Consider the following 57671-nt stretch of genomic DNA (forward strand, 5'->3'; position numbering starts at 1 on the left):
TTCCCACTGCGGGTGCAGGTAGCGGCCCTTCTCCGGCTTGTAGAACTCGGTGCGGATGGTCAGCGACGGCGCGTCCCACCGCATCCGGCCCATGACGTCCGTCGTGCCGGTCTTCTTCTCCCGCCAGCACCGGGGCAGCAGCTCGTCGGGCAGGTCGAACCGGCCGCCGCCGGGCGGGACGTGCCGGTACCGCTCCAGTGACAGCGCGGTCGGCGTGCGCCCGATGTGCAGGTCCGCGCTCGCGAACGCACCGGGCAGCTCGCGGCCGAAGAACTCGACCACCGACGCGGGCAGCGCCGTCGTCAGCGGCTTCTCCGGCAGGCCGCGCAGCACGTCGCCCACGGTGTGCCAGCGCTCGCGCGGGTGCGTCGGCGAGGGCAGCGGGATGCGCCCGACCCGCGACCCGATCACGATCGCCCGCCGCCGCCGCTGCGGCACGCCGAAGTCCGCCGCCAGCAGCACCCCCGCCGACAGCTCGTAGTCCTCGGTCTCGGCCTGGAGCAGCGCGAACTCGGTCGAGGACAGGAACCGGTCCACGTTCTCGATCACGAACACCGCGGGCTCCGCGCGCCGCACGAACCGCAGGTACTCGCGCCACAACGAGTTGCGCGGGTCGTCGACGTCGCGCGACCCGAGGTTGGAGAACCCCTGGCACGGCGGCCCGCCGACGATCACGTCCGCCTCGGGGATCTCCCCGTCGGGGATGGAGGCGATGTCGGACCACCGCATGTGGCCCTCGCCGAAGTTCGCCGCGTACGTCGCCGCCGCGTGCAGGTCCCACTCCACCGCCATGACCGGCGCGTAGCCGCCGGCCGCGACGAACCCGGAGGTCATGCCGCCACAGCCGGCGAACAGGTCGATCATGGACAGCACGGACCTCACGGTAGCCGACCGGCCCCGCCCGCACCCCGCCGCTCCAGCACCGCGGCCCGCACCCGGTCCGCGGCCTCGGTCGGGTCCTCGTGCTCCCACACCCGCACCGACAGCCACCCCTCCTCGGCCAGCCGCTGGTCGGTGTTCGCGTCGCGCGCCCGGTTGGCCTCGATCTTGGCGCGCCAGAAGTCGCCGTTGCGCTTGGGCCACGTGCCGTGCTCCGGGCAGCCGTGCCAGAAGCAGCCGTCGACGAACACGGCCACGCGCGCGGGCCCGAACACCACGTCCGCCTCCCGCCGCACGGCGCGCACCGGCCGCCGGTGCACCCGGTAGCGCAGGCCGAGGCGGTGCAGTGCACGCCGCAGCGCCACCTCGATCCCCGTGTCGCGCGAGCGCTGCCTGCTCATCCGGGCGCGGACGTCGTCCGTCGTCTCCAGGTTCGGCACCGGGCCATGATGGCTCACACCGGGTGCAGCACCTCCCGCAGCCTCCGCGCGGCGCGGTCCAGCGCCGGACGCGCGTGCAGCCCCGTCCCGGACGAACCTGATCGGGACGACCCCGTCCCGGACGACCCCAGCCCGAGGTCGACGAAGAAGAACGGCGGCATCGCGTGCGCCAGCAGCGCGTCGGAGCGCCGCGGCCCGCCGCGCGGGGCGAGCAGCAGCCGGTCGACCCACGCGTCCACCCCGAACACCAGGTCCGCCAACGGGTGCGCGCGCACGTCCAACCCGTGCCCGCGCAGCACCGCGAGCACGTGCGCGTCGCGCAGGAACGCCCGGAACTCGCGCACCACCCGGTCGCGCACCGCCGCCCTGCCCGCCGAGGCGGCGACCTCGCGCGCCGGCGTCCACAGCATGGCCCGCGCCCGCTCGTCGGCCGCGCAGAACTCCCGGAACTCCGGCCACGTCGGTAATCGGCCCAGCGACTCGACGGCGTGGTGCGCGACGAGCGTGAAAGGGAACCGCGGCCGCCAGCCCGGCACGCCGGGCGACCGGGGCGCCGGCGCGCTGCGGCACGCGGCCTCGACCTCTTCGGCGGTCACCCGCTCGACGGCGGCGCACTCGTGCGCCATGACGAGCGCCACCACCTCGTCACGCCGGCCGAACCAGCCGTTGAACGCCCAGCGGCTCTCCTGGGTGACGTTGAACAGCCTGCGGACCTCCGGTGCGGTGGTCATGGCGGCGAGGCTACGGACGACCACCGACAGCGGCGGCGGAAGCGCAGGTCAACCGACCGACAGGTTCGCCCGGTCCGCCGCCGAACGGCCCGCGTCCCACCCCGCCGCGCTGCGCACGGGCGTCGTCTTCGCGACCGTCCGCGTGAACATCGCCCCGAAGTACTCGTCCACCGCCTTGCGCCGCTCGGCCAGCACGGGCAGCAGCCGGTCGTCCTCGGGCACCGCGTTGGCCGCCTCCAGCCGTTCCCCGACCCGGTGCGCGTAGGAGAGCAGGAACGACTTGCGGTACGCCGCGGACCGCGCCTCGTCGCCCTTGCGCGCCCCGTCGCCCGCCGCCACCATCGCGCGCGTCGCCTGCACCAGCAGCGACGCCGACAGCAGCTCCACGATCTCCAGGTCCAGCTCCTCGCCGACCAGCGCCACGAACCCCAGGTCGTACACCACGGCGCGGCACCGGTTGGCCCGCGCGACGACGTGCACGACCTGCGCCTTCCCGTCGAAGTACTTCCGGTCGAGCCACAGCCGCCGCGACGTCGTCGACGCCGCCTCCACCGGCATCCGCTCCAGGGCGTGCCGCGTCACCAGCTCCTGGGCCTTGGCCGACAGCGCCTCCGCCTCCTCGGGGAACGCGGTCGACTCGGCCTTCGCCAGCAGCCCGCGCACCCGGTTGAGGACCTTCGGGTCCACGCCGCGGTGGTCGAACGCGGCCATCGGCGTGCCCGGCCGCGGCACGATCACCGGCAGGCCCGGCAACGAGATCAGCACGCCGAGCACCGCCACCGCCGCGGCCACCGCGTCCTCGCGCAGCTCGATGTGCCGCCGCGCCCACTGCTCCAGGTGCGGTTCGCCGGTGTCCCACCAGACCTCGGCCCCGATGCCGTCCACCTGGGCCCGCCAGCGCGGGTGCAGGGCGGTGTGCCGCGCGGTGTCCGCCGCGACGGCGTCCACGAGGAACGACAGCGCGCGCTCGTCCGCGTCGCGCCGCACCGCCTCGTACACGTCGTGCGGCATCCAGCCGTGCTCCCAGACGCGCTCCAGGGCACGCCGCAGCACCTCGCCGACCGCGGCGTCCACGTCGGCGGCCGGCAGTCCGGAGGTGCGCGGCAGCCTGGCCCGGCGGTTCGCCGCGGCCCGCCACAACGCCTCGTGCAGGGAGTCCACGAACGCCGATTGTCCTCTTTCGGGTGCGCTGTCGACGAACCTGCTGCGTGCCGCTCCCCACACCGGGCCGCACGTGCCAGCCTCGCGCCGTGAGCCGGAACACGCAGCGCCCGACGCGTCGACCCCTCGTGGTGGTGCACCGTCCACTGGGGACGCCGCTGACACCCGTCCAGCAGCGCGTCGTCCACCGCTGCCGGGCCCTGTCCCAGGTGACCGACCCCCTCGACGCCGAGCTCACCGTCAGCACCGCCGTGGCCGACGCCCGACCGGACGAGGAGTTCTGGGCGGGCCTCATCGAGCACGCCGTGTCCCACCCGAGCCGCCGCAACCACGCCCTGCTGCGCGTCCTGGCCGCCGCGCTCACCGGCCGCCCCCGCGAGTGGGCCGCCGGCGCCGTGCTCCCCGCCTCCCCGCCCCTGACCGCGGGCGGGGCCTGGATCTGCGACCGCTCGCTCGACGCCGGCTACCTGGCCCTGGTGTGCGCCTACGCGTTCGCCGAGGACGAGCACGCCATGGTCTTCCTGATCGACGAGCTGGCCGGCGGCGTGATCAGGAAGGCGTTCGTGACGAGGGACCAGCCCGCCGCCCGCGCCCGCCTGGCCCGGCAGGGCGAGCTGACCCCGATCGGGGCCGAGGCGGCGCACTGGCTGCTGGCCAAGTCCTATCGCCGCCTGGATCGCGACAAGTGCGCGCCGGTGGACGTGGACGTGCTGCGGACCAGGCTGCTGGTCGACCGGCGGATAGCGCTCGCTTTCGGGTAAATGCGATCGCTTCGAAGTGGGCGAGAGGCGGCGGGTCGGTCGCCCCATTGGTCCACGCGTGCCGAAGCTTTACTCATTTGGGCTGTTCATTACCGGCATCGCCATACCGTACGTTCGTCCTGTCGGTCGGCCGGACACGTCACGGGGAGCACGGATGTCGCCATCGGATCAGGTCAGCACGGGCAACACGCTCTCCGGATCGGTCTCCGGCGGCGCCGTGCAGGCCACCGTGGTGCACGGTGGCATCACCTTCCACAATGCACCGTCCACTCCGCCCCCAACACCCCGACAATTACTCGCCGCGCCCATGCACTTCACCGATCGGAACGCCGAGATGCGTGAATTGGATGAGGTTTTGACACAGACCCGGGAGCACGTCACTCGCATGTTCGCGGTCCTCAGCGGCCCCGGGGGGATCGGCAAGACCGCCCTGGCCCTGCACTGGGCGCACAGGAGGCGCGACCTGTTCACCGACGGACAGCTCTACGTCGACCTCGCCGGGGTCAGCGGGGCGAGACCCGTGCCGCCGGAGGAGGCGCTCGGCTTGTTCCTGCGCAGTCTTGGCGTGCGGTCCCACGAGGTGCCGGTCGAGGTCGCCGAGCAGGCGGCGCTGTACCGCTCGTTGACCGCCGACAGGAAACTGCTGGTCCTCTTGGACAACGCTCACTCGGCCGCGCAGGTCCGCCCGCTCGCGCCGAACTCGCCGTTCAGCGCGGTCCTGGTGACCAGCCGCAACCGGTTGACCGGGCTGGTGGCCGAGGGCGCGCGGCTGCTCGACGTCGGTCCACTGGCCGAGGCATCGGCGCTGCGGCTGCTGGCGCAGGTCGTCGGTCGGCGCGTCGAGGAAGAACCCGATCGCGCCGAGGCGCTGGTGGGCATGTGCGCCGGCCTGCCGATCGCCGTCCGGGTGGCTGCCGCGCGGCTCGCCAGCCGGCCTCACTGGTCCGTTCGGAAGGTCCTCGTCGAGTTGAGCGACGAACGTCGCCGGCTGTCGGTGTTGTCCGCGCCGGAGCTGTCCGTCCAGACCACCTTCGACCTGTCCTACCGGGCGCTCAAGCCGGCGGCTGCGGCGCTCTACCGCAGGCTGGCACTGCACCCCGGTCGGGAGTTCGGCGCCTCCGTGGCCACGTCGGTGCTGGATCGCGACGACCCGCACGCGCTCTTGGAGGAACTGGTGGACGAGAACCTGGTCGAAGCAGTGGGCGACGGTCGGTACCGGTTCCACGACCTGCTGCGGCTGCACGCCCGGGCCAAGGCGGGTGACGACGAGGAGGTGCGCGCCGTGCGGGGGATGGTCGAGTGGTACCTGGCCGCCGCGATGGCGGCGGACCGCGTCGTCACGCCCCACCGGCGCACCCGGCCCTACGCGTTCCAGGTCCCGCCCGCCGACGTGCCGGACTTCGCCGACCGCCGGGAGGCGTCGGCGTGGCTCGCGGAGGAGCGGCGCAACCTGATGACGTGCGGCGCGGTCGCCGAGGAGCGCGGCTGGTGGGAGTTGTCCTGGCACCTCTCGGACGTGCTGTGGCCGCTGTTCCTCATCCACAAGCACCACCGCGACCGCTTGGAGGCCGACGAACGAGGGGTGCGGACCGCGCGGCGATGGGGTGACCGGTTCGGCGAGGCGGACATGCTGAAGCGCCTGGGCATGGTGTGCACCGCGGTGCGGCGGTTCGACGAGGCCGAAACGCACCTGCGGGCGTCGGTGGCGATCGCCGAGGACATCGAGGACCGGAGAGGAGCGGCGGACGCGCGGGAGGCGCTGGCCCTGCTGCACGTCGCACGCGGTGAGCTGGACGAGGCCGCGACGGTGTTCGGGGAGTTGGTCCTGGTCAACCGCGACCTGGCGGCCCGTCGCAGCCTCGGCCTCGTCCTGATCAACCTCGGCAGGGTGCTCAGCGGGCTGGGGAGGGTCGAGGAAGCGCTGGACGCGCTGGACGAGGCGACGGCCCTGTTCCGCGACCTGGCCCCGCCGGACCGGTACAACCAGGCACGGGTGGTCGTGGCCCAGGCCGAGGCGTACCTGGCGGCCGACGACCCCGCCTCGGCCGATCAGGCGGCGCGGCGCGGGCTGGCCGAACTGACCGACCTCGGGGCCGAGCAGGGCATGGCCGAGTCGCACGAGGTGATCGCCGAGGCGGCCGAACGGCGGGGCGAGCCGGTGCGGGCCGCAGAGCACTGGGAACGCGCCCTGCGGCTCTACACCCGGCTCGGTTCGTCACGCGCGGCGCAGGTCGCCGCGCGCCTCGGCGTGCCCGAGGGCGACCCCGAGCCGCCCGCAGGCGACGGCTGACCGCCCTGCCCGGTGCTCCGCGCACCACACGGGCAGGCCGCGGCGCAGCAGGGCACGCAGGTCGAGCCGGGCCGCGTGCCACGCGTAGAGCGAGCGGGCGGCGGAAAGCACGACCTCATCGCCGCCGAGGCACGGCGCCTCGACCGCGACGGGCGTCAACCCGACCACCTCGTCGAGCGCGGTCCGCACGACCAGCCGACGCGGTGCGACGGCCACGGCCAGTGCGGCGAACCGGTTGCGCCGCAGGGCGTCCGCGGTCGACGCGACGGCGTCGGCGTCGCACACCTCGCGCACGACGACGTCGGCCAACCCGTCGACCCCGGTCGTCCAGCACACCACGGGGTCCGTCACCGCAGGCCCCCCGTCGGGAGGGGCACGCGTGGCACGGCGCGGTGCCGGCCCGGCTCGGGGAGGTCGAGCAGCCGGTACATCAGCCGCCGCAGTTCGGCCGCCGCCCTGCCGGGCCGCGAGGTCAACCGCGCGCCGACGACGTCGCGCAGTCCCACGGCGCGTGTCGCCGCCGCCGCCAACTGCGGGCCCGCGGGCACCCTCGACAGGAACCGCGGCGCGTGGTGGCGGAGCAGTTCCTGCGCCGACCCGCTGCTCGTCGCCACCCCGACCGGCGCGTCGACGAGCAGCACCGGTCGCCCGACGGCCGCCGCGTAGACGCCCACCGACCCGTGGTCTGCGATCACGTGGTCCGCGGCGACGATCGCGGCCCGCCAGTCGACCTCCGGCCCCACCACCACGAGACCCACTTCCCGGCACTCCGCGAGCCATGCGTCGACCTGTCGTCGACCGTGGCCGAACCACGCGGCCGGGTGCACCAGCGCGACGACGTCGAAGCCCTGTGGCACCAGCTCTTCCAGCAGATCCGGTAGCAGGTCCTCGAACCGCGCGAACAGCGAGTCCAGGCCCCACGTGGAACTCACCACCACGACCTGCCGCCCCTGTCCGACGCCCAGGGCGGCGCGGTACTCGTCCCGGTGCGGCAGGCTCGCCACCAGCCGGTCGTAGGCCGGGTCGCCGGCCACCACGGCCGCGTCCAGGGCTTCCGGGCACTGTCGGCGCAGCGCCTCCCGCTCGTCGTCGTGCGAGAGCACCACCGCGCTCGCCACCACCCGACCGTTGTGCAGCAGCCGCTGGCCGTCCAAGCCGTAGACCACCGGTTCCCGACCGGTGGTGAAGGACTTCCCGTACCCGGCGCCGTGCGGCATCACCACGAGCGGCGCGTGCAGTTCGTGCAGCCCGCCGTACGCCGTCGCGACCGCCAGGTCGAACCGCTCCCGGACCGCCATCTCCCACGGCAGCACCAGCCCGTCCGCGGCGCGCAGGAAGTCGGCGACGCCGTTGCCGAACACGTCGGGCGCCTGGGCGAAGACGACCTGCACCCTCGTGTCGCTCTCGATCAACTCCACGGCCTCCAACAGCCTCTGCCCACTGGTGACCGTGTGGACCACGGCCAGCACCGTCGAGCAGTTGGCGCGGCTCACCCACCTGGCCGCGTCAAGCCCTATCGGCACCCTGGGCCACTCTGAACGCGTCATGCACTCTCCCCCTTGCGTGACAACCTGGGACGAGCGTGGCGGTCGGGTTTGCCGAGAACTTGCAGTCCGCTTGCAGCCTGCCGATCGTCGCCCGGTCGGGTCCTCAATTCGGACGAATACCAGTAAAGAGGCCTGCGAACGTACCCCGAGATGAAGCACACTGTGTTCCCGGGCACGTTGGCCAGCGAAAGGTGGCGCTGGTGGAGTTCAAGATCATCGGCAGGACGCGATTACACATCGACGGGAATGAGCGCGACCTCGGGTCGGCCAAGCAGCGTGGAGTGCTGGCGATGTTGTTGTACGCCTTCCCGGGGTCGGTGCAAGTTGCACTCATGGCCCAGGTGCTGTGGCCGGATAGTGCCGCAGAGCAGGTGAAACGCAACGTGCAACCGATCATCAGCAGGTTGCGCACTATTCTGCGCGAATCTTGTGGCGGTCGGGTGGACAAGGGTGGTGATGCCTATCGTTTGATCCTCGAATCTCCGGAAATGATCGACTTCCATCGTTTCCGCAAATTGGCGGAGCAAGCACGCGTGGCAGTCGGTCGAGGTGATCACGCGGCCGTGCGCACATTGCTGGGGGAAGCGCTGGCCTTGTGGGATGATCGCCCGCTGCACGAACTTCAGGGAAACTGGGCCGATCACTGCCGCGAGCAGATGGAGCACTTCGAACTCCGGCCCGCGAAGTACGTCCTGTTGGAGAGCCTCTTCCAGCTGGGCGAACACTGGGAGGTGGTCGCCCGGGCCGGGCGCCTGGCCACGGAGGCGCAGCCGAACGAGCACTCCGCCGGGTTGTACATGCGCTCGCTCAAGGCGTTGGGCCGGTATGCGACAGCGGTCGACTTCTACGCGGACTTCCGACAGCGCTTGGCCGAGCACGTCGGCACCGAACCAGGCCCCGAGCTGACCGGCATCTACCGGGCGATCATGCGCGAGCAGGCGAGCACGGCCGCGCCGCCGCGCCAACTTCGCCGCCGTGCCAAGAACTTCATCGGCCGGGACGACCTGCTCGCCTACCTCGACTCGCGACTGGAGGGGGGTGGCCGCGGCCAGGTGGTCGCGCTGGACGGCATGCCCGGCGTCGGCAAGAGCGAACTCGCGCTCCAATGGGCGCACCGCCACGCGCACCGCTTCCCGGACGGGAACCTCCACCTCGTGCTGCGCGGTCGAGGCGCGGGAACCCCTCTCGCCCCCGACGACGCGCTGGCGTCGCTGTTGAGGTCGCTGGGTGCCGAGCGCGTCCCGGCGTCCAGCGAGGAGCGGCAGGAGGAGTTGCGTCGGGCACTCGGCACCCGACGCATGCTGATCCTGCTCGACGACGCCCAGGACGTGGCACAGGTGCGACCGGTCGTAGAGGCCGTCGCGGACTGCTTCACGATCATCACCAGCCGGAAGCGACTGGTCGGCCTGCGCGTGCGCGACCAAGCGGACCTGATCCGGGTGCCCCCGCTCCAGCCCGGGGACTCGATCCGCCTGCTGCACGACGAGATAGGCCACGCGAGGTCGGCGCGGGACCTCGACGCGTTGCACGAGCTGGCCTGGATGCTCGCCGGCCTGCCCCTGGCCCTCCAGATCGTCGCGCAGCACATCGCGCACCGACCCGGTGTCCCGGTCGCGGAACTCGTCGACGACTTCCGCCGCCACGACGGTCTGGGTGTCCTGGGGGCCGGTCCCCAGGACGACGATGAGAGCGTCACGCTGCACACCGCCTTCTCCTGGTCTTTCCGCGACCTGCCGGAAGCCACCGCCCGCATGTTCCGCCTGCTCGGCCTGAACGCCACGGCGGAGTTCAGCGTCGACGCCGCGGCGGCGCTGCTCGACGAGCCCGTCGACGTCGTGGTGGGGCACCTCAACACGCTGGTGCGGGCCAACCTCTTGGAAGCGGTGAACGCCCGCAGGTTCCGCCTTCACGACGTGCTCCACAGCTATGCGATGAGGCGGGTCCGCAGCGAGGAACCCGTGGTGTCCCGCCGGCATGCGACAACCCGCCTCCTGGACTGGTACCTCGCGTCATCGGCCCTCGCCGCCCGCCTGCTCGACCCGCAAGCGTCCCCCGTGCCACGGCTGTCGGGCATGTCCGCGGCGGCCGCGGACCTGACCGACCGCGCCGATGCGCTGGACTGGCTGACCCGGGAGCGGGCCAACCTCGTCGCCACCGTGCCGCAGGCGGTGAGCCGGGGGTTCCACGAGCACGCCTGGAGACTGGCCGCGAACTTCTACGAGGCGTACGACAGGTCCGGTCAGTACGAAGACCTCCTCGTCAGCCTCCAGGCCGCATTGGAATCCGCCGCCTTCCTGAAGAATCCCCAGGCTTTGAGCGGCACGCACAACGACCTCGGGATGACCCAGTACCGGCTGGGGCGGATCGCGCAAGCCCGTGACCACTTCTCGACGGCACTGCGGATCGCGCAGGAAGCAGGTTTGTCCGAGATATATGCCATATGCCTGCACAACGCTGCTGCGGTGCACTTGGCATTGGGGGATACGGCGACGGCGGTGAAACTCTACCGGGAGGTGCTCGACTCGGCAAGGGAATCAGGTTACCGAAATGTCGAGGCATACGCGATGGACCAGTTGGCCAATGCGTACCGGAAAATGGAGCAGGACGACCTGGCCATGGCTCACCACTACGGAGCCCTTGAAATTCGACGCGCTATAGGGGATGTCCGCGGCCAGGCGATCACCCTTACCGAGTTGGGCAGGTTCCACCATTTCAAAGCTGAGCACGAAGAAGCGCTCGAGCGCCTGCGGGAAGCATTCGCGGTATTGCCGCTCAGCGGCGACCAGGCGCGGACCGGAGAGGCGCTGACGGCGGTCGCCGAGGTCGAGTACGACCTGGGGCGGTTCTCCGACGCCATCGGTCACGCCGCGAAGGCGGTGTCGTTATGCGCCGCCTTGGGTGCGCGCGAGCACCACGGCCGGGCGCTGCACGTCTGGGGTCACGCGCTCGTAGCCACGGGCCGACTCGACGAAGCCTCGGAGTTGTGGGTTCGGGCGACGGAGGTGCTGGACGAGGTGGCGGAGACGGAGGTGCTGGACGAGGTGGCGGAGGTGGAGGTCCGCGTCCTGCGTGAGCACTTGGAAAGTCTGGAAGTTGTCCGCAACGCCATTCCGGTTCCTCGTGCGCCTGATTTGACCACCGCACCCTCGAGGGAGGTTGCAGAGCGTCACTCGCACGGACGAGTTCAACTCGTTCGTGAATGATTAATTGACGACCGAAGTAAAATTATGCTGCGTTTTCGGCTTGCTGCTCGTGTGAGTAGGAGTCGGGCTGTGGCGTGCCCGCTACGGGGGACCCTGGAGGGCTGAGAGCGCAATGGTGCGGCTATGCTCCCGCGCATGTTTAAAGATTCATCCTTTCGGGCTGTTTCCGGGGTCTGTTTGGCCGCCGGTCTCATGTTCTCGCCGCTCGGGCCCGGAACGGGTGTCGCCGCTGCCGAAGCCGGGTTGGTGGGCAGAGCCGCTCCTGCGACCGTCGTCGCTTCTGGAATCGCCGCTACGTCAGGGATCGAGCGCCAAGCCGTGGTCTACCGGCCTTGGCCCTCCATGATCAACGGGATTATGTCCGTGCTCTGACGGCGACTGGTGGGCAGGCCTACCTGCCCACCACGCGCAAGACTTCGGCTGCGCCTCGAAACGCGAAGAGGGCCACCGGAATGGTGGCCCTCTTCGCTGTGTTGTGCGCCGCCAGGGACTCGAACCCCGAACCCGCTGATTAAGAGTCAGCTGCTCTGCCAGTTGAGCTAGCGGCGCTCGGACCTTGTTGCTCCGTCCGACGTGGAGAACATTAGCACAGCATCTCTCGCAGCTCCCAATCGCCTGGTCAGGGCGGGTGTGCCCGCCTTCGTCCAGGGGGAACTTCGCCTTGGTAACGATCCAGTATCACGGGCAACATCGTCAACCCCCCGGGCGTCACCTTGTCAGGGGATACCGAAGCACTCGTGTGCAGGCAGTACCGGTGTTCCGAGGACTTGAGCGGAGGACGTGGGATGGCTCGTAGCCGGGGGGCGCGTGCAGCGCTGGGGATCGTCGCGATGGGTCTGGTCGTGACGATGATCACTGCTTGTTCGTCGGGGGAGGCGAGCACGGGGGCGGGCGGGGAGCCGTCCGGGACGTCGACGTCGTCCGCTCCACCACCCAAGCCCGTGTCGCTGAGCACCGGGCCCGCGGACGCGGCGGTGGACGTGCCGCCCGGGCAGCCGGTCGTCGCCACGGCCGCCGACGGGAAGATCACCTCGGTGTCGCTGACCAACCCGGAGGGCGTGGCGGTCGCCGGGCAGGTGAGCCCGGACGGTCTGCAGTGGACCAACACCGAGCCGCTGGGGTACCAGAAGACCTACACCCTCGCGGTGACCGGTCAGGGGGCCGACGGGGCGACGGTCACCAAGACCTCGACGTTCACCACGGTCAAGCCGCGCACGCTGACCTACCTGTCGATCAACCCGCTCGACGGCACCACGGTCGGCGTCGGCCAGCCGCTCGCGTTCTACTTCGACGAGCCGATCGCGGACAAGCCGGCCGCCGAGGCGATGATCTCCATCACCACGGAGCCCGAGGTCGAGGGCGCCTTCTACTGGTTCGACGAGAAGACCGTGCACTGGCGCCCGCAGAACTACTGGACGCCCGGCACCAAGGTGACCATCAACGCCGAGATCTACGGCAAGCACGTCGGCAACGGCGTGTACGGCGAGGAGGACCGGGTCGTCACCACGACCATCGGCGACGCCGTGGTGCACGAGGCCGACGGCGCGACGCACCAGGTCGTCACCAAGGTCAACGGCCAGGTCGTGCGCACCATGCCCACCTCGATGGGCGACGCCCAGAACCCGACGCCCACCGGCACCTACGTGCTGACGGAGAAGCACGCCCACATGGTCATGGACTCCCGCACGTACGGCCTGTCGCTGGAGGCGGGCGGTTACGTGACGCCGGTCGACTGGGCGTTCCGGATGTCGAACAGCGGCATCTTCTTCCACGGCGCGCCGTGGTCGGTGGGCGACCAGGGGCACCGCAACGTCAGCCACGGCTGCCTGAACCTGTCGCCGGAGAACGCCAAGTGGGTGTTCGACAACTCGAAGCAGGGCGACGTGGTGATCGTCACCAACAGCGGCGGGCCGCCGCTGCAGCCCTGGGACGGGTTCGGCGACTGGCAGATCCCGTGGGACCAGTGGGTCAAGGGGAACCGCTAGGGGCACCGCGGAACCGCCGGAACGGCAGGACCGCTACAGCACCAGGTCCGTGACACGACCCGCCGCCACCTCCAGGCGGCGGGTCGTGCGCACCGCGGTCAGCATCCGCCGGTCGTGGGTGACCAGCAGCAGCGTCCCGGTGTAGGACTCCAGGGCCGCTTCGAGCTGTTCGATCGCGGGCAGGTCGAGGTGGTTCGTCGGCTCGTCCAGCACGAGCAGGTTCACGCCCCGCGCCTGGAGCAGCGCCAGCGCGGCACGGGTGCGCTCACCCGGCGACAGCGACGCGGCGGGCCGCAGCACGTGCGCCGCCTTCAACCCGAACTTCGCCAGCAGCGTGCGCACGTCGGCGGGCACGAGGTCGGGCACGGCCGCGCCGAACGCGTCCAGCAGCGCCTCCGGCCCCAGGAACAGCCCGCGCGCCTGGTCGACCTCGCCCACGACCACCCCGGAGCCCAGCGACGCCGAACCGGACGTCACCGGCACCCGGCCGAGCAGGGCGCCCAGCAGGGTGGACTTGCCCGCGCCGTTCGCGCCGGTGATGGCCACGCGGTCCGCCCAGTCCACCTGGAGGTCGACCGGGCCGAGGGTGAAGTCGCCGCGGGTCACCACGGCCGACCGCAGCACCGCCACCACCGAGCCGGACCGGGGCGCGGCGGCGATCTCCATCCGCAGCTCCCACTCCTTGCGCGGCTCCTCCACGACGTCCAGCCGCTCGATCAGCCGCTCGGTCTGCCGGGCCTTCGACGCCTGCTTCTCGGTGGCCTCGGTGCGGAACTTGCGGCCGACCTTGTCGTTGTCGGGGGCCTTGCGGCGGGCGTTCTTGACGCCCTTCTCCATCCACGCCCGCTGGGACCGGGCGCGGGCCTCCAGGGCCGACCGGGTGTCGGCGTACTCCTCGTAGTCCTCGCGGGCGTGCCGGCGGGCCACCTCGCGCTCCTCCAGGTACGACTCGTACCCGCCGCCGTAGGTCCGCACCTGCTGCTGCGCCAGGTCCAGCTCCACCACCCGGGTGACGGTGCGCGCCAGGAACTCCCGGTCGTGCGACACCAGCACGGTGCCCGCCCGCAGCCCGGTGACGAACGCCTCCAGCCTGGCCAGCCCGTCGAGGTCCAGGTCGTTGGTCGGCTCGTCGAGCAGGAACACGTCGTACCGGCTGAGCAGCAGCGACGCCATGCCCGCGCGGGCCGCCTGACCGCCGGAGAGGGCCGTCATGGGTTGGTCGAGCGACACGCCGAACCCGAGCGACGCGGCGACCTCCTCGGCGCGCTCGTCCAGGTCCGCGCCGCCGAGGGCCAGCCACCGCTCCAGCGCGCCGGAGTAGCTGTCGTCGTGGTCCTCGCCCGCCGTGAGCAGCTCGGTGGCCCGGTCGAGGGCGGCCTGCGCGTCGGCGACGCCCGTGCGCCGCGCCAGGAACCCGCGGACCGTCTCGCCGGGGCGCCGGTCCGGCTCCTGCGGCAGGTGGCCGACGGTGGCCGTGGCGGGGGAGAGGCGGACGGTGCCCTGTTCGGCGGGCAGCAGGCCGGCGAGGGTGCGCAGGAGGGTGGACTTGCCCGCGCCGTTGGCCCCGACGAGCCCGATCACGTCGCCGGGCGCGACCACGAGGTCCAACCCGGAGAACAGCACGCGGTCACCGTGCCCCGCGGCCAGGTCCTTCGCGACGAGCGTGGCGCTCACAACAACTCCCCTGGGCAAAAGAAGACGCCCCCCGACGTGGTGTCGGAGGGCGTTCCGCTTGGGGTGAGTGACGGGACTTGAACCCGCGACACCTGGGATCACAACCCAGTGCTCTGCCAGCTGAGCTACACCCACCAAGACCGGTTGACCCGGCGGGGAGAAGCATACAGTGCCCTCCCACCGAGTTCGAAATCGGCCCTACTCCACCCCGTCGGCGGCCAGGAGTTCGCTGGCCACGGCCTGTGCCTGCTCCGAGGTCGGCCCCGGCTGCGGCACGAACGCGGTGCGCCGGTAGTACGCCAGCTCCCGGATGGACTCCCGGATGTCGGCGAGCGCCCGGTGCGCGAGGCCCTTGCCCGGCTGCGCGTAGTAGATGCGCGGGTACCAGCGCCGGCACAGCTCCTTGATGGACGACACGTCGACCATCCGGTAGTGCAGGTGGGCGTCCAGCTCCGGCATGTCGCGGGCGATGAAGCCGCGGTCGGTGGCGATCGAGTTGCCGGCCAGCGGCGCGGTGCGCGGGTCGGGCACCCACTCCTTGACGTAGGCGAGCACCAGGGCCTCGGCCTCGGCGAGCGACACGGTGGACCGCCGCACCTCCTCGGTGAGGCCCGACTTGGCGTGCATCTGCACGACGACGTCCGGCATCGAGTCGAGCGCGGTGTCGTCGGCGTGGATGACCACGTCGACCCCTTCGCCGAGCACGTTCAGCTCGGCGTCGGTCACCAGCGCCGCGATCTCGATCAGCGCGTCCTTGCCGAGGTCGAGGCCGGTCATCTCGCAGTCGATCCACACCAGTCGATCCATCACCCGCGCGAGCCTAGTCGCCTGGTGGCGCGGGTCCGCGTCCCTCCCGCCGGAGGCCGCTGCCGATCCGGTCACGCCCGCACCGGGTCGGTGTCGGGCGTCGCCGGTTCCGGCCGCCGGCCGCGCACCTTCATCGACAGGAACGCGGCGCCGATGCTGAGCGCCCCCGCCACGTACCAGGCGGGGGCGTAGTCGCCGAGGTGGTCGCGGGTGAGGCCCGCGGCGGTGGCGGCGAACGCGGCGCCGATCTGGTGCGAGGCGAACACCCAGCCGAACACGACGGGCGCGGACAGGCCGAACACCTCGCGGCACAGGGCCACGGTCGGCGGCACGGTGGCCACCCAGTCGAGTCCGTAGAAGATGATGAACACGAGCATCGACGGGTGCACCGAGTCGTGGAACAGCTGCGGCAGCACGAGGAGCGACGCGCCGCGCAGGGCGTAGTACACGGCCAGCAGGACGCGGCTGTCGACGCGGTCGGTGAGCCAGCCGGACAGCACGGTGCCGGCGATGTCGAACACGCCGACGAGCGCGAGCAGGCCCGCGGCCGTGGTGGTGGGCATGCCGTGGTCGTGCGCGGCGGGGATGAAGTGGGTGCCGACCAGGCCGTTGGTGGTGGCGCCGCAGATCGCGAACCCGGCGGCGAGGAACCAGAACGGGCCGGTGCGCGCGGCGGAGGTCAGCGCGCCGATCGCGCGGCGGGCGGCGCCGGGCCCGGTCGCCGGGACGGGCACGACCTCGGTGCCGCCGTAGGGCGGGATGCCGACGTCGGCGGGGTGCTCGCGCAGGAGCAGCAGCACCAGCGGCACCACCGCGAGGGCCGCCGCGGACACCACCAGGGACGCCGTGCGCCAGCCGGACGACTCGGACAGGGTGGCCACGACGGGCAGGAACACGAGCTGGCCCGTCGCGCCGCCCGCGGTGAGGACGCCGGTGACCAGCCCGCGGTGCTTGACGAACCAGCGGCCGGTGACGGTCGCGACGAACGCCAGCGCCATCGAGCCGGTGCCGAGCCCCACCAGCACGCCCCAGAACAGCACCAGCTGCCACGCGGTGGTCATGAACACGGTCAGGCCGCTGCCCACGGCGACGAGCGCCAGCGCGGACGCCACGACGCGGCGGACGCCGAAGCGCTCCATCAGGGCGGCGGCGAACGGCGCGGTCAGGCCGAAGAGGAGCAGGTTGACCGACACGGCGAGGCCGATGGTGCCGGTGGACCAGCCGAACTCCTCCCGGAGCGGCTGGATCAACGCGCCCGGTGTGGCGCGGAACGCCGCCGCGCCGACGAGCGCGACGAACGCGACACCCGCGACGACCCACGCCAGGTTCTGCTTGCTGCGGACACCACCCGGAAGGCTCACGCCGAGAAGGGTGCGCGACCGGGTCGGTCGACGGAAGTGGCCTGATGGCCATCATGTGCAAGAATCGGGCCATGGAGCGTCGCCACCTGGTCGCCGTGCTCGCCCTGGACCACGTCGTCGGGTTCGACCTGGGCACGCCGACGCAGGTCTTCAGCGCCGCGCGCGACGAGGACGGGCGGCGGCTGTACGACGTGCGGGTGTGCACGCCGGGCAGTGCGCCGGTGCGCAGCTCGGCCGGGTTCACGATCACCCCGGATTACGGCCTGGAGCTGCTCGCCGAGGCGGACACGGTGGTCGTCTCCGGTGTCGGCCACGGCTCGCGGGTCCTCGCGGACGGCACGGTCGAGCCGGAGGTGCGCGACGCCCTGCGCGCCGCAGCCGACCGGGGCGCGCGGGCGGTGTCCGTCTGCACGGGCGCGTTCGTGCTCGCCGCCGCCGGTCTGCTGGACGGCAGGCGGGCCACCACGCACTGGGCGCACGCCGACAAGTTCCGGGAGCTGTTCCCGCACGTCGACCTCGACCCGGACGTGCTGTTCGTCGACGGGGGCGAGGTGCTCACCTCCGCGGGTGTCGGCGCCGGCGTCGACCTGTGCCTGCACCTGGTCCGCAACGACCACGGCAGCGAGGTCGCGAACATGGCGGCCCGTCGCTGCGTCGTCCCGCCGTGGCGGCCGGGCGGCCAGTCCCAGTACATCGTGCGCCCGGTCCCGGAGGTCGCCGACACCTCCACCGCGGCGGCCCGCGCGTGGGCGCTGGAGCACCTCGCCGAACCGCTCGACCTGCGTTCGCTGGCCGACCGGTCGCGGATGAGCGTGCGCACCTTCACCCGCCGGTTCCGCGAGGAGACCGGCGCGAGCCCCGGCAAGTGGATCACCCAGCAGCGCGTGGAGCGGGCCCGTCACCTGCTGGAGACCACGGACCTGGCGGTCGACCAGGTGGCGCGGCACGCCGGGTTCGGCACGGGCGCGGCGCTGCGCCAGCAGATGACGGCGGTGCTGGGCGTGCCGCCGAGCGTCTACCGCACCACGTTCCGCTCGGCCGGCTAGCGCCTCACCGCTCCAGGAAGGGGCGCAGCAGGTCGGGCACGGCGGCGTCGGCCAGGGCCAGGCCGTCGGCCTCCCCGATGTCGACCGCGTGGTACGCGCCGTCACCCGCCGCGGTGGTGGCCGAGACGGTGAGCAGGTTCGCGCGGCGCTGGAAGAACGAGCGGGAGAAGCGCCAGCCGATGATGCCGGTGCGTTGCAGCGCGACGGTTTCGCGGATCGCGGAGCCCTGGCGGACGACCAGGTAGCGGTCGGTCAGCGCGTGGCCGAGGGAGCGGTAGCGGTCCCAGCCGAGCAGCGCGGAGAACGGCACGAGGGCCAGCGCCGCCTGCCACGTCCACGCCGGCGCGGTCCAGGCGAGCACGCCGGCGAGCACCGGCAGCGGCACGACGGCGCGCACGAGCCGCCTGCGCAGGGCGGCGATCGGGTGCCGGCGCAACGGGACCAGCGTCGGCGACGACTCCTGCCGCAGCACGGTCGCCGACACGCGGTGGGCCTCCGCGATCGGCGCGGCGGGCAGCAGCAGGTTGCTCTCGCCCTTGCTCCCCAACCCGGTGGTGACGGTGCGGGCGTGGGCGCCGCGACCGGCGCGCAGCAGCAGCGGTTCCACGAGTTCCACGCCGCGCAGCCGTTGCTCGGCCACGGACACCGAGCGCGTGGTGAGCAGTCCGCGTTGGACGCGCACGGTGTCGTCGGGCTCGCGGGTCAGCCGGTAGCCCCAGAACTGCACGACGTACACGAGCACCGAGCCGAGGGTGGCGATCAGCGCCACCACCCCGGTGACGAGCGCGACGGTGAGCAGCACGGGCTGGTCGACGACCCAGTGCGCGGTGTCGGTCAGCGGGCCGAGGACCTCGACTTCCAGCTCCCGCGCGAAGTTCATGGCGAACCCGAACAGCGCGCCCGCCGCGACCAGGCCGGACAGCGTCAGCGGGGCGTAGCGCAGCCAGCGGGTGTCCCACGTGGACAGCACGACGCCGGGCCGCTCCTCCCCTTGTCCCGCAGGGGTTTCCGGGCGCACGACGGTGAGCAGCAGCACGCGCAGCCGTTCGGCCTCGGCCGAGGACACCGCGTCGAGCGTCAACCCGTCCTCGCCCGGCTGGTCGCGCTGCCCGGTGCCGACGCGGACGGCGGACAGCCCGAACAGCCGGTGGCCCAGCTTCGCGGTCAGGTCGACGGTGCGGATGCGGTCGCGCGGCACGGCGAGGCGCTTGCGCACGAACAGGCCGGTGCGCAGTTCCACCTGCTCGGCGGTGATGCGGTACCGGGTGGTGATCCAGCGCAGCAGGCCGAACAGCACGATCGCCACGACCACGCCGACGCTGCTCAGGATGCGCCACGTCTCACCGGTGCCGAGCACCAGCAGGCCGACGAACAGCGGCACGAGGCCCAGCAGTTCGTTGAGCGGTCGGACGATGAGCATCCGCACGTCGAGGCGGTGCCAGTCGACGACGGGCTCCACGTACGCCGGGGCGGCGGGGAAGTCCGCGGGCGCGGGAGGACCGGCGGGCGCGGTCGGCGGCACGTCGGCGGTCACGTGGCGTCACCCGGCGTCGCCTGCGTGGTGGTGGTCAGCTCGTCGGCCAACCGGACCGCGTCGTCGTGGGCGAGGCCCTCGATGTGCACGGGACCGGCGGCCGACGCCGTCGTGACCGTCACGGTGGACAGCCCCAGCAGCTGCTGGAGCGGCCCGCGCTTGGTGTCCACGGTCTGGATGCGGGACACCGGGGCGATGCGCCACTCCTGGTTGAGCCAGCCGGCCAGGGTGTAGACGGCGTCCGGGGTGGCCTCCCAGCGGTGCACCCGGTACCGCCAGCGCGGCATCACCAGGGTGTGCGCGGCGCCCAGGACCAGCGTCCCGACCGCGGCGGCGACCTGCCACGGCGACCGGACGAACACCAGCGCGACCGCCTGGGGCGCCAGCAGCACCAGCCAGCCGATCAGCGCGTGGAGGGTCCAGAGGGTGATCGACTTGCGGCTCACCTGGTGCCGCGGCGCACGCAGGCGCAGGACTTCGCTGCTCACGCCGTCCACTGTGCCTCAAGGCCGGGTCCGCGCGTGCGCGAACCCGGCCTCGAGCGGTGTCACGGCTGTGCTGAGTAGGGTGGGTGGAAGACCTTCGAGGCATCGGCCGTCGCGGCGTCCGAGGCGGACGCGGTGGGCGCGACGACGACGACCGCGAGGCCGGCGCAGAGTGCCAGCGCGGCCAGGACCTTGCGCAGGGAGGGCACGACCATCGTCGAACTCCGTTCGATAGGGAGCGGTGCGCCACGGGCGAGGGGCCGTGCCACGTGACACCCGCCGGCGGCGGCGCGTCCGAACCTCATCGCACCACCGCCGCTTCGTCGGGAACGCAGGGGAAACGTCCAAGCGGAGCATGGCACACCGGGTCATCGCGGTCATCACCCACTTTCGTCGTCGTCCGCTGGGCAATGCCACTGGGGTGGCGGCCTCCACCGCACCCGGTCGTCGCCGACCGCGCGGGCCTGCGGGTGCGGCGACCGCGATCCGCTCCGGCGCGTCGGCCGCGCCGGACGGGAACCGTCATGGGTCGCCCCCGCGGACGGGGTGCTCACGCCAGTTCGCGCTTCAGCACCTTCCCGGTCGCGTTGCGGGGCAGCGCTTCGAGGAAGACCACGTCGCGCGGGACGGAGAACCGCGCCAGGTTGTCGCGCACGTGGTCGCGCACCGCGTCGGCGTCGAGCGAGCCGGGTTCCTCGCGCACCACGTACGCGGCGAGCCGCTGCCCGAACCGCTCGTCCGGCACGCCCACGACGGCGACCTCGCGCACCCCGTCGAGGGCGGCCAGCAGGTCCTCGACCTCGCGCGGGTACACGTTCTCGCCGCCGGAGACGATCATCTCGTCGTCGCGGCCCACCACGTACAGCAGGCCCTCCTCGTCGCGGTGGCCCAGGTCGCCGGTGGACATGAGTCCGTCGCGGACCTCCTTGCCGCTGCCGTTGGTGTAGCCGTCGAACAGCATGTCGTTGGCCACGAAGATGCGACCCGTGACGCCGGGGGGCACCGGCCGGCCGTCGTCGTCGAGGACCTCCAGGCGGGTGCCGCGCGGCGGCCGGCCCGCGGTGTCGGGGTGGCGGGCCAGCTCGTCGGGCCGGGCGATGCTGACCCAGGAGACCTCGGTGGAGCCGTAGAGGTTGTAGAGGACGGGGCCGAACCCGGCCAGGCACCGGCGGGCCACCGGCGGCGGCAGCGCCGAACCGCTGGAGGCGATCACCCGCAGCGCCGGCAGCGCGGGCCGCGACTCCAGCTCCAGGAACCGCTGGAGCATCACGGGCACCGCGAACAGCGCGTCGCTGCGGTGCGTCCGGGCGTCGTCGAGGGTGAGGGCGGGGTCGAACTTCCGGCGCAGCACCAGCGTCGCGCCCAGCACGAGCGCGATCTGGAACGCCGCGAGCCCCCAGGTGTGGAACAGCGGCGCGGGCACGGAGAACCGGTCGCCCGCGCGGAGCGGGATGCGCGAGAGCAGCGCGGCGGCCGGGGTGAGGCTGGCCGGTTCGGGCCGCCTGGCGCCCTTGGGCGCGCCGGTCGTGCCGGAGGTCAGCACGACCATCCGGCCGCGCGGCGGGCGCCTGGGCAGGGGCGTCGTGGGGGAGGACGCGATCAGGTCCTCCAGGGTCCTGCCCCCGGCGGCCCCCTCGACCCAGGCCACGAGCCGGTGGACCTCGCGCGGCGCGTCGGCCAGCAGGTCGCCGAACTCGGTGTCGGCGACGACGACGGCCACGTCCTGCTCGCGCAGCACGGTGGCGACCTGGCCCGCGCTCAGGCCGGTGTTGAGCAGCACGACGTGCGCGCCGAGCTTCACCGACGCGGTCACGGTCTCCACGAACCCGCGGTGGTTGCGGCACAGCACCGCGACCTTCGCGCCCGCGCCCACGCCGAGGTCGCGCAGGCCGTGGGCGAGGCGGGTGGTGCGCTCGTCGACCTCGGCGAAGGTCAGCGCGCCGCCGTCGTCCACGATCGCGGGCCGGTCGGGGTGCCGGGCCGCGCCGTGGGCGTAGCCGAAGGCGATCGTCAGGTCCCACCGGAGGTACGCGCCCAGCACGCCCAGCAACCGGCCCGGCGCCATCGGCCGCACCACCCCGGCGCGCACCAGCGTGACCAGGGCGCGCAGCGCTCCCGCGGCCCGGTTCACCGGACGGCCCGCGGGTCGAGGCCGGTGGAACCCGTCGAGCCGGTGACGAAGTAGGTAGCCACGACCCCGATACTGACATTACCTACCCGCGAGTAGGAAGAGTGCGCGGTGAAATCGGGGCGTATCCGGTCAGTTCTCGGGCGTGCCGGACGCGTTCACCACCGCGTCGCGCAAGGCGGCGCGCAGGCGGCCGACCTCCAGCGGTGTGAGGACGGCCGCCTCGCCCGGCGGCACCGTCACCACCACGTGCCCCTGGCTCACGAAGACCGTCATGTCACGGCGACGGGACGCGATGTCGCGGCACGCGATCTGCCACTCCTTGCTCATGTCCACGGTCCCTCTCCCCACTGCTCGACACGGGTGCTCGGGTCGACCCGGGCGCTCGCGAAGGGGAGGCGCACGCGGATCGGTGCCATGACGGGAAAGTCCCGGGCAGCAGTGCCGAGCTGCCGACAGCGTCGCACGAGGTCGTCGATCAGGTCACCTGGGTGGGTGAAAAACAGCGGACCCTCAGCGGATCGTGACAATCGGGCGGCGGTCGGACCTGGGCGACAACCCCGGTCAGAGGCAGGACCCGTGGTCCGGGCGGTGCGCGGAGGCGATCAGGCGTTCGAGCAGGCCCCGCAGGAGGGGCAGCTCGTCCGGCGCCAGCTCGGCGGTGAACTCGGCCTCGGCCTCGGACTGGAGGCGTGCGACCTCGGCCTGCACGGCCCGGCCGCGATCGGTGAGGGCGGGCACGCGCACGCGCCGGTCGTGCGGGTCCGGCTTGCGCACGATCAGCCCCGCCCGTTCGAGGCGGTCCAGCTCCGCGGTCAGCGTCGTCTTGTCCACCGCCAGCGCCTGGCCGAGGGCCAGCTGCGTGCGTGGGAAGTCGTCATTGGCCAGGGCGCCGAGCACGAGCTGCCCGCGCGTGGTGACACCGTGCCCGGCCGCCGCCTCCTGGGCGATCGCGCCCAGCTTCTGCGCCGCGCGGTGCAGGAGCCAGTTGAGGTCGGCCCGCTTGGCGCACGCGGACTCGGCGACGGAATCGGGCATGAGGGGATCATACGCCGCAGGTCAGACGTTCCCGACTGAGAAGTTCTTGACTCGGAACAACTGTGGTCGTAAGTTCTTGGTTGAGAAGTTCTTGGGAGGAACAATGTCCGAGCTGTTGCACATCGACACGAGCCTGCGCACCGGGGGATCGGTGTCCCGCGAGGTCACCGGGGCGTTCGCGCGGGCGTGGCGGGCCGCGCGCCCGGATGCCGGCTACACCTACCGCGACCTGGCGGCCGACCCGCTGCCGCACGTCGACCCGGCCGTGCTCGCCGCCCGCGCGGGGTCGGGCGACCGCTCCGCGGAGGAGCGCCTGCGGGCAGAGCTGCTGGCGGCGGACACGCTGCTGATCGGCGCGCCCATGTACAACTTCGGCCTGCCGTCCACGCTCAAGGCGTGGCTGGACTGGGTGATCGTGCCCGAGCTGTTCGTGGACCAGCGGACCGGTGAAGGCCTCCTGGTCGGCAAGCGGGTCGTCGTGGTGACCGCCCGCGGCGGCAGCTACTCGGCGGGCACGCCGCTGCACGCGTTCGACTTCCAGGAGCCCTACCTGCGGGCGGTCTTCTCGATGATCGGCCTGGACCGCGACCTGGAGTTCGTGCACGCCGAGATGACCAAGGCGCACGACGCGCCGGAGTTCGCCGAGCACCGGGGGCACGCCGACGCGTCCCGCGAGGACGCCCACCGCGCCGTGCTCGAGCTGGCCGCCGCCTGACGCGGGTGGCGGGAACCGCCGGGGAGTCGGCTCCCGCCACCCGCTCGTCACCCGAACGTGGGGACTTCTCCCCGCCGGCACACTGCTCCCATGTCCGAGCCGATCGCCGCGGCCGTGGTCCGCGCCGCCGAGCTCACCGCCCGCGGCCTGCCCCGGCAGGCGATCGACGTCCTCCGACCCGCCCTGGCCGCGAACCCCCGGCACGCCGAGGCGTGGTGCCGGCTCGCCGCCGCGCACCTCGACGCGGGCGAACCCGACCCGGCGCTGGACGCCGCGAAGCGCGCGCTCGTGCTGCACGGCGACCACGCGTGGGCGCAGCGGCTCACCGCGCTGGCGCTGAGCGAACTCGACCGCCACGCCGAGGCGACCGTGGCGGCCCGGGAGTGCGTGCGCCGCAAGCCCGACGACTGGCGCTGCCACGTGGTGCTCGCCGAGGTGCTGGCCGCCGACCCGCGCGGGCGCGCCGAGGCGGTCGACGCCGCCCGGCGGGCCGCCCGCCTCGCGCCCGGCGAGGCCCGCCCCCACCAGGTCCTCGGCGACGCGGCGCTGCGCGTGCGCGACTGGGGCACCGCCGAACGCGCCTACCGCACCGCCCTGCGGCTCGACCCGCACGACGACGACGTGCGCGCCAACCTCGCCACCGTGCGCCGCAAGCGCGGCGGGAAACCCGTCGAGGCATCCGGCGACGCGTTGAGCACCGCGCACGCCCTGGTGTGGCCCGCCCTGTCCCGGCTGGCCGTGCTGCTGGTCGCCGGCGGGCTGCTGTTGCTGCTGGCCGGCACGCCCCGGCCCACGCCCCTGCTGGCCTGGTTCGCCACCGCGCTGCTGCTCGGGGTCCTCGCCGTCGTGGGCCGACTGCTGCTGCGGGCGCGCCGAGGCGTGCGGCGGGCGTTGTCCCGACTGCCCCGGCACCGGCCACGCGTCGCCGTCGTGGTGGTGCTGTTCGGGCTGGCCGCCCTCGTGCTGGCCGGTTGGGCGGTGGCGCTGTTCCTGGGCGCCACCACCGTGCAGCCGCTCGTCGTCGCGTGGCTGTGCTCGCTGCTCGGCGGGGCCGTCGTGGTGCTGGGCGGCCCGCGCTGACCCGGTCGGACGACTTCGCGCCGTCCGCCCCGGCGCACCGCTAGCCTGGGTGGCGTGACCCGACGCGCCCTCCTCGCGATCCTCGCGATGATCGCGGGCTTCGTCGTGGCCGGACCCGTCCCCACCACGCCGGTCGAACCGGTCGCCGCCTCGGCCACCGCGGACGCCGCGCACCTCCCCGGTACGACGACGCGGTCGACCACCGCGCACCCCGTGCAGCAGGTCGCGGGCCACCTCGGCCAACCGCTGGACGGCGTCCAGCCGCCCGTGCACGTCACCCCCGCCCGGCCGGTGCGCGCCGACGTCGTCGACCCGACCCACCGCACCCCCGAGCGCGACGGCCTCACCCCGCTCGGCGAACGCGCACCGCCACCCACCTCCGGAACCTGAGCCCCCACCGTCCACCTCGTCCGGAGGTCCCCCAGCCATGCCGCGCCCCGTCGCGCGGCGAGAACTCCTCGTCCGAGGGCTGCTGTCCCTCGGCGTGCTCGCCGCGTCCGCGTTCACCCTGCTCACCGTCCAACCGCGCCTCGGCCTAGACCTGCGCGGCGGGACCCAGATCGTCCTCGAAACCCCGGCGGAGGCCACCTCCGACGCCACCGACCGGGCCATGGAGGTGCTGCGCCGCCGCGTCGACGAACTCGGCGTCGCCGAACCCGTCCTCGCCCGCTCCGGCGACCACCGCATCGTCGTCGAACTGCCCGGTGTGCAGGACCCGACCGAGGCCATCGAGGTACTCGGCCGCACCGCCCAGCTGCGCGTGCAGCCCGTCACCGGAGCGGGCGACAAGCCCACCCCCGACGGCGACTCGGTCGCGCTCGGCGACGTCGTGATGACCGGCGAGGGCATCAAGGACGCCCGCGCCACCCCCAACCAGCAGGGCGTCGGCTACCTGGTCGGCGTCGACTTCCAGGGCGACGCGCCCGGCGCGTGGCAGCGGGTCACCGCCGAGGCCGCGTGCGCCCAACCCGGCGCGTACGAGCGCCGCGTCGCGTTCGTGCTCGACGACGAGGTCGTGTCCGCGCCGCAGGTCGACCCGTCCGTCGGCTGCGGCACCGGCATGATCGGCGGCAGCACCCGGATCACCGGCCGGTTCGCCCAGGCCGAGGCCGAGGAACTGGCCCTGGTGATCCGCTCCGGCGCGCTGCCCGTGCCGGTCGAGGTCGTGGAGCAGCGCACCGTCGGCCCGACGCTCGGCGCGGACGCCATCGAGGCCAGCGCGCGGGCCGCCGTCATCGGCATCGCCCTGACCGGCCTGTTCCTCGTGTTCGTCTACCGGCTCGCCGGCCTCGTCGCGGTGCTCGCCCTCGTCGCCTACGCCGGCCTGTCCTGCGCGGCGCTGCTCGCCATCGGCGCCACGCTCACGTTGCCCGGCCTCGCCGGGTTCGTGCTGGCGATCGGCATGGCGGTGGACGCGAACGTGCTGGTGTTCGAGCGGTCGAGGGAGGAGTACGCCCGCCGCAAACGCTTGCCACGCGCCGTGGACCAGGGTTTCCGGGGCGCCCTGAGCGCCGTCGCGGACTCCAACATCACCACGCTGCTCGCCGCCGGCCTGCTGTTCTGGCTGGCCACCGGCCCGGTGAAGGGCTTCGGCGTCACGCTGTCCATCGGCGTCCTGGCCTCGCTGTTCAGCGCCCTGGTGCTGACCCGCGTCCTGCTCGGCCTGGTCATGCCGCTGCTGGAGAAGCGACCGTCCTGGTCCGGCCTCCACACCCTCGGCCGCGTCCGGACCTGGCTGACCACCCGCGGCTACACCCTGTTCCGCCGCCCGAACCGCTGGCTGCTGACGGCGGGCGGCGTGCTCGTCGTGGCGGTCACGGGCCTGCTCGTGCGCGGCCTCCAGCTGGGCGTCGAGTTCACCGGCGGTCGGATGCTGGAGTTCACCGCGCCGGCGGCGGACGTCGGCCGGGTGCGGGCGGAGCTGTCCGCCGCAGGCTTCGGCGACGCCCAGGTCGTCACCTCCGGCACCGACGGCCTGTCCGTGCGCACCGGACCCATCGACTCGGCCGCCGCGGCCAGGGTGGGCGAGGCCGTCGACCGCGCCACCGGTGGCGCCGAGCAGCTCAGCAACGACCTGATCGGGCCCAGCCTGGGCTCCGAGCTGAGGCGCAACGCCCTGATCGCGCTGGCCATCGCGGTGGCCGCGCAGCTCGCCTACCTGGCCGTGCGGTTCGACTGGCGGCTCGGCCTGGCCACCGTGGTCGCCCTGGTGACCGACGTGGTCGTCCTCGTGGGCGCCTTCGCGTGGCTGGGCAAGACCGCGGACGCCGTCTTCCTGGCCGCACTCCTCACCGTCATCGGCTACTCGGTCAACGACTCGGTGGTGGTCTTCGACCGGGTCCGCGAACTGCGCCGGGAGGGAGGCCGCCCGTTCCCCGACGTGATGAGCGACGCGGTCCTGCAAACCCTGCCCCGCACCGTGAACACGGGCATCGGCGTCCTGTTCGTCCTGGCCGCCCTGCTGTTCCTGGGCGACGGCTCGCTGGCCGACTTCGCCACCGCGCTGCTCATCGGCCTGGTGGCGGGCACCGCCTCGACCGTCCTCACCGCCGCGCCGGTGGCGATCGCCCTGGAATCCCGGAGCCCGACCAGGACCCCGACCCCGCGCGGGAAGGTCCGCACCTGACGCGGCGGGCACCCGTGTAGCAAGGTGTCCGCATGACCTCCTTCGCCGCGTACCAGAACGAGATCTACCTCCAGGGCCTGGCGGGCAACGTGCCGCCGTTCACCACCGACCCCGAGGCGCTGGAGGCGTCCGCCCGGGAACGGCTGGGACCCGGGCCGTTCTGGTACGTGGCGGGGGCCGCGGGGAGCGGGGCCACGGCCCGGGCCAACCGGGAGGCGTTCGACGACTGGCGGATCGTGCCCCGGATGCTCACGGACGCCACCGAGCGGCACCTCGGGACGACCGTCCTCGGCACGCAGATGCCCGCCCCGGTGCTGCTCGCGCCGGTCGGCGTGCAGTCGATCCTGCACCCGGACGGGGAGTTGGCCACCGCACGGGCCGCCGCCGGGCTGGGCGTCCCGTTCGTGCTGTCCACGGCGTCCTCGCACACGATCGAGGAGGTCGCGGACGTCGCGGGCGACGGGGCGCGCTGGTTCCAGCTCTACTGGCCCAACGACCCGGACGTGGCCGCGAGCATCCTCGACCGCGCCCGCCGGTCCGGTTACCGCGTCCTCGTCGTCACGCTCGACACGTGGACGCTGGCGTGGCGCCCGCACGACCTGGACCAGTCCTACCTGCCGTTCATCCGCGGCATCGGGACGGCGATCCCGTTCTCCGACCCGGCGTTCCGCGCGGGGCTCGCCGCCTCGCCCGAGGACGACAAGCCGATGGCGATCCTCAAGTGGGTGCAGATGTTCACCGGCACCGACAAGTCGTGGGACCGGTTGTCGTTCCTGCGCGAGCACTGGGACGGGCCGATCGTCCTCAAGGGCATCCAGCACGTGGACGACGCGCGCAAGGCCGTCGACGCGGGCGTGGACGGCATCGTGGTGTCCAACCACGGCGGGCGGCAGGTGGACGGGGCGGTCGCCTCGCTGCACGTGCTGCCGGAGATCGCGGACGCGGTGGGGGAGCGGGTGGAGGTGCTGTTCGACTCCGGCGTCCGCTCCGGCGCGGACGTCGTCAAGGCGCTGGCCCTGGGCGCGAAGGCCGTGCTCGTCGGCCGGCCGTTCGCGTACGGCCTCGCGCACGGCGGCGAGGTCGGCGTGCGGCACGTGCTGCGCAGCCTGCTCGCGGACTTCGACCTGACGCTCGGCCTGTCCGGGCACCGCAGCCCGGCCGAGCTGAACCGCGAGGCGCTCCGGGAGCGGTGACGGGTCGGGGGCGCGTCCGATCCGTTCAAGACGGCGGACCACGCCCCCGCCTACCGTCGTCGGCATGATCGACGCAGCACGCACCTTCCTCTGGCACCACGCGCGCGTCCTCGAGCAGCGCAGGTTCGCGTTCCTCTTCGACGGCGGTCCCGCCGAGCCCGTCGCGCACGCGGTGCTGTCCCACCGCAACGACGACGGCGGGTTCGGCCACGCCCTGGAGCCCGACGGCCGCGGCCCCACCAGCCAGCCGCTGCACACGTTCACCGCGCTGACCCTGCTGCACGAGGTCGGCGCGGCCGGCGACCACGCCCGCGCCGCCTGCGACTTCCTCGCGGGCGTCACCAACGACGACGGCGGCGTGCCCAACTGCCTCGTCACCGCCCGCGACCACCCCAAGGCGCCGTGGTGGCAGGTGGGCGAGGACAGCGACCTGCTCATGACCGCGCTGCTGGCGGGCGTCCTGCACGACGTCGGCGTCGCGCACCCGTGGCTGGACCGGGCCACCGACTTCTGCTGGGAGCGCGTCGACGGGCTCGACGAGTCCCACCCCTACGAGGCCGCCGCGTGCGCGCACTTCCTCGACGCCGTCCCGGACCGGCCGCGCGCGGAGGCCGCCTCGGCGCGGCTCGGGGCGTTGGTCCGCGACCAGGGGCTCGTGGACCTCGGCGAGGGGCGGGCGCACGAGGGCTACGCGGCCGGCGAGACGCACAAGCCGCGCCAGTACGCGTCGACGCCGGACAGCCTCGCCCGCCGCTGGTTCACCGACGAGGAGATGTCCGCGGACCTCGACGCGCTCGCCGCGGCACGCCAGGACGACGGCGGCTGGACGTTCCCGTGGCCGGCCTGGACCCCGATCACCACCTACGAGTGGCGTGGCGTCGTCACGATCGAGGCACTGCTCACGCTGCGCGCCTACGATCGGATCAGCTGACGCAGCGGGACGCCGGCCAGCCCGCGCACCTCGCGGGACAGGTGCGCCTGGTCGGCGTACCCGGTGCGGTGGGCGACCTCGGCGAACGCCACCCCGCCCCGCGCCATCCGCACGGCCCGGTCGAACCGCAGCACCCGGTGCAGCACCTTCGGGCCGTAGCCGAACGCCGCCAGGCAGCGCCGGTGCAGCTGGCGCGTGGACAACCCCAGGTCGTCGGCCAGGCCGGCCGCCGTCACCCGACCACCGACGCCGAGGGCCGACACCACCGGGTCCACCAGGGGGTCGGCCGGGGACCGGCGCAGCCGGCGCACCGCCTCCGCCGCCAGCACCGCGCCGGGGTCGGCGGCCTCGCCCAGCGCGTCCTCCAACCGGGCCGTCGGGCCCCACAGCTCGGCCAGCGGCACCCGCTGGTCGCGCAGCGCGTCCCCCGGCACGCCGAACGCCGCGGGTCCCACGCCCGGCCCGAACCGCACCCCGTGCAGCACGTGCGGCCGCGACGACGACGTCGCGTGCGCCACCGTGTCCGGCCCCGCCACGAACAGCTCGCCGGTCGACGAGAACATCACGTCGGTGCACCCGTCCGGCACGACCAGGCCGACCCCGGGCGAGGTCGTCACGCGCCGCCACACGCAGGCGAGACCGGCGAAGGGGCGTTCCGCGTACACCGCGCCAACCTAACCCCCCGCCGTTCCACCCGCCCGGGGCGGCGGGCCGCTCGCGAGAACGGCCCGCCGCGACCGGTCACGTCCCGAACCGCACCCAGTTCACGCTGACGTACGCGTTCGGTTGACCGCTGGTGAAGGTGACGTAGACGTCCTGCGTCCCGCTCACCCCGGCGATGTTCGCCGGGATCGTCCGCCAGCTCTGCCACCCGCCGGTGTTGCCGACGGCGAAGCTGCCGATCGGCGCGGCGGTCGGGCTGCCGAGCCTGACCTCGACCAGCCCGCTCACCCCGCCCGCGGCGCCGGACGCCACGCGCGCCAGGAACTGCGTGGCCGTGCGCGACCCGAACCGCGTGCCGGAGAACCGCAGCGAGTTGCCGTTGCGCAGCTGGGCCACCGCCTGACCGCCCTCGGCCGCCTCGATCGAGCCGCCGTTGCGGGCCGTCGCGGACTCGGCCTGCATGTCGGAGAACGCGTCCCAGCCGCTGCCGCCGGGCGGGGTCGTGGTCGTCGTGGTCGGAGGGGTCGTGCCCCCGCCGCCGGCCGACCACACCGCCACGTAGTCCACCACCATCGAGTGACCGGGGACGGTGGCCGCGGTGGGCGTGCCGAAGCCCGCCACGCCGTTCGGGAACGCGCCGCCCATCGCCAGGTTCAGCAGCAGGAAGTAGCCGGCGTGGCCGGTCATGTTGTTCCACGTCGTCGCGTCGAACTGGTTCTGGTTGACGCTGTGGAACTGCTGGCCGTCCACGTACCAGCGCAGCGCCTTGGGGCTGACGCTCTCGTCCCACTCGAACCGGTACGTGTGGAACGCCGACTGGCACGAGGCGCCGGGGCACGCGCGGCTCGCGCCGAGGCCGTTCGTCTCGTTGCACGGCCCGCCCGGGTTGACGCCGCAGTGCAGCACGCCCCAGACCGAGTTGATGCCGTTGACGTTCTCCATGATGTCGAACTCGCCGATGGCGGGCCAGTTCCAGTAGTTGCCCCGGTAGGGCTGGCCGAGCGCCCAGAACGCGGGCCAGTAGCCGAGGGCCGCGTCGCCGGTGACGTTCGGCATCTGGATGCGGCCCTCGATGGCGAGCTTCCCGCCGGCCGGGGGCCGGAAGTTCGCGCGCTGGGTCTCGATGCGCGCGGAGGTCCAGTTGCCGGAACCGTCGCGCAGCGCCGTGATCCGCAGGTTGCCGGAGCCGTCGAGCTTGATGTTGTTGGTGGAGTTCGTGTAGTTCTGGATCTCCCCGGTGCCCCAGTTGCCCGGACCGCCCGGGTAGCCGTGGCCGAGGTCGAAGATCCAGTTCGAGGACGACGGCAGGGTGTTGGCCGCCCCGTTGAAGTCGTCGCTCCACTGGAGGGTCCAGCCGGGCGGGGTGGACGGCACGGACGCGTTGGCCGACATCGTGGCGGCGACGGCGAGCGGCACGGCCGTGATCACGGCGGCGGCGATCGCGAGCGCGCGCCGTCGGCGGCTCAGGCTGAGCACCATGCGCGGTGACCTCCTTGTCACTGTGTCCTGCTCATGGGTGTCCTGCGCGACGGACCTTCATGAGAGCGCTCTCACGATGATCGTTCAATCGGCCGATCGGCCGAACACGCGCGCATCCGCCGTTCCGGACCCGGACGCCGTACCCCGACGCGGCCCCGGACGCCGGACCGGACGCCGGACCCGAACGCCGACCGCGGATACCGGCTCCGGATGTCGGCCCCGCCGCCTACCATCCGCTCGTGATCACCGAACCCCCGCTGCCCGCCGACCTGGGCGCGTTGTTCGCCGATGCCGCCGGCCGCACCCTGTCGGTCCCGCTGCCGCCCGGCCGCGCCGTGCGCCCCGACGGGGAGGAGGGCGGCCGACCCGCGTTCTGGCTCAGCGACGGCCCGGCCCCCGCCGGCCGGTGGGCCGCGCTGCGCGCGCAGCACGCCCGCTCGGGCCTGTGGCCGCTGCTGCTCGACGCGCTCGACGACGAGGACGACGAGTACCGCCCGTGGGGCAACGGCGAGGTGGCGCCGGACGAGATGTCCTCGCCCGGCGAGCACGACCCGGCCGCGCTGCTCGCGACCTGGTGGGCCGACCACACGACGGCGGACGACGACCCGCTGCCCCCGGCCGAGCGCGACGCCGTCACCGCCCCGCACGGCCGCACGTGGCCCGGTGTCGCACCGGCCGGGCGGAGCACCGCCGACCCGGACCGCGTGGCCGACGACCTGGCCGGGGAACTGCTCGCCGGCCACCCGTCGCTGCGCCTGGGGCTGGTGGCCGCCGAACGCGGGGCCGACGCCCTCACCGCCGCCGGCTGGACCGGTCCGGCCAACTACGTCGAGGACGTCGCGCAGGTCTCGGCGGTGCTGCGCGACTGGGAGGCGCGGTTCGGCGCGCGCGTCGTCGGCGTCGGGTTCGACACCCTCCTGCTCAGCGTCGCCGCGCCGCCCACCACGGCGGAGGCGGCGCTGGCCGTCGCCGCCGAGCACTTCGCGTTCTGCCCGGACAACGTCTGGCAGGGCGCCGAGCCCCGGCCGCTGGCCGCGTACGCCGAACGCCTCGTCGGCGACCACTCGTGGACGTTCTGGTGGGACTGACCGGGGCTCACTTGGCCTCGGCGTAGGTGTCCACCGCGACGGCCTTCAGCGGGAAGCGCACCGGCGTGCCGGGGAACACCAACCCGGACGCCTCCTCGCCCGCCGCGACGACGTTCGCCGCCACCGGGCCGGCCTGACCGGCCGGGCAGTGCACCAGGACCTCGTCGTGCTGGAAGAAGACGAGGTGCGCCTCCGGCGTGTCCTGGTGCAGCCGGCGCCGCAGCGCGCCCAGCAGCGCGGCCGTCCAGTCGGCCGCGCTGGCCTGGACCACGAAGTTGCGGGTGAAGCGGCCCCAGTCCCGGGCCGCCCGGCGGGAGCGGCGCAGCGAGTCCTCGTCGTCGTCCGCGCTGCCGGTGGCCGCGCGCCACGCCTCCGACGGCGACGGGCTGGTGCGCCCCAGCCGGGAACGGACGATGCGGCCCTGCTCGCCGGCGAGGGCCGCCGCCTCCACGTAGCCGACGGCCTTCGGGAACCTGCGCCGCAGCACGGCCATCGCGGGGGCGCCGTCACCGCCCGTGCCGCCGTACATGGCCGACAGCATCGCGAGCTTCGCGCGGCCCCGGTCGCCGTCGAACGCCTCGGCCGCCAGGGTCGTGTACAGGTCGTCGTCGACCGACACGGCGGCGAAGTCGGCGTCCTCGGCGAGGGCGGCCAGGACGCGGGGCTCCAGCTGGGCCGCGTCGGCGGCGACCAGCTTCCACCCCGGGTCGGCGCGCACGGCGGTGCGCAGGACGCGCGGGATCTGGAGGGCCGCCCCGCCCCGGGTGGCCCACCGGCCGGACACCACGCCGCCCACCACGTAGTCGGGGCGGAACCGGCCGTCGGCCACCCAGGTGTCCAACCAGGACCAGCCGTGCGCCACCCACAGCCGCGCGAGCTCCTTGTACGCCAACAAGGGCTCCACGGCCGGGTGGTCGACCGACCTCAGCGTCCACGCGCGGGCCGAGGGCACGTCGATGCCCTCGCGGGCGAACGCGCGCACGATGCCGGGCGGGTGGTCCGGGTTGACGGCCTTCCCGCCGAACGCGGCCGTGATGCGGTCCGCCAGCTCGGCCAGCACGCGGGGCCGCGCGCCCGGCGCGGGACGCGGGCCGAGGGTGTCGGCGAGCAGCCGCAGGTGGACGTCCTCGCGCCACGGCAGGCCGTGGTGGGTCATCTCGGCCGCGGCGAGGGCGCTGGCGGACTCGGCGGCGAACAGCAGGCGCAGGCCGGGGTGCCCGAGCGACGCGGCGAGCGCCTGCTGCGCCGCGTGGACCTCGACCACCGCCGCCAGCGGGTCCGCCCCGCCCGGCAGCGGCTCCTGCTCGGGTTCGAAGAGGGTGGGCTGGGCGGTGCGCTTGCGCGGCCCGTGGTCGTCCGGCACGGGCAGGCCGCGCAGCCGGGCCACGGCGGCGGCCAGCCCGCGCGGTTCGCGGTGGCGGTCCTGGTGGGCCAGCAGCAGGTGCTCGGTGTGCGCGAGGTCGTGGCAGCGCTCGACCCGGACGCCGCGCGCCAGCAGCTCCGGGTAGACCTCGGCGGTGGCCGGCCACACCCACCGGGGGCGGTGGCGGGCTTCGAGGTCGCGGACGGTGGCGGCGAGGTCGTCCGTCCGCACGGCGGGCCCCGCGGGTGTCCCGGCGTCGGAGAGCGGACGCACCTCGCCCGCGTTCTCCGCGTGGGACACCAGGGCCATGAGCACGCCCTGATTGTGCAAGGCCGGTCCGACAGTCGTCGCACGTGCGGTCACCCGATCGTGCAGCACGCCGCCGGGCACTATGTGCGGGTGGACCGCACCCTGTCGCCCGGCGAGCTGCTCGACCCGCGGCACGAGGTGGTGCCCTTCCTGGGGCGCGCCGGGGAGGTGGCGGCGCTCACCCGGTGGCGGGACGCCGGCGGCGCGCGGTCCGTGCTGCTGCTGCACGGCCCGGCGGGCGTGGGCAAGACCAGGCTGGCGGCGCGGGTCGGCGGCGTCCGGGTGGTCGACGACGCGGACCTCGTGCCGTGGCGCGACCTGCACGACCTGCTGCTGGAGGGCGGGGAGCGGGTGCTGCTGGTGGCCCGCGCGACGGGCTGGTGGTGGTCGGCGGTGCGGCAGCGCGCGGCCGACCTGGGCTACGCGGCCGAGGAGCTGGCGCTGGCGGCCGGAGCGGAGCCGCACGACTTCGGCACGGTGTGCGCGTACGTCGCGAACGCCTTGGGGCTGCCCGCGCCCGACGCGGCGACGACGTCCCGGGTGGCGTCCTCCGGGGCGGTGCCCCCCGGGGCGACGTTCCACGACCTGCACGTGGCGGCGGTCGCGACGGCGCACGGCGCGGTGCCCGACGACCCGGCGGAGCTGGTGCGGCGGGTGATGAGCGCGGACCCGGCGCCGCCGCGCGGCCGGTTCGCCGAGGACGTGCTGGCCGTGGCGCTGCTGGGCGACCGCATCGCGCCCCAGCCGACGGCGGACGCCCTGGAGGTGCTGATGCGCGCGGCGGACCGCTGGCCGCACGTGTCGCGCCGCGCCGACGAGCTGTTCACCGCCGACCCCGGCCTGGCGGCGACCGCGTCCGCCGCCGCGCTGCGCGCCCTGGTGGAGCTGGGTTCGCCGGCGTCGGCGCGGGCGGTCGCGCGGCACGTGTTCCACGACGCCCGCTTCCACCGCGACCCGCTGCCCGCCCTGCTCACGCGCGTCCTGCTGGAGGACGCGGCGCCGGTCGTGGGGACGGTGGAGCTGGCCGAGCTGCACGGGGCGCTGGCCGCGCGGGCCGCGCTCGCCGGGTTGCGCGAGGAGGCGGTGGGGGCGTCGCGGCGCGAGGTGGTCCTGTACCGGCGCGTCGCCGGGGACGACCCGGAGCACCGGCTGTCGCTGGCCGACGCGCTGGGCGACCTGGGGCTGCGGCTGGTCGCGGTGGGCCGGGCCGGGGAGGCGCTGGAGGTGGCGCGGGAGGAGGTGCGGCTGCTGCGGGTCGTCGTGGCCGGGGACGACGACCACCTGCCGCGCCTCGCGGTCGCCCTGGACCGGCTGGGCCTGCGGCACGCGAGCCTCGGCAACGGGGAGGAGGCGCTGGCCGCGGTGGCCGAGGCGGCGGCCCGGTACGGCGAGTCGGTGAAGCGCGACCCGGCGCTGTTCGGGCCGGAGCAGGCGAAGGTCACGCACCACCACGCGGTGCGCCTGCTCGACGTCGGGCGCCGGGAGGAGGCCGTGCGGACCGCGCGGCTGGCGGTGGCGCGGTGGCGGGAGGTGGCGGAGGGCGACCCGAGGTTCGAGGCGGAGTCGGCCCGCGCGCTGCGCTCGATCGCGTCCCTGCTGTCGGCCGCCGACGACCCGGCGCGCACCGACGACCCGGCGCGCACCGGCGACTTCACCCGCACCGACGACCCGACCGGCACCGACGAGCCGCTCGGCGTCGTCCAGGAGTCGATCTCGCTGCTGCGCAGGCTCGCCCGCGCCAACCCGGCCGACTTCGAACCGGAGCTGGCGTCGGCCCTGGGCGAGGCGAGCGCGCTGCTGCGCCGCCGGCACCGGTTCGCCGAGGCCCTGGCCGCGTCCGGGGAGGCGGTCCTGCTGCGCAGGCGGGCAGCGCGCGACGCCGACCCGGACGCCGTCGCCCGGTTGGCCTCGGCGCTGGTGGAGCACGTGGACGTGCTCCGCGAACCGGAGCGGTCGGCGGCGGTGGAAGAGGCCGCGGACCTGCTCAGGCCCCTGGCGGCGCGGCTGCCGGCGCACCGGGTGGCGTTCGCCGTCGCCCTGGCGCGGGTGGCGCGGGTGCTGCTGGACGCGGACCGCGACCACGAGGCGCGCCGCGTCGTGGACGAGGTGACCTCGATCGACCCGCGGCTGCCGAGGCCGCTGCTGGTGGCGCGCGGACCGGCGCTGGCGTCTGCGCTGGACGCCCTGGCCGGCGCGCTGGCCGACCACCGGCACGGCGAGCGGGCGCGGCGCGTCGCCGAGCGGGCGGCGGAGGTGTGGCGCGAGCTGCTGGGCCACCACCGGGCCGCGCCGGCGGCGTACGCGGCGGCCGTGCACCGGGCCGCCGGGTACGCGACCGGGGACGACGCGCTGCGCCGGGCGCGGGGCGCCGTGCTGGTGTGGCACCTGACCTGCACGCCGGAGGAGCTGGCCGTCGACGTCGGGTACGCGGAGGCGCTGTCCCGCTACGCGCGCCGGTGCGTGGCGGCGGGCGCGGAGGTCGACCGGGGGCTGCTGCCCGCGCACCGCGCAGTCGTGGTGCTGCGGGCGGCGGGCGTGCCGCGGGAGGTGCTCCTGCGGGCGGTCGAGGTGGTGGACGACGTGGTCCGGGCGCACGCCGACCCGGAGGCGGCGCGCGCCCGGCTGCGCGACGAGGTGGGGCGCGTCAGCCCGTGGTGACCAGGGACCGCAGGAAGAACGCCACGTTCGCCGGGCGCTCGGCCAGCCGGCGCATGAAGTAGCCGTACCACTCGTCGCCGTAGGGCACGTACACGCGCATCCGGTTGCCGGCGGCGGCGATGCGGCGCTGCTCGTCGGGCCGGATGCCGTAGAGCATCTGGAACTCGTAGCTGTCGGCCGACCGGTGCGACGCCAGGTCGTGGGCGATGGCGACGAGCCGCGGGTCGTGCGAGGCGACCATCGGGTAGCCCCCGCCCGCCATCAGCACCTTCAGGCAGCGCACGTACGACAGGTCGACGTCCGCCTTGTCCTGGAAGGCCACCGACTCGGGCTCCTGGTAGGCGCCCTTGCACAGCCGCACGCGCGACCCGGCGTGCGCCAGGTCCCGGCAGTCCTGCTCGGTGCGCCTCAGGTACGCCTGGAGCACCGCGCCGACCCACGGGAAGTCGACGCGCAGCTCGCGCAGGATGCCGAGCGTCGAGTCCGTGGTGGTGTGGTCCTCCATGTCCAGGGTGACCGTGGTGCCCACCGCGCCCGCCGCCTCGCAGATGCGGCGGGCGTTCTCCAAAGCGGTCTTCTCGCCGTCCACGGGCAGGAACTGGCCCACCGCGGACAGCTTCACCGACACCTCGGCGCGGGCGGTGTGCCCGGCCTCGTCCAGCCTGCGCAGCAGGTCGAGGTAGGCGTCGACGGTCGCGGTCGCCTGGGCGGCGTCCCGGGTGTCCTCGCCGAGGTGGTCGAGGGTGACGTAGCGGCCGTCGGCGAGCACCTCGCCGGTGGTGGCCACGGCGGCGTCCACGTCGTCACCGGAGATGAAGCGCTTGACGACGGGCCTGGTCAGCGGTGTGCGCTCGACGAGGCCGCGGATCGACCCCGACCGGGCGGCGGCGAGCAGCGTTGAGCGGAGCACGGTCACCCCTGGTGCGGGTAGCGGGACGACGTGGGCGCCACGAACGTCTCCTTGATGGAACGGGGGCTGACCCAGCGCAGCAGGTTGTGGATCGACCCCGCCTTGTCGTTGGTGCCGGACGCCCGGCCACCGCCGAAGGGCTGCTGGCCGACGACCGCGCCGGTCGGCTTGTCGTTGACGTAGAAGTTGCCCGCGGCGAACCGCAGGTCCTCCTGCGCCTTCGCGATGGCCTGGCGGTCGCGGGCGACGACCGCGCCGGTCAGGCCGTAGGGGGCCGCGTTCTCCATCTGCTTCACGACCGCGTCGTAGTCGGCGTCGTCGTAGACGTGCACGGCGAGCACGGGGCCGAAGTACTCGGTGGTGAACACCTCGTGGCCGGGGTCCGAGCCGACGAGCACCGTGGGCCGCACGAAGAAGCCGTCGCCGTCGTCGGCGGTGCCGCCGGCCACGACCTCCAGCGCGTCGTCGTCACGGGCCGCCGACAGCACGCCGGACAGCTTGTCGAACGAGCGCCGGTCGATCACCGCGCCCATGAAGTTCGACAGGTCGGTCACGTCGCCCATGGTCAGCGCCTCGACCTCGGAGACCAGGTCGTCCTTCACCCGGTTCCACACCGAGCGCGGCACGTAGGCGCGCGACGCCGCCGAGCACTTCTGGCCCTGGTACTCGAACGCGCCGCGGACCAGCGCGGTGCGCAGCACGTCCACGTCGGCCGACGGGTGGGCCAGCACGAAGTCCTTGCCGCCGGTCTCGCCGACGATGCGCGGGTAGGAGCGGTAGCCGGAGATGTTCGCGCCCACCTGGCCCCACAGGTGCTGGAACGTCTTCGTCGACCCGGTGAAGTGGATGCCCGCCAGGTCCGGGTCGGCCAGCGCCACCTCGGACACGGCCAGCCCGTCGCCGGGCAGCAGGTTGATCACACCCGGCGGCATGCCCGCCTCTTCGAGCAGGCGCATGGTCAGGTGCGCGGCGAAGCTCTGCGTGGGCGACGGCTTCCACAGCACCACGTTGCCCATCAGGGCCGGGGCGGTGGGCAGGTTGCCCGCGATGGCGGTGAAGTTGAACGGCGTGATCGCGTAGACGAAGCCCTCCAGCGGGCGGTGGTCCGTGCGGTTCCACACGCCGGGCGAGGACTGCGGCTGCTCGGCGAGCAGTTGGCGGCCGAACGAGACGTTGAAGCGCCAGAAGTCGATCAGCTCGCACGCGGCGTCGATCTCGGCCTGGATCGCGGTCTTGGACTGGCCGAGCATCGTGGCGGCGTTGAGCGTGGACCGCCACGGGCCGGCCAGCAGCTCGGCGGCGCGCAGCAGGATCGCGGCGCGGTCGTCGTAGGACATCGCGCGCCACGCCGGGGCGGCCTCCTTGGCGGCCGCGATGGCGTCCCGGGTGTCCTGCCCGGTGGCGCCGTGCAGGGTGCCGAGGACGGCCCGGTGGTTGTGCGGCTGCACGACGTCGAAGCGCTCACCGCCGCCGACGCGCTGCTCGCCCCCGATCGTGAGGGTCAGGTCGAGGGGCTCCTTGGCCAGCTCGGCCAGCTTCGCCTGCAGCTGCGCGCGCTCCGGGGTGCCGGGGGCGTAGCTGAGGACGGGCTCGTTCACCGGTGCGGGCACCCTGGTCACGGCATCCACGGGCAGCTCCTTCTGACGACGATCCGGGGGTACCCAACGGTAGGACCGCCGACACGACGCTCCGTTGTCCGCACGTCTAGGCTTGTTCACCTGCGGTTGTGGGATCGGACGAACAGGGTGGGGCGGCGATGAGCCTGCGCCAGGTGTTGATCGCGTTGGGCGACCCGCTCGTCGAGGTGCAGGCCGCGCCGCACGGGCTGGAGGGCGACGTCCTCGACGTCGTGATCCTCGACCCCGACGACGTGCCGGACGTGCGGCCGGGTGATTTCGCACTCGTCGTCGGCGCACGCGGTCGCGCGGCGCTGCCACTGGTCAGGGCCGCCGGGGCCGGGGGCGCGGTGGCCGTGGCGGTCAAGGTGGACACACCCGCCCCGGTGCTGCGCCAGGCCGCCGCCGACGCCGGGGTCGCGCTGCTGGCGGTGCGCCCCGAAGTGCGGTGGGAACACCTCGAAGCGCTGGTCAGGGGCGTCGTGCAGACCGCGAGGTCGAGCGCGGACGCGGGCGCGGTGGAGGTGCTCGGCGACCTGTTCGGGCTCGCCCAGACCATCGCGTCGCTGACCGGCGGCATCGTGAGCATCGAGGACACCGCGAGCCGCGTGCTGGCCTACTCGCGCTCCTCCGACGAGGTCGACGAGCTGCGCCGGCTGTCCATCCTCGGCCGCCAGGGGCCCGAGCCGTACCTGTCGATGCTCCGCGACTGGGGCGTCTACCAGCGGCTCCGGTCGGGCGAGGAGGTCGTGCGCATCGACGAGCGCCCCGATCTGGGCATCCGCCGCCGCATCGCGGTGGGCGTCCACGCGGGTGCGCAGCCGCTCGGCACGATCTGGGTGCAGGAGGGCGAGACGCCGCTGACCGAGGAGTCCGAGCGGGCGCTGCTCGGCGCGGCCCGCGTCACCGCCCTGCACCTCGTGCAGCAGCGGGAGCCGGCGGCGGCGTTCCGGGAGAACCTGCTGGCCTCGCTGCTCGACGGCCGGATGGACGCCGGGTCGATCGCCGAGCAGATCGGCGCCGACCCCGACCGGCCCGCCGCCGTGGTGGTGTTCGCGCTGCGCGGCCAGGAGCACGCCGACCGCACCCAGCACGAGCTGCGCCGCACCGAGATGACCAGCCTGATCTCCGTGCACGCCGCCGCCTACCGCCGCATGGCCCTGGTGAGCAGGCAGAACGGCCGCACCTACGCCCTGCTGCCGGACCTGCCGCCGAAGGCGCCGCTGCTCGCGCTGACCCGGGAGATCGTGGCCGCGGCGCGGCGGCACATGGGGCTGGTGGTGCAGGCCGCCGTCGGCCGCACGGTGCCCGTGGTGGACGAGGTGATGCTCTCCCGGGCCGAGGCCGACCGCGTGCTGGACGCCATGGCGCGCGACCTCGACGCCGAGGTGGCGACCCTGGCGGACGTGCGGTCGCGGGTGCTGGTCAGCGAGACCCTGGCGCTGCTCGCCGAGCACCCGCGCATCCGCGACCCGCGCCTGGACCTGCTGGACGCGGACCTGGCCAGGTCCCTGCTGACCTACCTCGACGAGTTCGGCGACGTGCGCACCGCGGCGGCCCGGCTGCACGTGCACCCGAACACGCTGCGGTACCGGGTGCGCCGCGCCGCGGAGGTCGGCGGGTTCGACCTGGACGACCCGCTGCTGCGGTTGTTCGCACAGCTGCAACTCAGGCTGACCTGAGGAACGCGCGCCCGCGCCGTACCCTGACAGGGGTGAGCACCCAAGCCCGCGGCAGCGACTTCGCCGAGTTGTCCAGGTTGGTCAAGCAGCAAGGTCTGCTGGACCGGCGCGTCGGTTTCTACGTCCTGTACCTGGTAGGCGTGCTGTGCGCCTTGGCACTGACCGTGGCCGCCATGGTGCTGATCGGTGACTCGTGGTGGCAGCTGGCCGTCGCGGTCGTCCTCGCCGTCGTCTTCACCCAGATCGCGTTCCTCGGCCACGACGCCGGACACCGGCAGGTGTTCGCCGACGGCCGGGCGAACCACACCACCGGCCTGTTGCTGGGCAACCTCCTCGTCGGCGTGGGCTTCGGCTGGTGGATGGGCAAGCACAGCCGCCACCACGCCAACCCCAACCACGAGGACGAGGACCCGGACGTCGACATCGCCGTCCTCGCGTTCAGCGCCGAACAGGCCCAGCGCAAGCGCGGCTTCTTCCGCTGGGTCGTCAAGCACCAGGCGTGGCTGTTCTTCCCCCTGCTCCTCCTCGAGGGCTTCAGCCTGCACGTCATCAGCACGGCCGCCGCGGTGCGCCGCGAGGTCAAGGGCTGGAAGCTGGAGCTGGTGCTGCTGGCCGTGCACTTCGCCGGCTACCTGACGATCGTGTTCGTGGTGATGTCGCCCGGCAAGGCCCTGGCGTTCATCGCGATCCACCAGGGCCTCTTCGGCGTGTACATGGGCATCTCGTTCGCGCCGAACCACAAGGGCATGCCGGTGCTCCAGGCCGGCCACCAGCTGGACTTCCTGCGCAAGCAGGTGCTGACCTCCCGCAACGTCAAGGGCGGCTGGTTCACCGACATCCTGCTCGGCGGCCTGAACTACCAGATCGAGCACCACCTGTTCCCGAACATGCCGCGACCGCACCTGCGGCACGCGCAGGCGCTGGTCCGCGAGTTCTGCGAGCGCCACTCGGTGTCCTACGCCGAGTGCGGCCTGTTCAGGTCCTACGGGTACGTGCTGAGCTACCTGCACGAGGCGGGAGCTGGATTGCGCGGTGCAGGAAAGCTCGCTCCAGCAGGCTCCAGGTAGTGCCGACCGCCAGGTAGATCCCGGCGGCCAGCGGCAGCACGGCGGCGACGAGCACCGTGCCGAACGGCAGGAGCCGCAGCAGCCCGGCGAAGGGCGGCTGCGGCCCTCCCGACCTCGCGGCCACCGCGGCCTGCCACCGCGAGGTGGCGAACGCCACCACCGCGAGCAGCGCGAACAGGCCCAGGAACACCGGCGTGTGCGTCCACGTGCCGAACCAGTGCGCACCCAGCGGCGCGCCGAGCAGCGTGCCGTCGAGCAGCGGGTTCGGCGTGGTGACCAGGCGGTACACCAGCATGAAGAACGGCGCCTGCACGAGCGCCGGCAGGCAGCCCGCGAACAGCGGGGTGCCGTTCTCCCGGTACAGCTCCAGGGTCTTCTCCCGGAGCTTCACCTGGTCCTTCCCGTACCTGTCGGTGAGTTCCCGGATCTCGGGCGCGAGCGCGGCGCGGGCCTTCTCGCCGCGCACGGCGGCCCGGCTCAGCGGGTGGGTCAGCAGCCGGACGGCCGCGGTGAACAGGACGATGGCCAGGGCGGGCGTGGCGATCCCGGCCAGGGCAGAGCCCAGGGCGTGGAACATCGGTCGAACTCCGTCTTCAGAGCAGGAGAAAGAGGACTCAGGCGCTCAGGCCGAGTCCCGGTGCCCTGGGACGGGGACGCCCGGCGGCGTCGGGGTCGCGCAGCCGCAGGAACGCGGCGCGCAGCGACTTCTCGCGGATCGACAGCGACCGCACCCACGCGGGCGCGGCGCGCACCACCGGTGCGGCGGTGAGCAGCAGCACGACCACGGCCACCGCCGTGACGGCGGCGATCAGCTCGGTGGGGGAGTGCACGAGGGTGAGCGCCCAGAGCGCGGTCAGGCACAGCGCCAACAGCGGTCGCAGCCGGTCCATGCCCACCTCCTCCGCTCACACCATACCGACGAGCGCGGGCCGCGCGGGGTGGTCGTAGCGCACCGTCACGTCGGCGTGCGGCTCGTACCCCGCGTACGCGGGCAGCGTCCACCGCTCCCCGTCCGGCACCTGCCGCTCCAGCGCGCCCGGCGACAGCCGCAGGTGCACGGTCAGCTCGGCGGGCAGCCACTTGTCCAGCAGCAGCGTGCCGTCGAGCAGCAGCACACCGCCCGCGCCGAGCACCACGTAGTCGGCGCGGCTGGCCCGGTCGGTCTCCGCGTTCCACAGCGACGGCAGCACCCGTCCCGACCCGCCGGGCTCCAGCGGGTCGAGCACCTCGCGGGTCAGGCCGCCCACGTCCAGCCACGAGTCGCGGAACGAGTCCGGGTCGTGCCGGCCGAACTCCAGGCGCACGGACGCGGGCCGCAGGAAGTCGCCCGCCGAGACCCGCAGCACGGGCCTGCCGAGCGCGCGCAGCGGCTCGACCAGCGCGTCCGCCAGTCCGCCCGGCCTGGTGGGCGCGGCGCCGTCGACGATCACCCGGGACCAGGTGTCGCGGGGCAGCGCGTCGACCCGCGCGACCAGCTCGTCCACCAGGCCGCTCGGGGACAGGGGCGTGACCTTCAGCAGTCCTCCCACCCCTCGGGCAGCGCGGGCGCCGGCCACGCCGGGTCGGGCGCCCAGTCGCCCCACGCCGGGTCCCACCACGTCGTGCCCGCGGTGAGCATGGCCGCCACCTCCTCGGCGGTGCGGCCGATCGCCTCGGCCTCCGCCGCGTCGTACCTGCCCTCGGCGACGTACCGCTCGAACTCGTCGCGGTCCAGCTCTCGCCAGTCGTCGTCGACCGGCAGCCAGAAGTCCAGCGCGTGGTCGAGCGTGTCGAAGCCCCGCGCGGTGCGGTGGAACGGGGCCTGGAGGTTGAGGTAGAACCCGGCGAACCGGCGGTCCTCGCCCTGCCAGAACAGGTCGACGGAGTAGGCGTCGCCCGGCCGGTGCAGCTGGAGCCTGCCGTGGCCGCGCCAGTGCGTGCGGCCCAGTGCGCGCCAGTGGTGCGGTCGCGGGTGCGGCGGGTAGCCGATCCCGGTGTCCGGCACCGTGAACACGACCAGCAGGTCCGGTCCGTCGAGCACCACGCGCGTCGGCGTGACCGACCACGGCCGGCCGTGCAGCACCTCGCGGCGCAGCGCCACGTCCCCCGGTGCGAAGTACCCCATGCGATCCAGCGTAGGACGCCGCTACACCGCCATCACCGGCAGGACGGCCACCCCGTGCCGCAGCGCGACCTGCGTGTACGAGGCCGCGTCACCCCGGGGCAGCCGCACCCACAGCGTCTGGCCGCCCGGCGCCGGGTCGAACGCCCAGTCGGGCGGCTCCCGGCGCAGCCCGGCGGCGAGGTGGTCGTGCCGCTCCCGCAGCAGCGCCACCCGGCGGTCGCGCACCGCGTCGAAGCCGGTCAGCAGCTCGGCCGCCGCGAGCTGGTCGAGCACCGACCCGCCCAGGTCGTGCACGGCCCGGAACCGGGCCAGCCGCTCCACCAGCGCGGGCCGCGCGCGCACCCAGCCGGTGCGCAGCCCGCCCCACACCACCTTGCTCAGCGAGCCGACGGTGATCACCTCCGGCGCGTGCGCGGCGGTGGCCTCGACGGGCCCGGCGAAGGCGAGTTCGGCGAGCACGTCGTCCACGACCAGCGGCACCCCGGCCCCGACCGCGGCACGCGCCAGCCGCCGCCGCTCCAGGGCGGGCATCGTGGTGCCGACCGGGTTCTGCACGGCGGGCATGACGTAGGCGAGCGCGGGCCGGTGCCGGGTGAGCGCGTCGGCGAACGCCACCCCGTCGCCGGCGGGGGAGTGCCGGACGACCGCGGCGGCCTCCCGGAGCAGGTCGAGCGCGCCGGGGTACGTCGGTGCCTCCACCAGCACCTCGTCACCCGGTGCGACCAGTGCCCTGACCAGCAGCGCGAGCGCCTGCTGCGCGCCCGTCGCGACCAGGACGTGCGCCGGGGTCGTCGGCACGCCCAGCGCGGTGTACCGGGCGGCCAGGGCGGCGCGCAGCTCCGGTTGGCCCAGCGGGTGGTGGCCCAGGTCGGGTCCGCCGAGCCGGTCGAGCGCGCGGCGGTGGGCCTCGACGTACTCCGGCGGCGCCCACAGCGGGCCCGCGCAGGCCGGCTGGAGGACGCCGTCCGGCGGTTCCAGCAGGTTGACGAACATCGGGTTGGCGGTCCGTCGCGGGCCGCGTCCACCGCCGGGCGCCACCCACGTGCCGCTGCCCCGCCGCCGGACCAGCCTGCCCTCCTCGCGCAGCAGGTCGTAGGCGGCGACCACGGTCGTGCGGCCGACCGCGAGCCCGGCCGCCGGCGCCCGGTCCGGCGGCAGCGGCGTGCCCGCGGGCAACCGGCCCTCGTCCACCAGCTCGCGCAGGCGGCAGGCCAGCAGCAGGTGCAGCGGGCCCCGACCCGCCGACCAGCGGCCGAGCCGCCCCGCCGGGTCGTCCACCGGTATCGGCCTCATCGGCGGACCAACCCAGCGGTATTGGCGCTGTCGCCCCGACCCGCCGGCCAGCACGATCGGCACATGCGACCGGAGACCCGCCTCGTGCGCACCGGAATCCCCCGACCCGCCGGCACGCCCCTGACCGTGCCCCTGTACCAGACCTCCGGGTTCTCGTTCGACGACCTGGAGACCTTCGCCGACGGCATGGGCAGGCCGGACGGCGCGTTCGTCTACACCCGGATGGGCAACCCGACCGTGCGCGTGCTGGAGGACGCGGTCGCGGACCTGGAGGGCGGTGCGGCCGGGCTGGCCGCCGCCTCCGGCATGGGCGCCATCGGCAGCGTGCTGCACGGCGTGCTGCGGACCGGCGACCACGTGGTCGCCCAGCGCGACCTGTACGGCGGCACGCACGCGCTGCTGCGCGACCTGGCGGAGCGGTGGGGCGTCACGGTCACCCGCGTGTCCGGGCACGACCCCGACGAGCTGCGCGCCGCGCTGGGCCCGCGCACCCGGCTGCTGTACCTGGAGACGATCGCCAACCCCACCGGGCACGTCAGCGACCTGGCGGCGCTGGCCGCCGTGGCGCGCGAGGCGGGCGTCCTCGTCGCCGTGGACAACACCTTCGCCACGCCCCTGCTGTGCCGCCCGCTCGAGCACGGCGCGGACGTGGTGGTCCACTCGACCACGAAGTACCTGGCGGGCCACAGCGACGTCATCGGCGGGCTCACCGTGTTCGCCGACGCCGCGCTCCACCGCGAGGTGTGGGAGCACGCCGTGTCGGCGGTGCACTGGCCGGGGCTGCCCGACCAGCCCGGCCACGAGGTGGCCGGCCGCCTGCTGTCCGGGTGCGGCGGCACGTTCTCGTTCGACCTCGTCGGCGGTCGCGCGGCCGGGGAGGCGTTCGTCGGCGCGCTGCGGCTGGTGAAGCCGGCGCCGTCGCTGGGCGGCACCGAGACCCTGGTGCTGCACCCGGCGCGCACGTCGCACCGCCGGCTGGACGAGGCCGAGCTGCGGGAGGCGGGCATCGCGGGCGGCACGATCAGGCTCTCCGCGGGCGTCGAGCACGTCGACGACCTCTGGGACGACCTGGCGAACGCCCTCCCGTAGGGCTCAGCCCGGGGCCAGCGCCCGGCGCAGCCGGCCGATCGCCACCTCGCGGCGCGGGTCGGCGCGCGGCAGCAGGCGCACCAGCCGTTCGAGCACCTCGACGTCCTCCGACACCAGGCCGAACGCCCACAGCGCCTCCGCGTCGCCCCGGTCCAGCACGCCGCGCCGCACGGCCGCCGCCAGGTCCTCGCGCTCCTCGCGCACCACCGGCGCCTCGGACCGGGGCAGCAGCTCGCCCCGGTACGCCGCCGCGACCGTCGCCACGTCGCCCTCCGCCAACGCCTCGCGCACCGCGAGGAAGTCGCCGCGCACGTCCGCCGACAACCGGTACGGCCTGGTCGGCAGCACGCCGCGGAGCCGGTCGCGGAGCCGGTGCAGCTCGGCGCGCACCGTCGTCGGGTTGCCGCGCTCGCCGTAGACCCGCAGCGCCAACTGGTCCGCGGTCAGCCCCTTCGGGTGCAGCGCCAGCGCTAGCAGCAGTTCCGCGTGCCGCAGCGACAGCGGCAGCTCGCGCCCGTCCAGCGAGGCCGAGGCCGAGCCCAGGAACCGCAGCACCAGCACGGGGCTCCGGTCGCCCCCGCGCGGCACGCGCAGCAGGTAGCCCTCCTCCAGCGGCTCCAGCCGCGCCTCCCGCCCGTCCGCCAGCCGCACCCGGTCGCCGGACACGTCCACGCGCGTGCCCAGGGCCTCGCCCGACGACGAGGCCAGCACCCGTCCGCTGGGGCTGAGCAGCGCGCCCGGCTCGCCGCGCAGGGCCACGAGGTGCCGCATCCCGGTGGCGCGCAGCCGTTCGTCCCGCGCCTCCTGCCGGACCCGCAGCTGGCCCTCCGCCAACCGCGCCGCCGCCGACACCAGCGCCACCACCGCCGGGTGCACGCTGGTCAACGGCCCGCTCACGTCCACGACGCCGATCGTGCGGCCGGTGTCCGGGTCGCGCACGGGGCTCGCCGCGCACGTCCACCCGTGGTAGGTGCGCACCAGGTGCTCGGCCGAGTGCACGGTCACCGACCGGCCGAGCGCCAGCGCCGTTCCCATCGCGTTCGTGCCGATCGCGGCCTCGGTCCAGCACGCGCCCTCGGCCAGCCGCACCCGCTCGGCCAGTCCGCGCACCGACGCCTTGCCCTCGCACCACAGGACGTTTCCGTCCGCGTCGGTGATCAGCATGACGTGCTCGGCCTCGTCGGCGATGCTCACCAGCGTCTCGCGCAGCAGGGGCAGCGCCGCCGCGAGGGGGTGCGCCCCGCGCAGGTCGGCCACCTCGGCGCGGTCGAGCACCACGGGCGCCTCGTGCCGCTCCGGGTCGACCCGCGCGGCCAGCGAGCGCCGCCACGACTCGACGATCAGCTCTCGCGCGCCGTGCGCCCGGTCCCCGCCCAGCACCAGCTCGTGCAGGTGCGCGAGTCGTCGCGGGTCCGGTCCCATGGGCGCCTCCTCGATCCAGGATGACTGTCCATCGACACGCCGGGCAAGCCGATCGTCGATCCGTCCGGGTGCAACGCGCTTGCAACGTGGGACCGCGCACGCTCCACGCCACCACCAACGCGGGAGGCAGACATGGCGAGGTACGCGGCGCCCGGGCAGAAGGGCAGCGTCGTGTCGTACCGGGACCGGTACGACCACTTCATCGGCGGCGAGTACGTGGCCCCGGCCGAGGGCGGCTACTTCGAGAACCGCACCCCGGTCACCGGCGAGGTGTTCACCGAGGTCGCCCGCGGCACCGCCGAGGACGTCGACCGCGCGCTGGACGCCGCCCACGGCGCCGCGCGGGCGTGGGGCCGCACGTCGGCCGCCGAGCGCGCGAACGTGCTCAACGACATCGCCGACCGGATCGAGGACCACCTCGAAGCCCTCGCCGTCGCCGAGACGTGGGAGAACGGCAAGCCGATCCGGGAGGCGCTGGCCGCCGACCTGCCGCTGGCGGTGGACCACTTCCGCTACTTCGCGGGCGTCGTCCGGGCGCAGGAGGGCGGCATCTCGCAGATCAGCGAGGACCTGGTGGCCTACCACTTCCCGGAGCCGCTGGGCGTGGTCGGCCAGATCATCCCGTGGAACTTCCCGCTGCTCATGGCCACCTGGAAGCTCGCGCCCGCGCTGGCCGCGGGCAACACCGTGGTGCTCAAGCCCGCCGAGCAGACCCCGGCGTCGATCCACGTGCTGATGGGCCTCATCGCGGAACTGCTGCCGCCCGGCGTGGTCAACGTCGTCAACGGCTTCGGCGAGGAGGCGGGCAAGCCCCTCGCGTCCAGCAGCCGCGTCGCCAAGGTCGCGTTCACCGGCGAGACGTCCACCGGCCGGCTGATCATGCGGTACGCGAGCGAGAACCTGGTCCCGGTGACGCTGGAGCTGGGCGGCAAGAGCCCCAACATCTTCTTCGACGACGTGGCGGCGCGGCGGGACGCGTTCTACGACAAGGCGCTGGAGGGCTTCACCATGTTCGCCCTCAACCAGGGCGAGGTGTGCACGTGCCCGTCGCGGGCGCTCGTGCAGAGCGGCATCTACGACCGGTTCCTCGCCGACGCCACCGAGCGCACGAAGGCGGTCAGGCAGGGCCACCCGCTCGACACCGCGACGATGATCGGCGCGCAGGTCAGCCGCGAGCAGTTCGACAAGGTCATGTCCTACGTCGAGGTCGGCAAGCGGGAGGGCGCGCGCCTGGTGTGCGGCGGCGAGCCCGCGGACCTCGGCGGCGAGCTGTCCGGCGGCTACTACGTCACGCCCACGATCTTCGAGGGCGACAACAAGATGCGGGTCTTCCAGGAGGAGATCTTCGGCCCGGTCGTCGCGGTGACCCGGTTCGACGACTTCGACGACGCGGTGAAGACCGCCAACGACACGCCGTACGGCCTGGGCGCGGGCGTGTGGTCGCGCGACGGCGGCGTGGCGTACCGGGCGGGCCGGGAGATCCAGGCCGGCCGGGTGTGGGTGAACAACTACCACGCCTACCCGGCGCACGCGGCGTTCGGCGGCTACAAGCAGTCCGGGATCGGCCGCGAGAGCCACCGCGTCATGCTCGACCACTACCAGCAGACGAAGAACCTGCTGGTCAGCTACTCGCCGGACGCGCAGGGCTTCTTCTAGGAGCGGGAGGGGGAGCCGGCGCGGACCGGCTCCCCCCCGGCGTCACCCCCGCCAGGGCACCTGCGGGTGGCGGTGGTAGTTCACGCCCTGCACGTCCCACCGCTCGCCCTGCGCGGCCAGCCGGACCCTGAACCCCTCCCAGTCGTGCGTCGACCACGGCGACCAGCCCAGCTCGGCGATCGCGGGCAGGCGCGGGAACGCCATGAACTCCACGTCCGCGGAGTTCGTCAGCGTCTCGCTCCACAGCGGGGCCTCCACGCCGCGCACCGCCTCGGCGGGCAACCCCTCGACGTACGCGCCGGGGTTCCAGTCGTAGGCGTCCTGCACGTCGGTGTACCCGGCCCAGGACAGGCCCAGCGGCGTGCTCGCGTCGTACTTCATGTCCAGGTACGCCTTGTTGGCGGGCGACAGCACGACCTCGTTGCCCCGCGCCGCCGCCTCGACCACGTCCGGCGCGGTGGTCCTGGTGCCCCAGAACTGCGGCACCGCCGACGCGGGCGGACCGGCCTTGACGAACTCGTGCCAGCCGGTGGCGACCTTGCCGTGCGCGGCCACCAGCGGCAGCACCCTGTCCATGAACAGGTCGTAGTCCGGGTCGGTGGTGGCGTGGGCCTCGTCCCCGCCGATGTGGACGTACTTCCCCGGCGTCAGCGCGGCCAGCTCGCGCAGCACGTCGTCCACGAACCTGTACGTGATGTCCTTGTCGATGCACAACGAGCTGAAGCCGACCTCGATGCCGGTGTAGAGCGGCGGTGCGACGCCGTCGCAGTTCAGCTCCGGGTACGAGGAGAGGGCGGCGTTGGTGTGGCCCGGCATGTCGATCTCCGGGATCACCGTGATGTGGCGTGCGGCCGCGTACGCCACCAGGTCCCGGTACTGCTCCTGGGTGTAGAACCCGCCGGGGCCGCCGCCGACCTCCGTGCTGCCGCCGTGCGCGGTGAGGTTCGGCCAGCTCTTGATCTCCAGCCGCCAGCCCTGGTCGTCGGTGAGGTGCAGGTGCAGCCGGTTGACCTTGTAGAGCGCGATCTGGTCGATGTACCGCTTGACCTCGTCGGGGGAGAAGAAGTGCCGGGCCACGTCGAGCATCGCGCCCCGGTGGGCGTAGCGCGGGTAGTCCAGCACCCGGCCGCCGGGGGCGGTGAACGGCCCGCGCTGCTTCGTCCTCGCCTCGACCTTCGCGGGCAGGATCTGGCGGAACGTCTGCACGCCCGCGAACAGGCCCGCGGCGGTGCGGGCGCGGATGACCACGCCGAGCCGCGTCACGTCGAGCTGGTAGCCCTCGTCGCCGACCCTCGGGTCCGCGCCGGCGAGCAGCAGCGTGATGCCGCGGGCGGACGCGCCGGGCACGACGGGCAGCCGGTAGCCGGTGGACGGCCGCAGCACGCCCGCGAGGAACTCGCCGACCTGCTCGGCGCCCGCCGAACCGGGGTGGGTGTGGATGCGGGTGTCCGCGCCGAGGGTGAAGGTCACCCCGGGGCGGGGGGTGGCGCTGACGGGGGCGGGCACGATGTGGCGCAACGGGTTCTCCGGAGCTGCGTGGGCGGGCGCCGCCGCGCCCACCGCGCCCACGACCAGCAGCGCGACGAGCGCTCGGCCGAGCCCGCGTCGTCCGGAACCTGCTCTCGGCAACCCTGACGTCCGGGTCGTTGATCTGCTGGGCAACTGACGACCTCCTGGCCGGTGCGGATCACGGGCGGCGGCCCAGTCACCGTTTCAGCCGCACCAGGAGGTGTCAAGGTCCAGACCAATTCAGGAGAGCTTCGGCTTCCCGACGCCCCGCCACACGACGGCGAAGCGGTCCTCCACCCGTCGGGCCAGGCCGTCCTCCAGGCCGTGCAGCACGCCGAAGGTGAACCCGTTCTCGCCGTCCAGCTGCGCCTTCGCGCCCAGCTCCCGCAGCACCGGCCGCGCCACCACGCTGTCCTGGTGCTCGCCCAGCAGCGTCTGCACGTCCTTGACCTGCTTGCGGTACTTCTTCGCCCGCTTGCCGAACGCCGGCTCGGCCACCTCCACGGAGTACCGCAGCCGCTTGGCCGCCTTGCGCGCCTCGTGCAGGCCCGTGTCGTCGGTCGCCTCCGCGACCCGCTCGGCCAGCCGCCGGTGGGTCTTCGCGACCAACCCCGGCAGCACCTTCCCGGCCTTCCCGCGGCCCAGCGGCGTGACCGGCGGGTCGGCCAGCAGCGCGTCCACCGCGTCCAGCAGCGCGAAGTACCGCGCGCTGTCCAGCGCGGCCACGGACGCCTCGTGCGCGGCGGCCTCCAGCGGCGCGAAGTGCCGGGTCAGCTGCGCCCGCACGGGACCGAGCACCAGATCCGGGTCCAGCTCCGCCACCGCGTTCTCGAAGCGGTCGCGCAGCACCTCCAGGTCGCGCGCGTCGCCCAGCACGCCCGCGAGCCACTTCAGCTCGTCGGTCAGCGCCCGCGTCCGATCGCGCTCGACCACCGCGCCGAACGCCTGCAACGCGCTGCGCATCCGCCGGGTCGCCACCCGCAGCTGGTGCACGGCGTCGTCCTCGCCGCGGCGCACCCGCGGGTCCTGGTGCCGCAACGCCTCCGCCTGCTCCCGCACGTAGGCGAGGACCACGTCGGCCGCGCTCGTGCCCCGGACCGGGGCGGGCGCGGCCGGCGCGAGGCGGTCGGCCAGCAGCCGGGTCAGCTTCGCCGACGACGTCGACCGCCTGATCCCGGCCTCGGACAGCCGCGCCTCGACCCGGTCCAGCAGCGCCGCGTCGCCCCGGTCGCCCAGCTCCACCTCGATCTCGCGCCACGAGTCCGCGGTAGAGCCGTCCGCCACCGCCTGCCCCGACACCAGGTCCTCGACCACCTCGGCGAGCAGCTCGCCCTTGGCGTCCACGAGCTGCCAGCGGTGCCGCGTGGTCCGGATGCGGGCCACCGGCGACAGCTCGTTGCCGCGGGCGTGCACCTGCACCAGCGAACCCAGCTCCTTCGGCGGGTGCTTGGCCGCCCGGCCCGGCGGGAGCCGCACCTCCTCGCGGGTGTCCACGCCGACCGGCAGCTTCAGGTGCCAGCCCGCGTCGTCACCCCCGGTGCGCCGGCGCAGCGTCAGCCCCGCCCGCGCCAGTCGCAGGTCCTCCGTGTCGTAGTAGACCGCCTCCAGTCGCAGTTCCTCGGGCCCCGCCACAGCGGTCACGCCGGGCAGGCCGGTCAGGTCCGGCAGCGCGGTGCCGCCGGGAGCTTCGTACTTGCGTTCCGTCTCTCGCACCGACGTCGACATGCACCAGGCATACACCGATCGGCCGCATTTCACGCGTCATGACGGTGCGTGACGGCGCGTTGACCGAAACGGTGGGAGTCGACAGCCCGTCCGCGTGGTTTTCCGGTTCCGTACCTGGACAGGGGCTGGCGGTGCGGTTGGCTGGCGGTGTGGCCACCGAGAAGGAACGGCTCGACGAGATCGAGCCGACAGTCGCCGACCTCGTCGCGAACACCAAGATGGTGATCGACGAGGTGAACCGGTTGGGCGCGCGCCTCCAGGTGCTCGAACGCAGGCTGGCCGGCGCCGGCTCGGGCCCGGACGAGGACCTCGACGCGGTCACCGGGATCACGGAGATCGTCGAGGCGCTGCGCGCCGCGTGGGACGCCGAGCAGGAACTGCTGGCCGACTCGGTCCGCGCGGACCTGCGCGCCGAGGTCGCCGAGTACGAGTCGCTCAAGGAGCAGTTGGACGCGGGCCTGGCCCGGCTGGCGTCGGGCCGCATGCCGCGCTTCGAGCGCGACGCCCTCCAGCACGAGGTGCAGAACCTGGAGTGGCGCGTCAACGCGCAGGAGTTCAGCGCCGCCACCGCCGCGCAGCGGCTGGCCGCCGACGAACTGGCCGCCGAGGAGCCGTGGCGGGCCGAGGCCGTGCTGGCCGGTGAGAAGGCGCGCCAGGAGGTCGTCGACACCGCCCGTCGCCGCCTGGAACGGGCCCTGGCCGCGGACGCCCGACTCCCCCTGTGGTTCCGCGTGGGCCTGGGCGAGATCACCAGCCCCGACCCGACCCAGTGGGTGGAGGCCGCCGTGGCCCTGGTCGCCTACCGCCTGGAGTACGCCGTCACCGACCCGATCTCACCGCTGGGCGAGGTCCCGTCGGCCTCCTCCGGCTTCGCCGCCTGGGTCCGCCGGGCCGAAGCGCACACCGACATCGTCGACCAGCTGGAAACCCTCCGAGCCTGACCGGGAGTCCACCCCCGGGTCGCGAGAGTCCGACGCCCAGGCTCGATGAGTTCTACGCCCGGGGTTCTCGCGACCCGGGCGTCGGACTCTCGGGGTCAGCAGGTCTTGAGCATCGTGGCCAGGGCGTCGCGCTCCGCCTCGTCCACGGTCAGCGAGTACAGCGTCTTCACCGACACGACGGCACGCGCGTAGGTGCACCAGTACGACTCCGCCGGTGGCTTCCACTTCGCCGCGTCCTGGTCGCCCTTGGAGCGGTTGCTGCTCGCCGTCACCGCGATCAGCTGCAACCCGCCCAGGTCGTTGGCGAACTTCCCGCGCTCCTCGTCGGTCCACTTGTCCGCGCCCGACCGCCACGCCTCCGCCAGCGCCACCGTGTGGTCGATGTCGAGCTTGCCCGCGTCCTCCACCACGACCCCGTCGTACGGGCTGGTCCACGTCCCCGACGTCGCCTTGCACGCCGAGTCGGTCCGCACGTCGGTGCCCTGCCGCTGGAGCACGACCTCGCGCGTGTCGCACGAGTCGCCCTGGCTGCTCCAGTGCGGGAACCGGTCGCGGCTGTAGCCCGTCATCTTCCCCTCGGGCGCCACGGTGAGCGCGGCCAGCTGCGCGGCCGGGTCGTCACCGGGCGCGGCCGGTCCCGAGGTCGGCGCCCCCGTCGGCGAGGGCGGCTCGGAACCCTCCTCCCGGGTCAGGAAGTAGCCGATCACGATCAGGACGATCAGCACCACGACGCTGCCCACAGTGGTCGTCCGCTTGCCGCTCATGCACCCAATGATCAGTGATGAACGGCGTCACGGGAACACCGGGCAGGACACGTTCCTGACAATCGCGGGCCGCTGGGCGCGTTCGACGGCTGTTCGACGGGGCGGGCCCGGCTTCAGGGCCGGCTCGTCAGGTAGCCGCCCATCGTCGTGAAGTACTCCGTCGCGCCCAGCTCGCGGCCGTCCTCGGTGCGGACCTTCTTCACCAGCAGCGCTCGGTTCTTCCCGCGCCGCGCCAGGGCGCCCGCCACGATCGCCACGCCGTCGCCCTCGCGGTAGAAGATGCGACCGGGGGTGCCGCCGTAGCACTCCCTCGACACCTCGGCCTGCACGATCTCCAGCCGCTTGCCCTTGTGGAAGCAGAACGCGCTGGGGTACGGCGCGCACTGGGCCCGCACGAGCCGGTCCAGCTCGGCGGCCTCCCACGTGAAGTCGATGCGCAGGTCCTCCTCGGCGCGCTTGTGGAAGAAGCTCGCCTTGGAGCGGTCCTGCTTCCGGAAGTCCGTGCGGCCCGCGGCGATCTCGGCCAGGCCGTCCACGGTGATCGGCCCGAACAGCTCCAGCGTCTTGTGGAACAGGTCCGCCGTCGTGTCGCGCGGGCCGACGGGCACCGACCGCTGGAGGACGATGTCGCCGGCGTCCAGCGTCTCGTCCATCATGTGCGCGGTGACGCCGACCTCCTTCTCGTCGTTGATCAGGGCCCAGATCAGCGGCGAGAAGCCCGCGTAGGCGGGCAGCAGCGAGTCGTGCACGTTCAACGTGCCGTGCTTCGGGAGGGTGAAGATGCGCGGGGGGATCCAGGTGCGCCAGTTCGTGGCGACGATGACCTCCGGCGCGATCTCCTCGAGGCGCTGGAGCAGCTCGTCGTCGTCCGGGCGGTTGCGGACGATCGTCTCCACGCCGTGCTCTGCGGCGAGGTCGGCGACGGAGTCGCTCCAGATGCGCTCGTAGGCGTGGTCGCTCTTCGGGTGGGTGACCACCGCGACCACCTCGTGCTCGGAGTCCAGCAGCGCCTGGAGCGTCCGGTGGCCCCAGGTCTGGTAGCCGAACATGACGACCCGCATGGGTTTCTCCTTAGTATCGCCTAAGTTATCCAACCCTAACCTAACTTGGCGTGAGCTAGCCTCAGCGGGTGATCCTGGACCTGAAGTTCGTGCGCGGACGGGTCGTGACCATGGACCCGGCCCACCCGGTGGCGTCCGTGATCGGCGTGTGGGCGGGTCGGATCGCGGGGTTGGACGACGACGTCGCGGACCTGCCCGCCCGGCGCGTGGTCGACCTCGGCGGCGCCACCGTGCTGCCCGGCTTCATCGACGCCCACAACCACCTCGCGTGGGCCGGCCGGGCGTCGCGCACCCTCGACATCTCCGCGTGCCGGACGGTCGCGCAGGTCGTCGACCTGCTGCGGGTCGCCACCCGGTCGTCGGACTGGCTGGAGGTCGCGGGCTACGACCACCGCACGCTCGACCGCCCGCTCACCTCGCGCGACCTCGACCGGGCCGGGACGCGGGTCTACGTGCAGGACCTGTCCGGGCACGCGTGTGTCGTCAGCTCCGACGTCCTGGCCGTGCTGCCCGGCCACGTGCTGCGGGACGCCCCGCGCGGCGACGACGGCGCGCCCACCGGGTTCCTCGCGGAGGGCGCGCAGACCGCCGTGCGCGCGTTGCGGCTGCCCTACTCGCTGGACGACATCGCCGCCGACGTCGAGCTCGGCGCACGCCAGTGCGCCCGCGAGGGCGTCGTGCTCGCCGCCGAGGCGGGTGTCGGCGGGGGGCTGATCGGCAGCAGCCCGCTGGAGGTCGAGGCGTACCAGCGGGCCGCGCTGCCGATCCGGGTCCAGCTGATGGTGTCCGCCGACCGCCTCCAACCGGTCGCCGCGCACGCCGACGACGGTGTCCGCCGCGCCGTGCCACTCGGCCTGCGCACCGGGTTCGGCGGCGACTGGCTGTCCATCGGCCCGCTCAAGCTGTGGACCGACGGCGGCATGATCGCCCGCACCGCCGCCCTCACCTGGCCGTACGAGGGCATGGACACCGCCGGCCAGCTCCAGGACGACCCCGACCTGATGCGCGCGGCGATCCTCGACGGCCACACCGCCGGGTGGCAGCTCGCCGTGCACGCCATCGGCGACCGGGCCGTCGACTTCGCCCTCGACGCCCTGGCGGACGCCCAGGCCGCCCACCCCCGCCCCGACGCCCGCCACCGCATCGAGCACTGCGGCCTGGTGCGCCCGGAGCAGCTCGACCGCATCGCCGACCTGCGGGTGATCCCGGTGATCCAGCCGACCTTCCTGCACGCCTACGGCGACGACTACTCGCGCGTCATGGGCCCCGAGCGGGCCCCGTGGATGTACCGCGGCCGAGCCTTCCTCGACCGCGGCATCACCGTCGCCGGCAGCTCGGACCGGCCGGTGGCCGACGGGGCCCCGCTGCGCGCCATCCAGTTCATGGTCGAACGCCTGTCCGGCAGCGGCCTCCCGGTGGGGCCGGACGAGGCCGTCACCGCCCGCGAAGCCGTCGCCGCCTACACCACGGGCGCCGCCCGCGCGTGCCGGGTCGAGGACCGCCTGGGCACGATCACGCCGGGCAAGCTCGCCGACCTGGTCGTGCTCGCCGACGACCCCCTGACGTGCGACCCGGCCCGGATCGCCGACATCGACGTCCTCGCCACCGTCGTGGGCGGCACCTTCCCCCACGACCGGGCGGCCCTCGCCCGCTGACG

At 73.9% G+C, this 57671-nt stretch carries 49 protein-coding genes and 2 tRNA genes (1 of these 51 only partly in view); 19 read left to right on the forward strand and 32 right to left on the reverse strand.

The annotated features are described in order from the left end of the window. The 4 genes in view from CKY47_RS26565 to CKY47_RS26580 are tightly spaced (at most 53 nt apart) and all read right to left on the reverse strand, a layout consistent with a single transcriptional unit that may run on beyond the window. Positions 1 to 864: the 5' portion of a DNA cytosine methyltransferase gene (locus CKY47_RS26565; protein ID WP_306749107.1), read on the reverse strand. It extends 252 nt beyond the left edge of the window; only the first 864 of its 1116 coding nucleotides appear in the window; its start codon is at positions 862 to 864; the stop codon falls past the left edge of the window. Between the two features lie 14 nt (positions 865 to 878). Further along, positions 879 to 1280 carry a very short patch repair endonuclease gene (locus tag CKY47_RS26570; RefSeq protein WP_306749109.1) on the reverse strand — a complete coding sequence of 134 codons (402 nt, stop codon included), beginning with the start codon at positions 1278 to 1280 and terminating at the stop codon, positions 879 to 881. Between the two features lie 53 nt (positions 1281 to 1333). Beyond that, positions 1334 to 2050 carry a hypothetical protein gene (locus CKY47_RS26575; RefSeq protein ID WP_306748955.1) on the reverse strand — a complete coding sequence of 239 codons (717 nt, stop codon included), beginning with the start codon at positions 2048 to 2050 and terminating at the stop codon, positions 1334 to 1336. A 48-nt stretch (positions 2051 to 2098) separates the two neighbouring features. Continuing rightward, positions 2099 to 3211 (reverse strand): DUF2786 domain-containing protein, encoded by a 1113-nt coding sequence (locus CKY47_RS26580; protein ID WP_306748956.1) that lies wholly within the window; start codon positions 3209 to 3211, stop codon positions 2099 to 2101. An 89-nt stretch (positions 3212 to 3300) separates the two neighbouring features. On the opposite strand from CKY47_RS26580, the gene CKY47_RS26585 reads away from it, so the two are divergent. After that, positions 3301 to 3972, forward strand: coding sequence for a hypothetical protein (locus CKY47_RS26585; RefSeq protein ID WP_306748957.1), 672 nt, complete (start codon positions 3301 to 3303; stop codon positions 3970 to 3972). A 385-nt stretch (positions 3973 to 4357) separates the two neighbouring features. After that, positions 4358 to 6262, forward strand: coding sequence for a tetratricopeptide repeat protein (locus CKY47_RS26590; RefSeq protein WP_472909122.1), 1905 nt, complete (start codon positions 4358 to 4360; stop codon positions 6260 to 6262). Here CKY47_RS26590 and CKY47_RS26595 read toward each other — a convergent pair. Together CKY47_RS26595 and CKY47_RS26600 are read right to left on the reverse strand one after the other, a co-directional pair. Then, positions 6188 to 6613, reverse strand: a complete 426-nt coding sequence (locus tag CKY47_RS26595) for a hypothetical protein (protein ID WP_306748960.1) — start codon at positions 6611 to 6613, stop codon at positions 6188 to 6190. The two genes, CKY47_RS26590 and CKY47_RS26595, sit on opposite strands and share 75 nt — an antisense overlap. After that, positions 6610 to 7809 (reverse strand): hypothetical protein, encoded by a 1200-nt coding sequence (locus CKY47_RS26600; protein WP_306748962.1) that lies wholly within the window; start codon positions 7807 to 7809, stop codon positions 6610 to 6612. The genes CKY47_RS26595 and CKY47_RS26600 overlap by 4 nt, the downstream gene beginning before the upstream one ends. Positions 7810 to 8009: 200 nt before the next feature. Between CKY47_RS26600 and CKY47_RS26605 the strand changes: the two genes are divergently transcribed. Next, positions 8010 to 11012 carry an AfsR/SARP family transcriptional regulator gene (locus CKY47_RS26605; RefSeq protein ID WP_306748963.1) on the forward strand — a complete coding sequence of 1001 codons (3003 nt, stop codon included), beginning with the start codon at positions 8010 to 8012 and terminating at the stop codon, positions 11010 to 11012. 476 nt (positions 11013 to 11488) lie between these two features. Here CKY47_RS26605 and CKY47_RS26610 read toward each other — a convergent pair. After that, a tRNA-Lys gene (locus CKY47_RS26610) sits at positions 11489 to 11561 on the reverse strand. A gap of 281 nt (positions 11562 to 11842) precedes the next feature. On the opposite strand from CKY47_RS26610, the gene CKY47_RS26615 reads away from it, so the two are divergent. Continuing rightward, entirely contained in the window at positions 11843 to 12997 is a 1155-nt protein-coding gene (locus CKY47_RS26615; protein WP_306748965.1) for a L,D-transpeptidase, read from the forward strand. Positions 12998 to 13030: 33 nt separating this feature from the next. Here CKY47_RS26615 and CKY47_RS26620 read toward each other — a convergent pair whose 3' ends face one another. The 4 genes from CKY47_RS26620 to CKY47_RS26635 form a co-directional block, all read right to left on the reverse strand. After that, positions 13031 to 14671, reverse strand: a complete 1641-nt coding sequence (locus CKY47_RS26620; protein ID WP_306748966.1) for an ABC-F family ATP-binding cassette domain-containing protein — start codon at positions 14669 to 14671, stop codon at positions 13031 to 13033. Positions 14672 to 14730: 59 nt separating this feature from the next. Continuing rightward, positions 14731 to 14806 (reverse strand) — tRNA-His (locus tag CKY47_RS26625). Positions 14807 to 14869: 63 nt separating this feature from the next. Next, entirely contained in the window at positions 14870 to 15481 is a 612-nt protein-coding gene (gene orn / locus CKY47_RS26630) for an oligoribonuclease (protein ID WP_306748968.1), read from the reverse strand. 68 nt (positions 15482 to 15549) lie between these two features. After that, on the reverse strand, positions 15550 to 16839 hold the full coding sequence (locus CKY47_RS26635) for an MFS transporter (RefSeq protein ID WP_306748970.1): 1290 nt from the start codon (positions 16837 to 16839) through the stop codon (positions 15550 to 15552). Between the two features lie 71 nt (positions 16840 to 16910). Here CKY47_RS26635 and CKY47_RS26640 point away from each other — a divergent pair, with 71 nt between their 5' ends. Beyond that, on the forward strand, positions 16911 to 17885 hold the full coding sequence (locus CKY47_RS26640) for a GlxA family transcriptional regulator (RefSeq protein WP_306748971.1): 975 nt from the start codon (positions 16911 to 16913) through the stop codon (positions 17883 to 17885). Between the two features lie 4 nt (positions 17886 to 17889). On the opposite strand, the gene CKY47_RS26645 is transcribed toward CKY47_RS26640, so the two are convergent. The 6 genes from CKY47_RS26645 to CKY47_RS26670 form a co-directional block, all read right to left on the reverse strand. Beyond that, positions 17890 to 19419, reverse strand: coding sequence for a PH domain-containing protein (locus CKY47_RS26645; protein WP_306748972.1), 1530 nt, complete (start codon positions 19417 to 19419; stop codon positions 17890 to 17892). Then, complete coding sequence (locus CKY47_RS26650; RefSeq protein ID WP_306748973.1) at positions 19416 to 19907, reverse strand: PH domain-containing protein; 492 nt, start codon at positions 19905 to 19907, stop codon at positions 19416 to 19418. The genes CKY47_RS26645 and CKY47_RS26650 overlap by 4 nt, the downstream gene beginning before the upstream one ends. Positions 19908 to 19966: 59 nt before the next feature. Next, the gene (locus tag CKY47_RS26655; RefSeq protein ID WP_306748974.1) at positions 19967 to 20119 is read right to left on the reverse strand and encodes a hypothetical protein; all 153 of its coding nucleotides are present in this window, start codon (positions 20117 to 20119) and stop codon (positions 19967 to 19969) included. Positions 20120 to 20454: 335 nt separating this feature from the next. After that, on the reverse strand, positions 20455 to 22035 hold the full coding sequence (locus CKY47_RS26660; protein WP_306748975.1) for an AMP-binding protein: 1581 nt from the start codon (positions 22033 to 22035) through the stop codon (positions 20455 to 20457). A 129-nt stretch (positions 22036 to 22164) separates the two neighbouring features. Then, positions 22165 to 22362: a hypothetical protein gene (locus tag CKY47_RS26665; protein ID WP_306748977.1), complete on the reverse strand. Its 198-nt coding sequence runs from the start codon at positions 22360 to 22362 to the stop codon at positions 22165 to 22167. Between the two features lie 234 nt (positions 22363 to 22596). After that, positions 22597 to 23070, reverse strand: coding sequence for a MarR family winged helix-turn-helix transcriptional regulator (locus CKY47_RS26670; protein ID WP_306748979.1), 474 nt, complete (start codon positions 23068 to 23070; stop codon positions 22597 to 22599). 103 nt (positions 23071 to 23173) lie between these two features. Here CKY47_RS26670 and CKY47_RS26675 point away from each other — a divergent pair, with 103 nt between their 5' ends. The 6 genes from CKY47_RS26675 to CKY47_RS26700 all read left to right on the forward strand — a co-directional run bounded on the left by CKY47_RS26675 (position 23174) and on the right by CKY47_RS26700 (position 29615). Then, the gene (locus tag CKY47_RS26675) at positions 23174 to 23785 is read left to right on the forward strand and encodes an FMN-dependent NADH-azoreductase (RefSeq protein ID WP_306748980.1); all 612 of its coding nucleotides are present in this window, start codon (positions 23174 to 23176) and stop codon (positions 23783 to 23785) included. A 90-nt stretch (positions 23786 to 23875) separates the two neighbouring features. After that, positions 23876 to 24865, forward strand: a complete 990-nt coding sequence (locus tag CKY47_RS26680) for a tetratricopeptide repeat protein (RefSeq protein WP_306748981.1) — start codon at positions 23876 to 23878, stop codon at positions 24863 to 24865. 54 nt (positions 24866 to 24919) lie between these two features. Further along, on the forward strand, positions 24920 to 25255 hold the full coding sequence (locus CKY47_RS26685; protein ID WP_306748983.1) for a hypothetical protein: 336 nt from the start codon (positions 24920 to 24922) through the stop codon (positions 25253 to 25255). 37 nt (positions 25256 to 25292) lie between these two features. Continuing rightward, the gene (gene secD / locus CKY47_RS26690) at positions 25293 to 27491 is read left to right on the forward strand and encodes a protein translocase subunit SecD (protein ID WP_306748984.1); all 2199 of its coding nucleotides are present in this window, start codon (positions 25293 to 25295) and stop codon (positions 27489 to 27491) included. A 32-nt stretch (positions 27492 to 27523) separates the two neighbouring features. After that, the gene (locus tag CKY47_RS26695; protein WP_306748985.1) at positions 27524 to 28684 is read left to right on the forward strand and encodes a lactate 2-monooxygenase; all 1161 of its coding nucleotides are present in this window, start codon (positions 27524 to 27526) and stop codon (positions 28682 to 28684) included. Between the two features lie 64 nt (positions 28685 to 28748). After that, positions 28749 to 29615 (forward strand): hypothetical protein, encoded by an 867-nt coding sequence (locus CKY47_RS26700; protein ID WP_306748987.1) that lies wholly within the window; start codon positions 28749 to 28751, stop codon positions 29613 to 29615. On the opposite strand, the gene CKY47_RS26705 is transcribed toward CKY47_RS26700, so the two are convergent. Continuing rightward, a complete protein-coding gene (locus CKY47_RS26705) occupies positions 29597 to 30280 on the reverse strand; it encodes a helix-turn-helix domain-containing protein (protein ID WP_306748988.1) in 684 nt (227 codons plus the stop codon). The genes CKY47_RS26700 and CKY47_RS26705 overlap by 19 nt on opposite strands. Positions 30281 to 30356: 76 nt before the next feature. Further along, positions 30357 to 31757, reverse strand: a complete 1401-nt coding sequence (locus CKY47_RS26710) for a carbohydrate-binding protein (protein ID WP_306748989.1) — start codon at positions 31755 to 31757, stop codon at positions 30357 to 30359. A 239-nt stretch (positions 31758 to 31996) separates the two neighbouring features. Here CKY47_RS26710 and CKY47_RS26715 point away from each other — a divergent pair, with 239 nt between their 5' ends. Further along, complete coding sequence (locus tag CKY47_RS26715) at positions 31997 to 32845, forward strand: DUF4253 domain-containing protein (protein WP_306748990.1); 849 nt, start codon at positions 31997 to 31999, stop codon at positions 32843 to 32845. A gap of 7 nt (positions 32846 to 32852) precedes the next feature. Here the strand turns inward: CKY47_RS26715 and CKY47_RS26720 are convergent, their stop codons facing one another. Beyond that, the gene (locus tag CKY47_RS26720) at positions 32853 to 34517 is read right to left on the reverse strand and encodes a bifunctional 3'-5' exonuclease/DNA polymerase (RefSeq protein WP_306749111.1); all 1665 of its coding nucleotides are present in this window, start codon (positions 34515 to 34517) and stop codon (positions 32853 to 32855) included. A gap of 90 nt (positions 34518 to 34607) precedes the next feature. Here CKY47_RS26720 and CKY47_RS26725 point away from each other — a divergent pair, with 90 nt between their 5' ends. Beyond that, positions 34608 to 37175, forward strand: a complete 2568-nt coding sequence (locus CKY47_RS26725; protein WP_306748992.1) for a tetratricopeptide repeat protein — start codon at positions 34608 to 34610, stop codon at positions 37173 to 37175. On the opposite strand, the gene CKY47_RS26730 is transcribed toward CKY47_RS26725, so the two are convergent. Continuing rightward, positions 37162 to 38085 (reverse strand): proline dehydrogenase family protein, encoded by a 924-nt coding sequence (locus CKY47_RS26730; RefSeq protein ID WP_306748993.1) that lies wholly within the window; start codon positions 38083 to 38085, stop codon positions 37162 to 37164. The genes CKY47_RS26725 and CKY47_RS26730 overlap by 14 nt on opposite strands. Positions 38086 to 38087: 2 nt before the next feature. After that, positions 38088 to 39713: an L-glutamate gamma-semialdehyde dehydrogenase gene (gene pruA / locus CKY47_RS26735; protein ID WP_306748995.1), complete on the reverse strand. Its 1626-nt coding sequence runs from the start codon at positions 39711 to 39713 to the stop codon at positions 38088 to 38090. Positions 39714 to 39841: 128 nt separating this feature from the next. Between pruA and CKY47_RS26740 the strand changes: the two genes are divergently transcribed. After that, the gene (locus tag CKY47_RS26740; RefSeq protein ID WP_306748997.1) at positions 39842 to 41383 is read left to right on the forward strand and encodes a PucR family transcriptional regulator; all 1542 of its coding nucleotides are present in this window, start codon (positions 39842 to 39844) and stop codon (positions 41381 to 41383) included. A 32-nt stretch (positions 41384 to 41415) separates the two neighbouring features. Continuing rightward, positions 41416 to 42450, forward strand: a complete 1035-nt coding sequence (locus tag CKY47_RS26745; RefSeq protein WP_306748998.1) for a fatty acid desaturase family protein — start codon at positions 41416 to 41418, stop codon at positions 42448 to 42450. Here the strand turns inward: CKY47_RS26745 and CKY47_RS26750 are convergent. From CKY47_RS26750 to CKY47_RS26770, 5 genes are read right to left on the reverse strand one after another with little or no spacing between them, the layout of a single operon-like run. After that, positions 42359 to 43027: a YidC/Oxa1 family membrane protein insertase gene (locus tag CKY47_RS26750; protein WP_306748999.1), complete on the reverse strand. Its 669-nt coding sequence runs from the start codon at positions 43025 to 43027 to the stop codon at positions 42359 to 42361. The genes CKY47_RS26745 and CKY47_RS26750 overlap by 92 nt on opposite strands. Positions 43028 to 43064: 37 nt before the next feature. Then, complete coding sequence (locus tag CKY47_RS26755; RefSeq protein WP_306749000.1) at positions 43065 to 43340, reverse strand: DUF6412 domain-containing protein; 276 nt, start codon at positions 43338 to 43340, stop codon at positions 43065 to 43067. 15 nt (positions 43341 to 43355) lie between these two features. Then, positions 43356 to 43979, reverse strand: a complete 624-nt coding sequence (locus CKY47_RS26760; RefSeq protein WP_306749001.1) for a nucleoside/nucleotide kinase family protein — start codon at positions 43977 to 43979, stop codon at positions 43356 to 43358. Further along, on the reverse strand, positions 43964 to 44554 hold the full coding sequence (locus CKY47_RS26765; protein ID WP_306749002.1) for a ribonuclease FAU-1 family protein: 591 nt from the start codon (positions 44552 to 44554) through the stop codon (positions 43964 to 43966). The genes CKY47_RS26760 and CKY47_RS26765 overlap by 16 nt, the downstream gene beginning before the upstream one ends. A gap of 21 nt (positions 44555 to 44575) precedes the next feature. Next, positions 44576 to 45847: an aminotransferase-like domain-containing protein gene (locus CKY47_RS26770; RefSeq protein WP_306749003.1), complete on the reverse strand. Its 1272-nt coding sequence runs from the start codon at positions 45845 to 45847 to the stop codon at positions 44576 to 44578. A gap of 63 nt (positions 45848 to 45910) precedes the next feature. Here CKY47_RS26770 and CKY47_RS26775 point away from each other — a divergent pair, with 63 nt between their 5' ends. After that, positions 45911 to 46936 carry a trans-sulfuration enzyme family protein gene (locus CKY47_RS26775; RefSeq protein WP_306749004.1) on the forward strand — a complete coding sequence of 342 codons (1026 nt, stop codon included), beginning with the start codon at positions 45911 to 45913 and terminating at the stop codon, positions 46934 to 46936. Between the two features lie 3 nt (positions 46937 to 46939). Here the strand turns inward: CKY47_RS26775 and CKY47_RS26780 are convergent, their stop codons facing one another. Next, complete coding sequence (locus CKY47_RS26780; RefSeq protein ID WP_306749005.1) at positions 46940 to 48358, reverse strand: GAF domain-containing protein; 1419 nt, start codon at positions 48356 to 48358, stop codon at positions 46940 to 46942. Positions 48359 to 48490: 132 nt separating this feature from the next. On the opposite strand from CKY47_RS26780, the gene exaC reads away from it, so the two are divergent. Continuing rightward, on the forward strand, positions 48491 to 50014 hold the full coding sequence (exaC, locus tag CKY47_RS26785; RefSeq protein ID WP_306749007.1) for an acetaldehyde dehydrogenase ExaC: 1524 nt from the start codon (positions 48491 to 48493) through the stop codon (positions 50012 to 50014). Between the two features lie 42 nt (positions 50015 to 50056). Here the strand turns inward: exaC and CKY47_RS26790 are convergent, their stop codons facing one another. Beyond that, positions 50057 to 51643 (reverse strand): beta-N-acetylhexosaminidase, encoded by a 1587-nt coding sequence (locus CKY47_RS26790; RefSeq protein ID WP_306749008.1) that lies wholly within the window; start codon positions 51641 to 51643, stop codon positions 50057 to 50059. A 120-nt stretch (positions 51644 to 51763) separates the two neighbouring features. Beyond that, complete coding sequence (locus CKY47_RS26795) at positions 51764 to 53236, reverse strand: CYTH and CHAD domain-containing protein (RefSeq protein ID WP_306749010.1); 1473 nt, start codon at positions 53234 to 53236, stop codon at positions 51764 to 51766. Positions 53237 to 53397: 161 nt separating this feature from the next. On the opposite strand from CKY47_RS26795, the gene CKY47_RS26800 reads away from it, so the two are divergent. Then, entirely contained in the window at positions 53398 to 54189 is a 792-nt protein-coding gene (locus tag CKY47_RS26800) for a hypothetical protein (RefSeq protein ID WP_306749011.1), read from the forward strand. A gap of 95 nt (positions 54190 to 54284) precedes the next feature. Here the strand turns inward: CKY47_RS26800 and CKY47_RS26805 are convergent, their stop codons facing one another. Beyond that, positions 54285 to 54953: an HNH endonuclease family protein gene (locus CKY47_RS26805; protein ID WP_306749012.1), complete on the reverse strand. Its 669-nt coding sequence runs from the start codon at positions 54951 to 54953 to the stop codon at positions 54285 to 54287. A 113-nt stretch (positions 54954 to 55066) separates the two neighbouring features. Further along, the gene (locus tag CKY47_RS26810; RefSeq protein ID WP_306749014.1) at positions 55067 to 56014 is read right to left on the reverse strand and encodes a methionyl-tRNA formyltransferase; all 948 of its coding nucleotides are present in this window, start codon (positions 56012 to 56014) and stop codon (positions 55067 to 55069) included. A gap of 68 nt (positions 56015 to 56082) precedes the next feature. Between CKY47_RS26810 and CKY47_RS26815 the strand changes: the two genes are divergently transcribed. Further along, positions 56083 to 57669 (forward strand): amidohydrolase, encoded by a 1587-nt coding sequence (locus tag CKY47_RS26815; RefSeq protein WP_306749016.1) that lies wholly within the window; start codon positions 56083 to 56085, stop codon positions 57667 to 57669. Positions 57670 to 57671: the final 2 nt, after the last annotated feature.

The sequence above is a fragment of the Saccharothrix longispora genome (assembly GCF_030852425.1).
In the GTDB taxonomy this organism is placed as follows: Bacteria; Actinomycetota; Actinomycetes; order Mycobacteriales; family Pseudonocardiaceae; genus Actinosynnema; species Actinosynnema longispora.

Excerpts from the sequence above, each read along its gene's own strand:
- CKY47_RS26570 (WP_306749109.1), bottom strand. The coding sequence starts at position 1,280 with ATGAGCAGGCAGCGCTCGCGCGACACGGGGATCGAGGTGGCGCTGCGG.
- CKY47_RS26575 (WP_306748955.1), bottom strand. The coding sequence starts at position 2,050 with ATGACCACCGCACCGGAGGTCCGCAGGCTGTTCAACGTCACCCAGGAG.
- CKY47_RS26590 (WP_472909122.1), top strand. The coding sequence starts at position 4,358 with ATGTTCGCGGTCCTCAGCGGCCCCGGGGGGATCGGCAAGACCGCCCTG.
- CKY47_RS26600 (WP_306748962.1), bottom strand. The coding sequence starts at position 7,809 with ATGACGCGTTCAGAGTGGCCCAGGGTGCCGATAGGGCTTGACGCGGCC.
- CKY47_RS26615 (WP_306748965.1), top strand. The coding sequence starts at position 11,843 with ATGGGTCTGGTCGTGACGATGATCACTGCTTGTTCGTCGGGGGAGGCG.
- CKY47_RS26640 (WP_306748971.1), top strand. The coding sequence starts at position 16,911 with ATGGAGCGTCGCCACCTGGTCGCCGTGCTCGCCCTGGACCACGTCGTC.
- CKY47_RS26655 (WP_306748974.1), bottom strand. The coding sequence starts at position 20,119 with ATGGTCGTGCCCTCCCTGCGCAAGGTCCTGGCCGCGCTGGCACTCTGC.
- CKY47_RS26665 (WP_306748977.1), bottom strand. The coding sequence starts at position 22,362 with ATGAGCAAGGAGTGGCAGATCGCGTGCCGCGACATCGCGTCCCGTCGC.
- CKY47_RS26670 (WP_306748979.1), bottom strand. The coding sequence starts at position 23,070 with ATGCCCGATTCCGTCGCCGAGTCCGCGTGCGCCAAGCGGGCCGACCTC.
- CKY47_RS26675 (WP_306748980.1), top strand. The coding sequence starts at position 23,174 with ATGTCCGAGCTGTTGCACATCGACACGAGCCTGCGCACCGGGGGATCG.
- CKY47_RS26680 (WP_306748981.1), top strand. The coding sequence starts at position 23,876 with ATGTCCGAGCCGATCGCCGCGGCCGTGGTCCGCGCCGCCGAGCTCACC.
- secD (WP_306748984.1), top strand. The coding sequence starts at position 25,293 with ATGCCGCGCCCCGTCGCGCGGCGAGAACTCCTCGTCCGAGGGCTGCTG.
- CKY47_RS26695 (WP_306748985.1), top strand. The coding sequence starts at position 27,524 with ATGACCTCCTTCGCCGCGTACCAGAACGAGATCTACCTCCAGGGCCTG.
- CKY47_RS26700 (WP_306748987.1), top strand. The coding sequence starts at position 28,749 with ATGATCGACGCAGCACGCACCTTCCTCTGGCACCACGCGCGCGTCCTC.
- CKY47_RS26710 (WP_306748989.1), bottom strand. The coding sequence starts at position 31,757 with ATGGTGCTCAGCCTGAGCCGCCGACGGCGCGCGCTCGCGATCGCCGCC.
- CKY47_RS26720 (WP_306749111.1), bottom strand. The coding sequence starts at position 34,517 with ATGGCCCTGGTGTCCCACGCGGAGAACGCGGGCGAGGTGCGTCCGCTC.
- CKY47_RS26740 (WP_306748997.1), top strand. The coding sequence starts at position 39,842 with ATGAGCCTGCGCCAGGTGTTGATCGCGTTGGGCGACCCGCTCGTCGAG.
- CKY47_RS26750 (WP_306748999.1), bottom strand. The coding sequence starts at position 43,027 with ATGTTCCACGCCCTGGGCTCTGCCCTGGCCGGGATCGCCACGCCCGCC.
- CKY47_RS26755 (WP_306749000.1), bottom strand. The coding sequence starts at position 43,340 with ATGGACCGGCTGCGACCGCTGTTGGCGCTGTGCCTGACCGCGCTCTGG.
- CKY47_RS26765 (WP_306749002.1), bottom strand. The coding sequence starts at position 44,554 with ATGGGGTACTTCGCACCGGGGGACGTGGCGCTGCGCCGCGAGGTGCTG.
- CKY47_RS26770 (WP_306749003.1), bottom strand. The coding sequence starts at position 45,847 with ATGAGGCCGATACCGGTGGACGACCCGGCGGGGCGGCTCGGCCGCTGG.
- CKY47_RS26775 (WP_306749004.1), top strand. The coding sequence starts at position 45,911 with ATGCGACCGGAGACCCGCCTCGTGCGCACCGGAATCCCCCGACCCGCC.
- CKY47_RS26780 (WP_306749005.1), bottom strand. The coding sequence starts at position 48,358 with ATGGGACCGGACCCGCGACGACTCGCGCACCTGCACGAGCTGGTGCTG.
- exaC (WP_306749007.1), top strand. The coding sequence starts at position 48,491 with ATGGCGAGGTACGCGGCGCCCGGGCAGAAGGGCAGCGTCGTGTCGTAC.
- CKY47_RS26805 (WP_306749012.1), bottom strand. The coding sequence starts at position 54,953 with ATGAGCGGCAAGCGGACGACCACTGTGGGCAGCGTCGTGGTGCTGATC.
- CKY47_RS26810 (WP_306749014.1), bottom strand. The coding sequence starts at position 56,014 with ATGCGGGTCGTCATGTTCGGCTACCAGACCTGGGGCCACCGGACGCTC.